Below are 44,614 nucleotides of genomic sequence, written 5' to 3' on the forward strand. Positions count from 1 at the left end.
CAGGTGAGCGATTATACCGGGGCAGCGGCGCTGCTGGGCAGCTTGCCGAAAGCTGACTGGTTGCTCGCGGATCGCGGTTATGATGCCGATTGGTACCGAGAAGCATTGAAAGACAAGGGGATAAAGGTCTGCATCCCGGGCCGAAAGTCCCGCAAGAAGACGGTCAAGTACGACAAGCGCCGATACAAACGCCGGAACCGGATCGAGGTCATGTTTGGACGCCTGAAAGACTGGAGACGCGTCGCGACCCGATACGACCGATGCCCGGAAACCTTCTTCTCAGCCATCGCTCTCGCCGCAACCGTTTTGTTCTGGCTATGAAAAAGAACGAGTCTGGAGCCTAGTGATCAGCGCAGCCTTGAGGACATGTGTCTGGCGCTTCTCGACGCCGAAGGTGAGGTGTCCGGTATCCATCTGGCGAAAGCCATTCTAGAGCGTTACGCGAAGCTGAGCGCCGGTGAGAAGCTCACCTTCTTTGACTTTCTGAACGAGGCGCTAGAGGTCGATCTCTTGGCGCTGGAGGCGGCGGTGCAAACTTATGCCCAGTCGCGATCTACGAATGATTACCGTGACCTTTCGGTTGCGGCTGAACCACGCAGGCAGGAATTGCTGCGGCGGCTGAACCAACCCACCGGAGCAACCCGCGCTCTCGTTCAGATGCGTACAGACTTGCTTTCGATGCTCCGCGACGCGCCTGCGCTTTCGCGGATTGATCTCGACTTCCAACACTTGCTGCGTAGCTGGTTCAACCGTGGTTTTTTGGTTCTGCGCCGGATAAACTGGGATACCCCCGCAAGCATCCTCGAAAAGATCGTCGAATACGAAGCCGTTCATGCAATCGAAAGCTGGAACGACCTGCGACGGAGGCTTTATCCCACTGATCGAAGGTGCTTTGCCTATTTCCATCCGGTCATGCCGGACGAACCGCTGATCTTCGTCGAGGTTGCCCTGACTTTGGACATTCCCGACTCGATCCAAAAGGTGTTGGCGGATGATCGTGCAGTTCTCGAAGCGCAAGATACAAACGTCGCGGTATTCTATTCAATATCCAACTGCCAGACGGGCCTGAAAGGCATCAGCTTTGGTAACCTTCTGATCAAACAAGTGGTAGACGAGTTGCGACAGGAATTGCCGCAACTCTCCACATTCGTGACCCTGTCCCCGATCCCCAGACTGATGCCCTGGCTTGAGCAGCAAGACGACGAAGCCTCAAGGCGACTTTTGCACGGAACCGCAACCCAGGAAGAGATCCAGGCGGTTGCCTCAGACTACTTGTTGAATGCCAAGACCGCGCGGGGAGACCCCTTCGATCCCGTCGCGCGCTTTCATCTCGGCAACGGCGCACAGATCCATGCGGTCCATCCCGCTGCCGATATCAGCGAAAACGGCCTTCGGCAGTCAGGTGGGGCGATGGTGAACTACCACTACGATCTCGCATTGATCGAACGAAACCACGAACGCTTCGTTCAGGACGGAGAGATATCAACGGCGCCCTCGTTCCGTGAGGCAAACCAGAAATCAAATGCGCGCAAGCAAAAGGGACGATCCTCATGACAAACCATCTCTACGACGCGTTGATCGCGCCCCATGCGGTGGTGCCGTCGGTCTTTTTGAAGCGACCCGAAGCGCCGGACCTGACATTCGAGGACTTCGTGGCACTGGCGGCACGCATCGCACATGTTCTCAAGAAGCGCGGGCTTGCTCCAGGCGACCGCGTTGTGGTTCAGGCTGAGAAGTCGGTTGAGATGGTTGCGCTCTACGCCGCAACAATACAGGCAGGCGGCGTCTTTCTGCCCCTGAACACCGGGTACACGACGGACGAGGTCAGTTATTTCGTCACCGATGCGGCTCCACGGATCATCATTTGCGACACGCGAAGCGAAGCCTCGCTCTCCAGCCTTGCCAAAGAGGTGGGGGCCACTTTGCTGACCTTGAATGCAGATGGCTCTGGCCGCTTGACCGAGGAGCTTCAGGCGCATCCTTCGACATTCGAGACGGTGGTCCGCGGCCCGGAAGACCTGGCCGCCCTGCTCTATACCTCAGGAACAACCGGCCGATCCAAGGGCGCAATGCTGACCCATGACAACCTGTTGTCCAACGCCAAGACACTGGTGGACCAGTGGCGGATCACCAAGGACGACACGCTTATCCACGCCTTGCCGATCTTTCATACCCATGGTCTTTTCGTGGCACTCAACACCTCGCTTCTCGCTGGCACTTCGGTTCACTTCATGCGGTCGTTCAATCTGGACGCCATCCTGTCGGCAATGCCCCAATCGACAGTGCTGATGGGCGTGCCCACGTTCTATACCCGGCTCCTCGGCGATCATCGCCTGACCCGCGAAGCCGTGCGCAATATGCGCCTTTTCATTTCTGGCAGCGCTCCTCTTCTGGCCGAAACCCACGTCGCATTCACTGATCGAACCGGCCACCATATCCTTGAGCGATATGGCATGACCGAAACCAACATGATCGCCTCCAACCCATATGACGGGGAACGCCGCGCGGGCACCGTTGGTCAGCCGCTTTCTGGCGTCGAGCTCCGCCTCACGAATCCCGACACAGGGGACCCTGTCCCCAGTGGAGACGTCGGCATGATAGAAGTGCGAGGCCCCAACGTCTTCAAAGGCTACTGGCAGATGCCGGAGAAGACAGCAGCCGAACTGCGCGAGAACGGTTTCTTCATTACCGGCGACCTTGGCCAGTTCAGCGAGGATGGCTATTTGTCCATAGTCGGTCGCGCCAAGGACCTGATCATTACGGGAGGATACAACGTCTACCCCAAGGAAATCGAAGACGTTCTAAACGATATCGACGGTGTGAGCGAATCCGCTGTCTTCGGCGTGCCAGACGCCGATTTTGGCGAGGCGATCATTGCGGCAATTGTCCCCAAAGATGGCACCCAAGTCGATCCATCAGTGATCGCAGATACGGTGAAGAACCGCCTTGCGCGCTTCAAGCATCCCCGCAGCTATGAGATCCTGGACGCTCTGCCACGCAACACGATGGGTAAGGTGCAAAAGAACGTCCTCCGCGATCTTTTCCGAGGTGATGGTTCCTGATTTTCTCCGGAAAGGCGACAGCATCGCTAACCCGCAAGTGGGACAACCGCTACTTGATCAGCTTTATGAGCATATCCCCAAGAAATCCGTACCAGGCCACGACGTCAGCCAAACTTCACGTTTTGCGCAGACAGTGAGACGGACAGTGAAAGTGATCCTTCATTGATCAACCAGCGGCGCAGAACGAAACTGCGCGCGCCCTTCACGTGCATCGGATCGGCCTCGGCCAGTTTTCGGGCCTCGTCGAAGGACGCAGCGCGATAGATAATCAGGCCGATACCCTGCATCAGCTCGCCCGTCTCGTCCGAGATTGGCCCAGCAAGGAACAGGGCTCCACGCGCTTCGAGGTCAGCCTGAAAGGCTAAATGCTCGGGAAGTGTGTCTTTGACTTTGGCCGGATCGCCCGCGGGCGTTGAGAGAACCATGTACAGTTCGTGGGCCAGTGCCCCACGCGCGCGGGCTTCGGCCTCGTATTCATTCCAGCTGGGCATGTGCTCCTCCGGTTGGATCATAAATATCGATATTATTTGACATTGTGATTCTTTATCGCTAAAATATAGTATGTCAACGTGGAGTCTGAAATGCATTTTCTCGACGATCCCGTCGGTAGCGTGCACAGTCTTGTCGCCTTAGAGGCTGATCGGGCCACTGATCTCTTGTTCGGCGATGCGCACGCCAAGAAACCTGAAGCGCGCTGGTTGCGCCCAGGCGAGCTCATTGAGGTCGAGACTGAAAGCATCGGCATTTGCGCAAACCGCGTGGTCGACGAAGACAATTTTGCGACAAGAACAGCGGCCGAACGATGCGGGGCGGGCCGGATGAAATGACCGACCTCCGTCAGCAGGCCCAAAAGGCGGTCCGCAGCCTGCGGGCGCGCAAGCCGCATCTGGATGACGCCTCTATCGACGTCATCCTGCGAGATGCCCGATCACATTATTCCTGGACCGACAAGCCTGTCGACGACGAGATGCTGCACACTCTGTTCGACATTGCTATTCAGGGTCCAACCAGCATGAACACCTGCCCGGCACGGATCGTGTTTGTCAAAAGCGGTGCCGCGAAGGATCGTCTGGCCAAATCGCTGAAGGCTAAAAATATCGACAAGATGCGCGCAGCCCCCGTGACGGCAATCATCGCGTGGGATCCGCTCTACTGGCAAAAGCTGGATTTCCTTTTCCCACACGAGGATCGCAAACCACTGTTCGAGGGCAAGCAAGAATACGCCCACGACACCGCGTTCCGCAATTCAACCCTGCAAGGCGCGTATTTCATGATCGCGGCAAGGGCGATGGGACTTGATGTTGGCGCGATGTCCGGATTCTCCAACAAGATCGTGGACGAGGAGTTCTTTTCTGAAAACGGATGGAAATCGAATTTTCTGTGCAACATCGGCCATGCGGACGAAACCGCACTTTTTCAAAAGCTCCCCCGGTTTGAATTTGATGATGTGTGCGAGGTGATTTGAAGCCTTCGGGGCAAAGGCAACCGGCATAGAGACGCCGCATATCTGCAAGGATGGGTGGCGACAGACTGACACCGATAATCCGGGCGCAAGTGCCCAAATTCATGGGAGGAAATTCATGGCACACACGACAAAAAGTGGCTTGATCGCCGCGGCTTTGGCAACCTGCATAGCGCTGCCTGTGATGGCGCAGGAAAAGATCTCGGCGGTCGTCATCGATGGCTACCCGGCGCGCGCGCTTTGGGTGCGGGAGTTCACTGATTTCTTCATTCCTGAAGTCGACAAACGCCTTGCCGAAACAGGCAATTATCAAATGGAGTGGCAGGAAAACTACGGGGGCTCGATCGTCAAGCCGCGTGGCGTTCTGGAAGGCATCCAGCTTGGCCTTGGTGACATCGGTATCGTGACGACGATCTTCCACTCGTCGAAACTGCCCAGCCAGGGTATCGCGGGTTCTACACCTTTCGTGTCGTCCGATGCGCGCGCCGTGGCGAAAGCCGTGGACGAGATCGCTCGCGAATTCCCGGCGATGAACAACGAATTCGAAGCGCAGAACCAGGTCTATCTGGCGACGGGAGTTGTGCTGGATACCTACCAGATCTTCTGTTCGTCCGAGGTGTCCTCGGTCGCCGACCTCGAAGGCAAGAAGATCGCCGGAGCGGGTCTGAACCTGCGGTATCTCGAAGGGATCAAGGACGCGGCCGGTGTGCGCGGCGGCCTGACTGATTTTTACAACATGGTCCAGACGGGCCTGGTGGATTGCGCGATGCTCTGGCCAGAAGCAGCGGCGACGTTCAAGATCGCCGAAGTGGCGCCCTACATGCTGCAGGCCGATCTGGGTGCGGTGAACACCAAGACCGTGACCGTGAACGCCGGCTATTGGAGCGGCCTGCCGGATGAGGTCAAGGACGTGCTGCGAGCCGTCGCCATCGACTACCGCAACCACGTGGCAAGCATTGCGATGGACATCGCGGCGGCATCCAAAGCAGCCTATATCGAGGCCGGTGGCACGATTGTCGAAGTCTCTGCCGAAGACCGCGCAGTCTGGGCAAACTCCATGCCCAACATCGCGCAGGAATGGGCGGAAACGCTGAACGCCAATGGCGAGCAGGGCACGGAAATGCTGTCTGCCTACCTCGCTAAGTTGGCGGATGCGGGCTTTTCAGGCGTACGTGACTGGACCGCAAACTAAATCTTTGGCGATCCGGGGGAACGCAACCATGTTCAAGTCCGCAGTCGCCGGTCTGTCCCGGATCACCAATACGCTTGCGATCGCGACCAACGCCTTGGGTACCCTTGTGGTGCTGGCGCTGGTCGTCATCCTGAATGTTGACGTGATCTCCCGCGGGGTGTTTTCGGCCCCGCTCAAGGGCACCTACGAGATGGTACAATTCTCGGTCGTACTCATCGTTTTTCTGCAATTGGCGGATGTGGTCAGGGTGGACCGGCTGACGCGTTCCGACGGCTTCCTGAATGTTGTCCACGCGCGCCGACCTCTGGTCGCGGCGAACCTGCGACGGATCATCAACGCGATTTCGGCCATCTTCATGGGTCTGATCGCCTACATCACCTTTCCCGAATTCCTGCACATGTGGAGCACACAGGACTACTTCGGCGTACCCGGCCTCTTCACCTTGCCGTGGTGGCCGGTAAAACTCGTTATCTCTATGGGAACGACACTGTCCTGCCTGATTTTCGTGCTCAAAGTGATCGCGGGCAAAGACCGCTCGGAGCTAGTGCGCACGCCCGAACACGATGAGTCCTGACAATGTCCCCCATTGAAATTGGCCTCATTTCGGTCGTCGCAATCGTCTTTCTGATCTACTCGGGCGTCTACATCCCCGTTGCGCTCGGCATGGTGTCCTTCGTGTCGATCTGGTTGATGCGGGACAACTTCACGCTTGCGTTGAACTTGCTCAAGATCGCGGTTGGCGACAGCGCGATGGAATACAGCTTCGCCACCATCCCGCTGTTCACTTTCATGGGGTTAATCGTGTCGAAAGCTGGGTTGGGAAGGGACATCTACGCAGTCATGACCATGCGGTTTCGCAAGGTCAAAGGCGGAATTGGTATGGCCACGGTGGGCGCGAACGCCGTGTTCGCCGCCGTGACCGGATCGTCTATCGCGTCGGCTTCGGTCTTCACCAAGGTGTCCGTGCCGCAGATGATGGCGCAGGATTACAACTCCCGCTTCGCGGTGGGGGTCGTGGCTGGGTCGTCCGTGCTGGGCATGATTATCCCGCCCTCAGCCATGCTGATCATATACTCCTTTGTAGCCGAACAATCGGTGGGCGACATGTTCCTCGCCGGCGTCATTCCAGGCATCCTGCTGGCCATCGCTTATGTTGCCGCGATCTGGTTCATGGGCCGCTTCACACCGAACTTTGTCGGCGGACGGGTGGTCGAAGACACCGAGTGGATGTCCGCCCGTGAAATCGCGTCGAAGACTCTGCCGACCCTATTCCTGATCACTGTCGTTCTGGGCGGCATTTACACAGGCTGGCTCACAGCCGTCGAAGCCGGGGCAGCCGGGGCGCTTGTGGCACTAATCATCGCGTTCTTCCGCAGGTCGATGACGCCCAAGGCCTTCTGGAACGCATTGCTGGAAACCGGCCACATCACAGCGGCGATCCTGTTCCTGATTACCGCCGCATCGATCTACAGCCGGATGTTGGGCCTCGCCGGTCTGCCAAATCAGCTCGAAGACCTGCTTGCAGGGAGTTCGGCATCCTTCTGGACGGTCATGTTGCTTTACGTCCTGCTTATGCTGTTCCTCGGCACGCTGCTGGACACCGCCTCGATCATCCTGATCGTCGTGCCGCTTTTCCTGCCTCTGGTAGAGGCGCTCGACATGTCGCTGATCTGGTTCGGTATCATCACCGTGGTCGGTGCGGAGATTGGGCTTCTGACGCCACCACTAGGCATTTCGTGTTTCGTCATCAAATCTACCATCGACGACGATCGCATCTCGCTCAAGGATGTGTTCATGGGCGCCCTGCCCTTCGCATTCGTGATGCTGATCGTACTCTTTATCCTGATCGAGTTCCCGATCCTCAGTCTTGCGCTCATCTAATAGGCCGCCGACAAAGACGGGGTCAGAAATGGTTTCCCGTTGAAGCGGCTGCCGATGTTGCGTCAGGAGCCCGGCGAGATCAGCATCACCGCTCGGTACATTCACGACCTGGAGAGTATTTCAGTCATGAAACTCAGTATGCGCGGCAGGCGATTTAACATTGTCGGCTGGTCGGCATTGCGCGTGATTTTCTGTAGCTTCCTCGAGACTTCATGCAGTTTCAGGCGTTTCTATATGCTCACCCAGCAGTGGCGCGTGACACCGATCCTGTCTGAGAGCGCCGTCGCTGCGAAAACCAGGCATAAGAGCCGTTGGTTCTTCGGGAACATTCAAGCCCGGGGTCTTGGGGTGCAACTCTGTCAAGAACTCGTGCAGATCGCGGACTCGTGCGGCTGCAACGCCCCCTGCGATGAGTGCATTTTCGAACTCGGCTGCTTCCAGTTTTCGAATTTCTGCTGACAATTCAGAGCCAAGTTCGGGGCTGGCAAGGTTGAACAAAAAATCGGTGTTGGACAATCCGCCCGGCAGGTATGGCGGAAGTGCCAGGTCCGGTCGGCCCACGATGCTGCACAATGTTCGAAACTGACCCATTGTATTGGCGGCAATCGACACATGGCCATCAGCGGTTTCGAAGGTGCTCGCGCCCGGACTGCCAACAAACCCTCGATTGCCCACGCGGGGAGGTGCGGCGTTTGTCGCGATTGTCTGCGCATAGACGGTTGCCATCAGGAGCATCGCGCTGTCGACCATGGACACATCAATTTCGATGTCCGATGTATCGCCGTTGGCGCGGCGCAACAAAGCCGCCAGGATCGCAGTGGCTGCCGACATGCCAGTTGCCGTATCGACGACCGGGAAACCGACTTTGACAGGTGGGCCCTCTGAGCCCTGCATCGCCATCATTCCTGTCGCGGCTTGTATGACATGGTCGTATGCCGGTAGGCGAGACAGCTCCCCGGTTTGCCCCCAGCCAGAGATTGAGCAATATATTACGTCAGGGCGAACGCGCCGGATATCACTCGCAGACAAGCCGAGGCGCTTGGCGGCACCGGGTCTGAAGTTTTCCACGAACACGTGGCAGGACTTGGCCAACGCGAGCAGATGATCCCGATCTTTTGCAGCTTTCAGGTCCAACACGACCGATTTCTTTCCGGCGTTCAGGGCACGGAATGCAGGTGGTACTCCGTTTTGGTCTGGTTGTGTGCGGATCGCACGCATGCCGTCGCCTTCCCCCGGACGTTCGACTTTGATCACCTCGGCCCCCATCATGCACAATTGATGCGTTGCCATCGGACCCGCGATCACGTGGGTCAGATCAAGAATTCTCACGCCGTCAAGTGGCAAGTGCGAAGCGGGGGGAGTCCTGTTGGTCATTCAATGAACCTCTGTAAATCCTCATCGATTTCATCCATGCGCTTGTCCAGTTTGGCCAATAGCGCGTTTAACGTGTTCCGCTCCTCTTCGCTGAGAGCATCATGAACGGCGACACGGCGGCGGTGCATACTTGGTCGCATCCGCTCATAGAGCACACTTCCCTCCTGGCTGAGTGTGAGCTTGCTGGCTCTGCGATCCTTGGGATCAGGCGTGCTTTGCAAAAGGCCTTTGCTCAGCATCGTTTTCACTGTTCGGCTGATCAAAGAGTCGTCGGATTGCAGATATCTTGCGATTTCGGCGGCTGTGCCGGGTCCATAGGTCGCCAAAAGCATCAAGACCCTCCACTCTGATAGCGGTGGGCCCGACAATTCCCGCAGAACTCTTGACGCCTGAGAGGCATGTCTTTGACTGAGCCGGGATATCTTGAATGTCACAGATTCCTGAAGGGGCTCATTCGTGTCAAACGGTTTTGGGCGTTTTTGCTCCATGGGTAATCCTTCGTTTAAGTGACTAATACGAACATTTACCGGACATGTCCAGTAAAAGGTTGACATGTCCGGCTTATTGCTGCTACCGCTCCAACATGGAGATTTTGGGAGGAACTACCATGAAAAAATTTCTCGCCTTTGGGGCAATTGCGCTTGGGTATTCCATAGCAGCAACGGCGAGCCTTGCTGAAGACTGGACTCCGCCGGGGCCAATCACGATGCACATTGCGTTCCCGCCTGGGGGCGGTTCCGACAGCCAGGCGCGGCTGATCGCGGAAGAGCTGGAAACCCGTTACGGGTGGACAATTACGCCGCAGAATACGCCCGGTAAAGCGGGCCTTATCATGGCAAAGGAAATGCAGGGGGCCCCAGCGGATGGCACCGTCTTTGGCATTGGTATTTCAGAAGCCCTTGACTACGGAATGGCGGACGGGACCGCCGACATGACGCCGGATGATGTCACGCCGATTGTGACCACAACGCTGGCTGAAGTTGCATTCGTCGTGCCCGCCTCGAAAGGTTGGAAAACCTTTGATGATTTTGTCGCTGCCGCCAAGGCCGGCGCGCCTTTGAGAGTTGGCGCCATTACGCCAAAAATCGCTGATGTGACCTATCTGATGGGCAAAGAAGCCGGCATCGACATGAACATCACGATGGTCAAAGGCGGGCGCGGGATGTTGAACGCGCTTTATGCTGGCGATCTTGACGCCGGATTTGTTGCCGGAGCGCATTCAAAGGGCGTCAAAGCTGGCGAACTGGTAGAGCTGGTCTCGGGCATGTCACGCAAGCTGAGCCTGACGCCGGATGCACCGTTGTTGGGTGATCTGGGCGTGCCGTACAATCTTGATATCTATTTCATGTACTTTGGACCAAAGGGTATGGACGGCGCGGCGCAGGCGACGCTGGCACAATCGATTTCGGAAATCGTGCTGGACGAGAGCACGAAGGCTGGCGCCCTGCTCAAAGCGAATTTCGGAGGAGGTGAGGCCATTTCGGGTGAGGAGCTCCAAGCCTTTATCGACAGCAGCTTTGCATCCGCCAAGGAACTGATGCAGGCGGCTTCCGAATAGTTTTTGCCTCTGGGTCGCGCCTGCTTGCGTTGGCGCGACCAACAGCCTTGTGAGGAAGATCGGATGTACCGATTGAACATTTATATCGGAAGTGGCGCGGTGCTTTTTGCGCTTGTCGGCTTGTTCCTTTGGGTTCCTCAGGACACAGGCACGGGCCTGGTCGTTCAGGTTCGTCGGCAAGTCACCATCGGGGACGCATTTGCGCCGACCATCGCCTTTTCCCTGATGGCAATCGGCGGTGCGCTTCTGCTGATCGAACAGCGACAGCACACGAGCATCAAGGTGCCCCTGGCGCCTTTCTTGCATACGGCTGCACTTGTCGCTGTCATCGCCTTTGGTCTTTTACTCATGCGGCATGCAGGCCCGGGCCTTCTGTTCGTTGCCGAAGGATTCGGCGGCACAGACACAGAGTACCGCCTGTTGCGAGAAACCTTCCCATGGAAATACATCGGTTATTTCCTTGGAGGTGTCACAATGATTGGTGGAATGGCGTCTTTGTCCGCTGGACGCCTGCAGGCCCGCACCGCCCTGATTGCGGTCGCAGTGACAATGGGCTTGATTGCGCTGGTCGATGTGCCATTCGATGATCTTTTGCTGCCGCCCAACGGTGATTATTGATGCAGCCGCTGGAGTACATCTTAGCCGGGATGCAGGCGGTCATTTTTGGCCCGGCCGCTTTCGAACTGCTCGGTGTTCCAATTCCACTGACGTTGGTAATGGTCTTTGCCGGCGTAGTCACAGGCATCTTGGTTGGCGCAACACCTGGTCTGGCCGGGCCGATGGCGATGGCGATCTCGCTTCCGATCCTTATTTCGTTCTTTGGATACAACGTCGAAGCCTTGCTGCCCGTTTTGGGGTTTCTGATCGGTATCATGAAAGGCGCGACGCTCGGAGGGGCGGTTCCAGCCATTCTGTTCAACACACCCGGGACACCGGATGCCTATATGACCACATTGGATGGCTACCCTCTGACGCAACGCGGCCAGTCTCGCAAGGCATTGAAGGTCGCACATCTGTCGTCTGTGTCTGGTGATACGTTTTCCGATATTGCGCTGTTCGTATGCGCGCCATTCGTTGCCTTGATGGTCGAGCGGCATCTGGATTTTCCCGAGAAAACCGCGCTTCTGATCCTGTCGCTCAGCTTTATTGCGGCAGTTATCGGCGGCTCTCCCGGCAAGGGGCTGATTTCGGTCGCATTGGGATTGATTGCTGTTTTCATCGGCGGTGGCGAAGACTTCTACCCTCGCCTGTCTTTGGGAACCGACGCTTTGGCGGGCGGGTTTTCAATAATGACGGCAATTCTGGGGGTATTGATCGTCGGCGCGGTCCTGAAAGAATATGAAGACCTTTGGCACAGAAGCAATCTGTCTGGAGCGCGTGAACGGATTGTCGATCACGGGGACCAGCGCTTAACGCGCGCGGAAGTTCTGCGCATTGCTCCCTACATTGGCCAGTCATCACTCGTGGGCACGATCATTGGTGCCCTTCCCGGCATTGGAACGACGCTGGCAGCGGCGCTTGGTTACCAGTTGGGACGGGCGCGCTATGTGCGCCGCCGCCCAGAAGGCGCGCCCGCCTTTGGGGAAGGGGCCATCGAGGGCGTGGCCGCGACCGAGGCGGCGAACAGTTCCGTCTCTGGATCGAACCTGATCCCGGTTCTTGGCTTGGGCATCCCCGGCAATGCGGCGGCGGTGTTCATCATTCTCGCCACGGATTCCATCGGCGGGTTCACCCCTGGCCCTTCGGTCTTTCGCTTCAGTGAAAGCGTTGTGAACACTGAACTCGTTTTGGTTTTCGGATTGTTCACGGCGATGTTGTTTGCCAATCTCGTCAACTGGACGTTTGGCGGGGCGTTCATGCGGGCCGCAACAGTCATGGTACGGGTGCCCAAAAGAACCTTGCTGCCGGTGGTTTTGCTTCTGACCTTTACGGCTGTCTATGCCCAGGAACCAAGCATGGAGTCGCTCTGGTTTACCCTCGGCTTCGGAATATTGGGCTATCTGATGCGCAAGGTCGATATGTCCCCTCTGCCTTTCGTCATTGCGTTCGTTTTGGGAGGAAGCCTTGAAAACAGCGCGCGGCAGGCATTCTCGGCCACGGGCGGAGATCCTTACTTCCTGTTTTCCAGCTGGATCTCGATCATTTTTCTGGCTGGGTCCGTGGTGACTGTTGTGCTCGCACTGCGGCAGAAACGGACCAACAGTACGCGGGCATAACCATCGATGCCCATCTTGGGCCCGATACGGCAGGCGCCTTCAAATCCTCCGACACTAACCATGCCACTACGGAACTGTCCGAATTCAGAAAACTGACCGCATCTGATCATGGAGGACCCGATGTCACGGCGCAAGAACCCCTTTAAGCGGCACCGGTTTCCGCGCGAGATCATCCTGATGGCTGTGCGCTGGTACTGCCGATACCCCCTTTCGTGTCGCGATGTCCGGGATATGCTTGCTGAGCGAGGGGGACGGTCGACGCTTCAACGATCCATCGTTGGGTTCGCAAGTTCGGCCCCGAAATACGCAAGCGCTCCTATGGGGCGCATCGTTCCTGGCGAGGGCTTCAGTGGCACGTCGATGAGACTTACGTCCGAGTTGGCGGACGGTGGTGTTATCTGTGGCGCGCTGTTGATCAGTTTGGCCAGCTTATTGATTTCAGGCTGACGGCGAAGCGAAACGCCAATGCAGCAAGGGCATTTCTACGGCAGGCGTCAGAAACTGTTGGGAGTGGGCGAAACCTGGGGGTTAGGCTTCGGTCCTGCGATATGCGCTGGTCAACTTTCCGTCGAGAACGGCGGCCCGCACGACAGCGACGCGATGGGCGCCTTTGGTGACCATCTCATGCGTCGGCGTTTTCCCATGCGTGTGTTGCCGATGTCGTCCACGCAGCCTTCTGCGCGGGACGAGGAGATCGGAAGACCATTGCGATATCGCCTCCCATAGTTGGTCAAGCTGTCCATATTGTTTGCCAGATGGGTGTAGAGTTCCCGGCAACGCGCTTGAACACGCGCAGCGGCGTCGCGCACTCCAGGATCATCTTTACAGAGCCGCCCGCTGTCGGTCATCAGCCATTGAACGTCTGTGGTGGCTGCTCGAACTTTTCCATGCCACAGATACCATCGCAGTCTCTCGGCGGGGCGTTCGAACAGCACAGGAATGCCCGGGAAATTCTTGGCTTCCAGCAGCCCCCTTACGGCGTTCTCAACATGCTTAACCCGCATCGAGATATGCCACCAATCAAGGATATGGCGAACCGAGCCGCCGACGGCGAGGCGCACAAGATTGGGCAAGGCAGGTTCTCCATCTGAAATCACGGTAACTGGGCTATTTCTGTCCCAGCCAATTTCTTGCAGGCCATGCCGTAGTTGCCTGAAAGGTGATCCAGCTGCCTGCGGCACAAGCCCGAAACATTGGCACATTTGCGAGCTCTCGATCTTGCCAACCACAACATCGAGATGTCGCTTCTGGTATTCCGGTCTACATCGAACATGCGCACCGTCCAAATAGACCGTCACCGGCACCGCACTCTTGTCTGTGGACGAGACGGCCGGTTCCACATACTCGCTGTCGCTGATGTCCCTGGCGATCTTGCCGAGGCGGTTACGCACCGAGGTGTTCGCCTGCTTGGCGCATGGCAGAAATATCTCCATGATACGCGCGGCTTCTCGAAACGAATGTCGCGCCCCAAGCTCGGCTTGGAGGCGCTGCAATTCAGGTTTTGATCGGTCCGGGAAGAAACGGGCCAGCGGCGACAATGGTCCACCCAGGGTGACCTCAGACTTGGCGTTGCAGGCGCAGCGGCGAATGCGTGGCACCTTGACTTGGAACCGGCCAAACAGAGTGTCCAGAACCCTGGGTCGATAGTCATGGATCGCTCTGACCTTGTTGCAGTCAGGACAGACCCTACTCGCCTCCGAGATCTCCTCGACTTGGTCAAGAAGGATCGCTTGCTGCAATTGCCAAAGCATGGATTTCGCATCTTCGAGCAGCAGTCCGAAGCCCTCCGGCTGTGTACTCCGAAAGGGGCGGGAAAAGCTTCCTACGCGCCGCGTCCTTGTGGTTCCGTTCTCAAATGTCGTCTGGACGATGATCCGCACATCCATGGCAATTCCTCTGAACCGCGCCGGGTTTGCCGGAGGCTCCAACTCCTGAGTAGGATGGAGCATCATGAGCAAGACGACGAACAAGTATTCCCCCGAAGTGCGCGAACGAGCCGTTCGCCTGGTTCTGGACAATCCCGGGCAGCATGAGAGCCGCTGGTCGGCGATCCTGTCGATTTCCTCGAAGATTGGTTGCGCGCCGCAGACCCTGAACGAATGGGTCAAGAAGGCCGAGGTCGATCGCGGCGATCGCGCCGGTGTCACGACCGAGATGCCCCACCAAGTCGGGCGGCAAGATAGGCGCCATTGAAGCTGTCGCCAGCCCCGGTCGTGTCTACTGCAATCGCGGGGGCCACAGGACGAATGCTGACCTCACCGTCACACTCAAAAACGGTTGATTGTTGACGTGATCCGCATTTGTAGAGAGCCAGAGAAAGGGAAGCCCGGGTGCCGGGCTTGAAAGGATAGAGAGAGGCTCATCCGGGTCCGGCGCGACAAGGACCCTGACCCATGGCCAAGACCTCGACCCGCTCGAAACCCACCACCTCAAAGAAGACCGAAGCCGCCGGATCGGCAACGCCTTACGGCGCTGCCGACATTCGCCTGATCCCGATCGACCAGCTGGAGCCGAGCCCGCTCAACGTCCGAAAGGTAGCCGCGAGCGCCAGTGACGACGCTGAACTTCTCGCCAGTATTCGCGAGACTGGCATCAAACAGAACCTGGTGGTTCATGCGCTGTCTGAGACACGTTTTGCTGTCGATGCTGGCGGCCGCCGCCTCAAGGCGCTGAAGCAGCTCGTCGAGGACGGTGTGATCCCCGCAGACCACCCGGTGCCATGCCTCGTTGAAGACGAGCGCAACGCCGTTCTTACCTCCGCCACGGAGAACCTCCAGCGCGCGGCGATGCATCCGGCCGACCAGTTCGAAGCCTTCGACAAGATGATCGCCGAAGGCCGCAGCGAGGATGAGATTGCGCTGAAGTTCGGCGTCTCTGTCGACCTGGTGCGCCGCCGCCTCAAACTCGCCCGTGTCGCGCCCGAGATCATCGAGCAGTTCCGCGCGGGCGATCTGACCCTCGAATGCGTCATGGCCTTCACCCTGACCGACGACCATGATCGCCAACTGGCGGTCTGGAACGCCGTGAAGGGCGGCTATCACATCCATCCGCAAAGCATCAAACGCCAGCTGACCGAAACCGCGCATTCGGCGAACTCGGCCCTCGGGCGCTTTGTCGGCATCGAAGCCTATGAGGCGGCGGGCGGTGTTCTGCTACGCGATCTCTTTGACGACCGGGCCAGCGCCCATATGGAAAACCCCGAACTCCTGGAGCGCCTTGCCATCGAGAAGTTGCAAGCCGCCGCCCAACCCTTCGAGGCGGCGTGGAAATGGGTCGAGGTGCATCTCTCGGTGGATTACGGCGCGTTTCGCAGTTTCGGGCGGGTCTATCCACAGGACATCGAACCCGACCCGGGCCTGCTTGCCGAGGAAGAGCGTCTCATCGCGCGCGAGGAAGAACTGGCGGTGAAGAATGACGGTGAGGATTGGATGGACGCGGAAACGGACGAATACTACGCCATCGAGCCGCGGCTGCGCGAGATCGAGGCTCTGCAGCGTGAGCGGAAGCCCTATGCCGACGCAGATCGGGCTATCGCCGGTGTGGTTTTGACCATCGGTCATGACGGGGCGCTGCGCGTCGAGAAGGGCCTGGTGCGGCCTGAGGAAATTCCAGCCGCACCAGAGCGCGACGAGGTCACCGCAGATGCGGATGGCGCCCCATCCCCTGCCCGTCCACAGGTGACGCCGCCTACCTCCTCCACGCCGGTGCCGAGCTCGGACCCGGCCGCGACGTTGCGCAAGGCGGACGGGATTTCGGCGAGTCTCGCCGACGATCTGCGCGCGACGCGTCAGCATATCCTGCGGGCGCATCTGGCGGCGGATTTCGAGGTGGCGTTCGATGCGATGCTCTACGCGCTCTGCGAGCAGACTTTGGCGCGGTCCTACAATAACGAGGCGCTTGATATCTCGATCCGGCCCTTCCAGGCGCAAAACCGCGAGGTGCTGCATGCGGACACTGTCGCCCAGAAGATGCTCGAGGCGCTGGAACAGGACCTTGCCACAGATTGGATGAAGCTGGAGAAACCCGATGACTTCCGGGCAATGTCAGCGCTGCCGATCGAAGACAAGCAGGCGCTTTTCGCCTGGGCGACGGGTCTGGCGGTCAAACCGCAGCTCTCCTCCGACAATCGCCCCTCCCCAATCATCGAGGAGATCGGTGCGCGGCTTGATGTCGATGTGGCGGCTTGCTGGCGCCCGACCGCGCAGAACTACTGGGGTCGGGTCAACAAGGGCCATGCCGTGGCCACAGCGAGAAAACTGATCGGCGACGACTACGCCGAGGATCGCAATCGCGAGCGCAAGGGCGATCTCGCCGCGGCCATGGAGCGGGCTTTCGCGGAAACGGCCGGTGAGACGGAAGGATTCGACGCGGCGACGGTTGTCAGGACGACGCGCTGGCTGCCCGACGGAATGGTGTTTGCCGGTGCGACGGACGCCGGTGCCGACATGGTGGGTGACGGGTCGAAGACCGAGGAAGGCGATGTGCCTGCAGCAGATCCGCTGACCGATGCCGAGAATGAGGGCCCGTCATCCTTGCCCGCTTTCTTCAACGGCGATGCGGCCTGACGGAACGGTTGCCACATCCGATCATGACATGAGCTTTGGGCCGCCCTCACATCGAGGGCGGCCCTATTCGGCTGACGGGTTGCCTACAGCCGATATCGGATCGGCTGGCCCGTCCCGGAGATATCTCATGTCCACCGCACTCGACCTTGATCCCGTTCGGGAAGCCGCGCTGATCGCTGCGCAGAACGATGCGTTTCGACGTTCCATCCTCGGCACTACCCCTGTCGCGGATGCCCCGCAGGGCCAGTTCGTGATGACACGCGGCGTCGCGGCGCTCGGAATTGATGCGCAACTGGAACTGAGCCGCCGCGTTGCCGTCTTCGATACCTTCAATGCCGACAGCGATCCCCATGGCTGGCATGAGATGGGTGTCATCGAGTTTGAGGACACGACGGTCTGGTTCAAACTGGACCTCTACGATGTCGATTATCAGTATGGCTCGCCGGATCCCTCCGACCCCGAGCAGACGCGACGCGTGCTGACCCTGCTGCTGCCGTCGGAATACTGACGACCTCTCTTTCCAACGCTTCCCTGGATCGCCCTTGCACAAAGGGCGGTCCTTTCGCGCTGCCGGGTTTTGAAGGGGCGCGATACCCGCGCCCCGCCCGCCACAGGAGACCAGAAATGGCCAAGACACTCGAGTATCAGATCACCCTCTATCCCGCGCATCGTGATGGCGCCTTCGTCGTCACCGAATTCCAGATGCTTGGGAGCTACCCTACGAGGCGTATTCAGGCCGCAGGCATGGATGACCTGATCGAAAAGGTGACGCAGTTCGCGATGGAGCACGGCGAGAGCTGCAGCGCCTCGGTGCGCTGCCTCGCCCCGCGCAAACCCCCAGGGTTCAAGCGCGCGACCGAGAACCTCTATTTCAACCTGGTTGACCGGACGGCTGAGAAACGCGGCGACGCTGCAGCCTGAAGCCCGCACAGGAAACCTTCGGGGCGGCCTCGCGCAAGGGTCGCCCTCCCTTTCCCTTTGTTCTGAAGGACCAAAGACATGACACAAGAGACTGATTTTTACGCGCAGATACTCGACTCCCTGAGACGTGCTGCCGAACAGCGGGTGGAGACCCGCGCGGCCCTTCTCTCAGAGCTGCGCGCCCTCGGTGCGGTGAGCATCGAGGTGCAATACGAAGGTTACGGCGATTCCGGCAATGTCGAGGACGTTGTCGTGACGCCTGACACGATCACCCTCACGGAAGAGCTACGGCGCCGTGTCGAAGACTTCGGCTGGGATTTCGCCTATGCGCTGAGCCCCGGCTTTGAGAACAACGAAGGCGGCTACGGCGAACTGACTTGGTCGCTTGAGGCGGACAAGATCGATGTCAGCCACTCGAACCGCTATATCGAAACCAACACCACCGAACATGAGGGGCTCTGACATGGCACATCCCCTCCACCACGCCGAAAGCTCCGCCCGAAAGTTTGGCGGTGTTCCAGAGGATTACCAGCAGGTGCATGATTGGTTCGATTCATCCAAAGAGCACCTGGCCCTCTTCGTTCACAGAGCCTATCGTCATCATACGGCGGGGGTCTATGATGCTCAACGCGTTTTCGGCCAAAGCCTGACCAACAGCGCGGGCCGAGTCGTCCCGATCCGCTGGATTGGCGAGCAGCATGTGCGCGAAGACTGTCAGGGGCGGATTCCGTCGCTGGCGGACTGGCTCGGACGCATTCAGCCCGAACCGTGGATGGCCAATGGCCGGATCGACAACGATCCGATGCAGATCTGCAGCGATCCGCGCGCGGCTTGGGTCGCGGCAGTGGCCAATCACCAAACCATTCTCGGCTTCGAGGACTGGCTTCTCAAGGTCTCTGTCGAGCACGTCCAGCACCGCCAGAACCGCGCCGCCGCCTGATCCGCCAGTCGGCAAACTCGCCAACCATCTGACCATTTCCCAATCGACCCGCCTGCGGCCTCAACCGGCTCGGCGGGTCGATTGCGTTTCAAGAAAGGACATCGACATGCAAGACCCTGTCTACGAGGAGGCCTATCAAGGCCATATCATCAAGATCCACCACGACCCCGATACTGAGAGCCCACGGGAGTGGTCCAACCTCGGTACGCTGATCTGTTGGCATCGGCGCTATCGGCTGGGCGACAGCCATCCCTTCGACAGCCCAGATGCGTTCCTGCGCGATCTCTCGGGCGTCACAGACCAGAGCGACCTCTCGATGGAGCAGCTGCGCGAGCGCGCCGAGCGCAAGGCGATCTTACTGCCCGTGTTTCTCTACGATCATTCCGGTCTCGCGATGAACACGATCGGGTTTCACTGCCCGTGGGATTCCGGCCAGGTCGGCTACGTTTACGTGACGCTGGAGGCGGTCCGGAAAGAATTCGGTGTGAAACGCGTCACCAAGGCGCTGCGCGAAAAGGCCAAAGACATTCTGCGCGCTGAGATCGTCACCTTCGATGCCTACCTCGGCGGCCGGGTTTATGGCTATGTCGCCGAGCGTGACGGCGAGGAGGTCGATGCCTGCTGGGGTTTCTTCGGGCACTATGAGTTGGACTGCCTGTCCGAGGCACGAGCATTTGTAGATCACCTGACTTTGCGAGAGCTGCACAGACCTGCCGGCGCCGAACAGGGCGCAAGCCCACCCCCGAGTTGAAATGCCCGAAATACTCATATATCTTATTCATGCGTATTCCGGAGGTGAGCATGGCAAGCACAAGCGTCACACTTGGCCCCCATTGGGACGAATTCATCGCCCTGATGCTGAAGGAGGGGCGTTATGGGTCAACCAGCGAGTTGATCCGCGCCTCTTTGCGCCTGATGGAAGAGCAGGAAGGCCAGCGGGCGCGGCTTCGGGTTGCGTTGATGGAGGGCAAACAGTCCGGTGATGCTGGCCCGCTCGATATGGATGAGATCAAGCGCGAGGCACGGAGCCGCTCCGGCGCTCCGGATGCGTGACATCCATCATTCCCAGGCGGCAAAATCCGATCTCGTCGATATCTGGACCGAAACATATCGACAGTGGGGCGAGGCGCAGGCGGACCGCTATCTCGACGACATCGATCGCGCCCTAAAAGGGCTCATCGTCAATCCGCAAATGGGGTCTGACTGTTCGGATCTCTTGCCGGGTGCGCGCAAACTGATCACGGGTCGGCACCTCGTGTTCTACGAGGTCGGCCCGGACAGGATATTCGTGATCCGGGTCCTTCATCAATCCATGGATGTGCCGCGCCATCTGCGGTCGTCCTGAAGTTGGCAAATTGGGATCGCTAACGGCCCAGAGCCGACCTTGTCGCCGCCGCCCTGCTTTACGGTGCAGCTTCCTGCAAGCTGCCGTTCATGCATCTCGCAGAAACTCGGTTGGAGCTCTTGATACGGGAGCGTAAGGTCAATGCGAACTCGTTTCTGGTCGAACCGTGTATGCACGTACACCTTCATGGCGTGATTGACCCCGGTGCGGGTTTCATAGTTTGAACTGCGGTCTGACCTTCAGTTCCTGATAATCCTCCAGTCCGAATACTCCGCCCTCGCGGCCATTTCCGGACTGCTTGTAGCCTCCGAAGGGTGACCCATAGCCCGCACCGCGCCCATTGATATGTATGCCGCCCGCACGCAACCGGTCCGCAACCCTTGCCGCACGCTTTGGATCACCGGTCTGCACGTAGGCCGCGAGGCCGTAGTCGGTGTCGTTGGCGAGCCTTACGGCCTCGTCTTCGCTGTCGAACGGCATGATCACCAGCACCGGGCCAAAGATCTCTTCCCGAGCGATGCGCATGTCGTTGGTGACATCGGCGAAAATCGTCGGCTTGACAAACCAGCCTTGCGACAATCCTTCAGGCTTGCCCAATCCTCCGACTAGGAGCCGCGCTCCATCTTCGATGCCCGCCTGAATCATGGCCTGCACCCGGTCATATTGAATCCTGTCGAAGAGTGGGCCGATGTGGTCGCCTTCCTGGCTTGGGTCGCCGACACTCTGGGTCCGGCCCGCCCGCGCCGCGATCTCTAGCGCCTCGTCGTAACAGGCGCGTTCCACGAGCATTCGGGTCGGCGCATCGCAGGACTGGCCGGTATTGTAGAAACACTGTGCGACTCCTTCGGCAACACGCTTTTCCAGATCGCAGTCGGCGAAGACGAGGTTGGGCGATTTGCCGCCCAGTTCCAGAGTGACACGTTTCACGGTTTCGGCAGCGTCCTTGCTTACCTGGATGCCTGCGCGGGTCGAACCGGTGAACGACATCATGGCAATGTCAGCGTGGCGAGATATAGCGGATCCAACGGTCGGCCCATCACCATGCACAAGATTGAAGACACCGGCCGGAAAACCAGCTTCATGAACGATTTCGGCATAGATATCTGCCGATAGCGGCGTGTGCTCCGAGGGTTTCAGAACGCAGGCACACCCGGTGGCAAGAGCCGGGATGACCTTTTGCGCGATCTGATTGATCGGCCAGTTCCACGGGGTGATCAGGCCGCAGACGCCTATGGGTTCGCGGGTCAGAGCGTCGCCGTTCGGCAGAGTTTCCCGCTCTTCCTGCGCTTTCAGCGCGGCAATGTAGCCTTCGAGATGTCCGATCCCGCAATCCGCCTGTGCGTCGCGCGACATGGTGATCGGTGCGCCCATTTCGGCAGTGATTGCCTGTGCCAGATCCTCCTTTCTTGCCCTTGTGGCAGCCAGCAGGCGCTCCAGAAGCATCAGACGCTCGGTCTTCGTGCTGCACGAGAAAGTCTCGAAAGCGCGCTGTGCAGCAGCGACCGCCCTGTCCACGTCCGCCTCGTTGCCCAATGACAATGTGCCGATCCGGCTGTTTGTAGCCGGGTTCATGATCGGCATTGTCGAGGTTGAAACCGGATCGACCCAAGCTCCATCTATGTAAAATTTGTTCAGCTTTTTCATGCCTTGCTTCCTGCGCTCCAAGAGTTCCGGCTTCACTGGACGACCGGCTCGCGTGCCATATCGAGATGCAGTTCCGTACCGGTATAGGGATTGGCGGCGATCACCTCGTCGTTAAGCTCGATACCCAAGCCCGGTGTGGTTGGCGGAATAACGTATCCTTCCTGCCAATCGATTTTTGTCGACACGACCGACATGTACGGGCCGTCAAAGGTGCCGATGCTTTCAAGGATCAGGAAATTCGGGCTGCAGGTGGAAATCTGAATATTGGCCGCCGCCGTCACCGGCCCGCAATAGAGATGCGGAGCGATCTGCGCCTGCCGGGTTTCCGCCATCGACGCGATCTTCTTGGCCTCCAGCAAGCCGCCCACGCGACCGAGGTCCATTTGCAGGATCGATGCCGCGCCGGTCTCGAGGAGGCGGGCAAATTCGTGCTTGGTGCAGAGCCGTTCGCCCGTGGCAACAGGGATCGAGGTGTAGCGCGCGATTTCGGCCATGTCGGCGGGGTTTTCCGGTGTCGTGGGCTCCTCAAACCAGAGCGGTTCGTATTTCTCCAATCTCCGCGCCAGTCGTTTGGCGCCTGACACGGTGAACTGGCCATGGGTGCCGAACAAGATGTCCGCACGAGTCCCAACGGCCTCGCGGATGCGCTTGCAAAACTGTTCGCTGCGCTCCAGGTCTTCTAGGCGCGGCTGGTGACCGTCATAAATCGTATAAGGGCCGGAGGGGTCGAACTTCACCGCCGTGAACCCGTTTTCGACCATTCTGACCGCGACTTCAGCGGCAATATCCGGATCGTTGTAGACATTGGGTGTGCCGGGATCGGGGTAAACGTCGCCCTCCGGCGGATAGAGATAGGTATAGCTGCGCAGACGCTCGTGCACCTTGCCGCCCAAAAGCTCGTAAACCGGTTTGTCGGCCGCCTTGCCGATGATATCCCAACAGGCCATTTCAAGGCCGCTGAGCACGCCCATCACAGTGACATCGGGGCGCAGCGTGTATCCTGCGCCATAGGTGCGCCGCCAGAGCCGTTCGATATGGTGCGGGTCGCTGCCTGCGAAGTGGCGCTCGAACACATCGACCGCCATGGCCGCGCAGAGGTCGGGACCGAAGGTCGCGTTGTAGATCTCGCCGACCCCGGTGATCCCGCAGGCTGTTGTCAGGCGCAGAAAGATGAAATAGCGGCCACCATGGCGTGGAGGCGGGTTGGCGACGACGAAGGTTTCGATTTTTTCCAGGCGCATGTGGTCCTCATGAATTCGGTTGTTCAGTTGCGCTGCCGGGCCAATGCCATGTCTTCAATGATCAGATCGGCAGCCCGCATGGCCAGCATCATGGTCGGAGCGTTGGTGTTTCCTGAGGTGACATTGGGAAACGCAGAAGCGTCCACAACGCGCAATCCTTGAACCCCATGAACTCTTAGCCGAGCATCCAGCACCGAATCCGAGGCGTCACGCCCCATGCGGCAGGTGCAGGTCGGGTGGAAATTGGTGGAGGCTCTGGCGCGGAAATTCTCCAGCATCTCGGCATCGTTCATGTTATTGATGTCAGGGGATTTGGGCGCCTTTGTCACCCGAACGATTGTTGTTGCATTGGCTAGCGTCCTCAGCAATTTGCACGCCTGCACAGCATCCTCGAGATCTTTTTTGGTCGAGAGCGAGTTGGGTTGGATGAGCGGCGCCTGTGCTGGATCTGCTGATGCTATCCGGATCTCGCCGCGGCTCGTCGGCCGGCAAGGTTGCACCGACAGGATGAAACCCGGTGCCCGATCCATGGTGGGCTTGCCGTTTGCTGGCGTCGTATAGGACGCCGGGTTGCAATATATTTGCATGTCCGGCACAGCTTGGGCGGCATCGGACCGGACAAAACCGCCCACCTGATTGACCGGGACGCTCAACGGGCCTTTCCGCGTCAGCACATATTCTATACCGGCCAAGAGTTGCCCGAACTTTCGCCCCAGCCTGTTGTTCAGTGTCGGCTCATTTGCTGCGAAATGATGGGTGATCGCCAAGTGGTCCTGCAGCCCTTTGCCGACCTGCCCGAGATCCTGAACCACCTCGATCTCGTGGGACTTCAAAAGCTCCGCAGGCCCTATGCCCGACAGTTGCAGGATCTGTGGCGAGTTGATGGCCCCGGCACTGACAATGACTTCACCCTTTGCCCGTGCCAGAATACGCTGGTTCCCGACGCGGTAATGCACACCGGTTGCGCGCCCGTTCCGGATTTCCAGTTTTTCCACCAGCGCATTTGTCACGACTTTCACATTGCGACGTTTCAAGGCCGGCCTGAGAAATGCGTCTGCCGCCGAGCATCGCAGGCCCTTACGCACAGTGCTGCGAAAATAGGACACCCCCTCGGAGGACACGCCATTCATGTCGTCCTTGGTCGGCCAGCCAAGATCGTGAGCAGCTTCGAGAAATCGCGCCGAAAAGGGATGCATATGTTCACGAAGATCCGAGATGCGTAACGGACCATCGCCCCGAATTCGCATCCTGTCATCGGTCCCGATTTCGCAGTGGCTTTCCAAGCGCTCGAAGGCCCATCGCGCCGTTTCCCAGTTCCACCCCGCCGCGCCGGCCTTTTCCCAGTCGTCGAAATCCTGGGCCAACCCGCGTACGTAAGCCATGGCATTGATTGAGCTCGATCCGCCGATCACGCGCCCACGAGGCCAATAGGCGATCCGCGAATTCAAACCTGCGTCAGGTTCGGCATTGTAACACCAGTTCACCTTTGGATTGGAGTAAGTGAAACCGTAACCCACGGGCACCTTGATCCAGAAGCGAGCATCGGAGCCGCCAGCTTCGATTACCAGAACCTTGGAGCTCGTTTTTTCGCTCAACCGGTCCGCCAATACGCATCCCGCCGAGCCTGCGCCTACGATTATGTAGTCGAATTCCATGCCCGTATTACCCTGTAATTCGATTGGTCACCCATCTTTCCCGGTAAATGGACCACGCGCCCTCCTTTAAGCAAACAATGCCTTTGACTGCTTAGGCCCAAAATTATTTAACTCTGTATACGGGATCAGCGCAGCGATTAGGGCCACATCCCATTCGCTTCGCAAAGCGGTCGGCGCAGAGATGCACCGCGCTTGGCAAAATAGGCGACTGATAAGAGCTAATAGGGAGAAGAGGATGACGAAACTTCCGCATGTGACATGGCTCAGAGCCTTTGAAGCGGCCGCACGAAACAGCAGTTTCACTTCGGCTGCCGATGAACTGAACCTCACGCCAGCTGCCGTCAGCCAGCAGATCAAACTGCTCGAGCAGCACTTCGGTGTGCAATTGTTTACACGTCAGCCGCGTGGCGTTGCCTTGACCGACATGGGCCATGCCTATGCGCAACCCATCCGCAAGGCGTTCGCCGAAATGCAGGAAGCCACCAACGGCCTTTTTGGATCGAAAAAGAAACGGATCGTGCGCGCGCGTGCTTCTATCAGTTACGCGGCGATTGTCCTGGCGCCACAGCTTGGCGGCTTTCATGAAGCTCACCCCGACATTGAAGTCCAACTGACGACTGCCGTTTGGACTGACCGTATTGATGATGAGGCGATCGACGTCGAGATCCGATATGGGCACGGAGATTGGGACGAGCGGGACATCAGGCACCTGTCGGGTCATCGGCTTGCAGAAGTCGTCTGCCACCCGGCCTTCGCCGCGTCTTTCGGAGAAGATCTCAGCATTCAGACGCTTGCCGCACACGCGGTTCAGGTTATTGGCTCAGAGTCGGACTGGAGCCTTATGTCCGAGCAATTCGGGCTCGAATTGCCGCCTGTCGCCGGCGCGATCAAGGCCGACTCCTCTTTGATTGCCCTGCAGATGATTTCCAGCGGAATCGGTGCCGCTATCATTTCCGAGGACTTTTCGAGCCGCTACATTGAGCAAGGTCTTCTGATCTCTCCCTTCGAATATCGGCTCCCTCTACAGCGGAGCTTCTTCCTAGTCGTTCAGGACAATCTTCAAGAGCGGAGCGAGGTAAATCAATTCTGCGAGTGGCTGTCAGAACAACACAGGAAGGTGTCACCTTGAAAAGCTTGTCACAGAAGCTCCGAAGTCGAACGGCGGTTTTGGGGTAACCGCCGGGGTGCTCTTGCACCTGTAGCGAACGACCACTGCCCGCCCTGACTCCCGAATGTATTGAACGGCCCACAGCCGACGTTCGAGCAACATGCAGCGCATGACCGGAACGAGCCGAGGCTGTGTGAAAACTCCCGCGGTCTGGCGCGTCGGGTCAAAATCCCGAGATATCTGCGCTTTCTCGTCAAGCTGAGCGGAAATTCCGAAGAGTTGCAGGAGCGAGCTCGACGAGAGAGATCGCGTCGCCCAGTTTTCACACACCCTCAGCCCAATGTGGACGTAACGCGTTCGAACCCAGATTGAATCATCTGAACGAATTGACCCAGATCATTGCCTTGGAACAAAGTGGCGCTTCAACTATGCGCGGGGAACTCAATTGGGGGAGATGCTATGAGGTGGCTTCGGATTGGGCTTGTGATCACCACTTTGCTGTCAGGATGCATCGAGTCCTACACACGAACCCTATCTGCCGAGCAGAGAGAGGATCTAGGTAGAGAGTTTACCTTCTCCATATATTTCCCCGAGCTGAAAGCCAATGGGGCTGATACTCGCCCTAAAGAAATCCGGGGGCTGGAGAAAGTCACTTATCGATTTCGGCGGCAAGAGGATCTGAGTTATTCTCTCGCGCTGTCGCCTGCGAAAATCTTAAATGGAGAAGGCAATGGAGAAATTGATTTATCCAATGACATTCCGGGATTGAACGCTTCGATTGCAAGTCTAGATAAAACCAAGGAATTCAATCTTTTGGTTGTTGATATATTCGCTCCGATTAATGGGGAGGAGCTAGGGGCTGGCGCAGGAATGATAACGATGTTCGTGTTAACAGCAGCCGAGGAAGAAGCGTTTCTTGGATTCCTAAGTTGTGAAGGTGAGAGCAGATTGCAGATTCTTGAGTGTGGTGAAGAGATTAGCGAATGGCTTCACCCGACCCCCCTCTTTGAACTTTCAATTTGGGGTGAATACCAAGACTTGTACTCAGTGTACCGAAAGTTTGCTCGTGAGAAGTCTTTCTATTTTGCGGTCGATTGCAGCCGTTTCCCACAATATTCAAGCTCACTGCATGGCTTTAGAACGAAGTGCTACGAGTGGTCTCAGATCGTCCAGTAGGTCTTTTACAGGCAGGAAAGCTAATTTACTTGGTTCGTTTTGAGCGTTGACGCGCACTCTGGGTGTATTCCTTGGAGATAGGGAATTTCCTGCCTCCGGTCAGCTTGGGCCGCACAGCAAACTCCGGTGCAATTCGCAGCGAAGTTCAGGAATCCGCCCAAACTGGCCTTTGGTGTGAAGCGCAGCCGACTGCCGATCGCAGTACCTCGCCTGAGGAATTGTTCGCAGCGGTCTCGAAGCGTTCAAACCTACCGTGAGTACATATGCGGCCAAAGCCCATATTATCCGCAGTGTTGGCCGACACCATAGATTGAGATGTTGGCGCTTGAGGTGGTTGGGGTTGGCAATTGTCTTATTCACGAGCCATGAAAGAGCGAGAGAAAGGGTGGGAGGGGTGACCCCTCCCGGGTGAGAGATTGCGCGCGGGGCTTGGGGCCAACCCTCAACCCCGGAGATTGCCGATGAACGCTCACACCTATTCCGTCCCTATTGCGCAAGAGGCCGAGCCCCCTGCCCGCCTCACGGCCTCGCGCTTCGCCCACAACATAATCCAGGCTGCGAGAACCCTCGCCCCCATGTTCGAGACGGGCAGGTCCATCGACGCCGCTGCCCTGCGCGCCGCGATGGAAGAAGCTTTCGGTGCCAGCGACGCCAGCGGTGCCTGGGTCTGGAAGGATGCCTACGAGGCCGCCGAGGTGGCTCAGATATTGATACTCGCGCGCTACGGCGCGCTGATGCAGCGCCGGGCAGCCTCTCCGCAGGCTTTCCTCACCATGATCAAACGCCTCGCCGGTCTGGCACCGTCCCACACACGGCGCTCCGAAGACAGTGTCCGTCTGCAACAGTTTTCGACCCCTCTGCCGCTCGCAGCCATCGTCGCGCAGGCGGTGGGGTTTCGAGATGACGACCTGGTGCTCGAGCCCTCGGCCGGCACCGGCATGCTGGCGATCTTCGCCCGGATTGCAGGCGCGCGGCTGGCGCTGAATGAACTCGCTGAAACCCGCCGCGCCTTGCTGGGACATCTGTTTCCGGAGGCGGTCCTGTCTGATCACGATGCCGCCTCGATCGACGACCGGCTGGATCGGTCGATCACGCCCTCTGTCATCGTTATGAACCCGCCCTTCTCTGCTGCGAACCATGTCGAGGGCCGGTTCCGGCAGGCAACCAGCCAACATGTGCTTTCCGCCCTGGCGCGACTCGCACCCGGTGGGCGTCTTGTCGTCATCACTGGCGAGAGCTTCGGCCCCTCCACGAAATCCTTCCAGTCGACGTTTCAACGGATTGGCCAAAGCGCCGACGTGGTGTTTTCCGCCGCGATCGACGGCAAGGTCTTCACGCGGCATGGCACTGCGATCGACACGCGGCTCACGGTGATCGACAAGCGCGTGGCTGGCGATGAAGCGACCGCGCCGGTCGACATAGAGGCCGCCTATCATCCTATCTGCGCTACCACCGCCGATCTCCTTGCGTCAGTTCTGGCCCACTGCCCGGAGCGCCGCAGCCTTCCGCCCTGCCCTACCAGTTCAGCCCTGTCGGTTCCGTCCCGCCCGACCCGAACGAACCTGCACGCCCTGCGCAATGCCGCCCGTAAGGAAACCCGCGCTCTCGCCGAGGAACGCGCGAAACATCCCTTTGACGACATCGAGACGGCCCCGCTCGACTATCTGCCGAAAACCTGGAGCGAACCCGACGGCACGCTGCAGGACACGGTCTACGAGGCCTATGATCTGCAGGCGATCCATATAGACGGCGGGGCGGAACATCCGACAGCGCTTGTCCAATCCGCGGCCATGGCCTCGGTCTCGCCGCCCGTGCCGACCTATCGTCCCATCCTTCCGAAGAGCCTCGTCGCGGATGGCCTTCTCTCCGCGCCGCAGCTCGAAAGCGTCATCTATGCAGGCAATGCCCATAAGACGCACCTGAAGGGCTGGTTCAAGCGCGGCGAGATCGAAGGCAAGCTGATGGCAGCGGCCGAGAGCGACGAAGATGCCTTTCGCCTGCGCAAGGGCTGGTTTCTGGGCGATGGCACCGGTTGCGGCAAGGGGCGGCAGGTCGCTGGCATCATTCTCGACAATTGGCTGAACGGGCGCCGCCGCGCGGTCTGGGTCTCAAAAAGCGACAAGCTCATCGAGGATGCCCGCCGCGACTGGATGGCGCTCGGTGGCCGTGAAAGCGATATCGTGCCGCTCTCAAAATTCCGCCAGGGCAGCGAAATCCGCCTGCCCGAGGGCATCCTCTTTGTCACCTATGCCACGCTGCGCTCCACTGAGCGCCAGGGGAAAGCCTCCCGCCTCGATCAGGTGACGGCCTGGCTCGGGGAAGGGTTCGACGGGGTTATTGCCTTCGACGAAAGCCACGCCATGGCGAACGCCACCGGCGAAAAGTCCGACCGCGGCGACAAAAAGGCGTCCCAGCAGGGCCTCGCCGGCCTCGCGCTGCAGAACGCCGTGCCCGATGCGCGCGTGCTCTACGTCTCGGCCACTGGCGCGACAGTCGTCGGCAATCTCGCCTATGCCTCGCGCCTCGGCCTTTGGGGCACCGGGGATTTCCCCTTCGTGACGCGGGCCGAGTTTGTCGCCGCGATGGAGGCCGGGGGTATTGCCGCCATGGAGATGATCTCGCGCGACCTGAAGGCGCTCGGGCTCTATCTCGCGCGCTCGCTTTCCTATGCCGGGGTCGAATACGAGATGCTGGTCCATGAGCTGACGCCTGCCCAGATCGCGATCTACGACAGCTATGCTGATGCGTATCAGATCATCCACAATAACCTCGAGGCCGCCCTTCAGGCCTCGGGCGTCACCTCCGAGACTGGCACGCTGAACCCCCAGGCGAAATCCGCCGCGCGGTCTGCCTTCGAGAGCAACAAGCAGCGCTTCTTCAACCATCTCATCACCGCCATGAAATGCCCCTCGCTGATCCGTTCGATCGAGGCGGACCTGGCAGCGGGGCACTCGGCCGTCATTCAAGTGGTCTCGACCAGCGAAGCGGTGATGGAGCGTCGCCTCGAAGAGATCCCGCCCTCGGATTGGGATGATTTGCAGGTCGATTTTACGCCGCGTGAGAACATCATGGACTACCTGATGCACAGCTTCCCGACGCAGCTCTTTGAGCCCTACACCGACGAAAATGGTGACCTCCGCTCTCGCCCTGCCCTTGATGGAGACGGCAATCCGATCATCTGCCGCGAGGCGGAGCGGCGGCGGGATGATCTGATCGAGCATCTTGGTGCCCTCGCCCCGGTGCAGGGCGCGCTCGACCAGATCCTTTGGCATTTCGGCGGAGATGCTGTTGCCGAGGTCACGGGGCGCAAGCGGCGCATCGTGAAGACGCGCGAGGGGCGGCTCAAGGTCGAGAACCGCCCCGCCTCCTCCAACCTCGGCGAAACCCAAGCCTTCATGGATGATACCAAGCGCATCCTGATATTCTCCGATGCCGGTGGCACCGGGCGCAGCTATCACGCCGATCTTGGGGCAAAGAATCAGCGTCTGCGGGTGCATTACCTGCTTGAGCCCGGCTGGAAGGCCGACAATGCGATCCAGGGGCTGGGGCGGACCAACCGAACCAATCAGGCGCAGCCGCCGCTCTTTCGACCCGTCGCCACAGACGTGAAGGGCGAGAAGCGGTTTCTCTCCACCATCGCGCGCCGCCTCGACACGCTCGGGGCCATCACCAAGGGCCAGCGGGAGACCGGCGGGCAGAACATGTTTCGTGCTGAGGACAACCTCGAGAGTACCTACGCGCGCGCAGCTCTGCGGCAGTTCTTCTACAAGCTGCGCGCGGGCAATATCGCGGCTTGCTCCTACGCGAAGTTTCAGGAGATGACCGGGCTGACGCTCGATGAGGCGGATGGCACCATGAAAGAAAACCTGCCGCCGATCCAGCAGTTCCTGAACCGCTGCCTCGCGCTCCGGATCGACATGCAGGACGTGATTTTCGAGGCCTTTGGCGGGTTCCTCTCGGCCATCATCGAAGATGCGCGCCAAGCGGGTACGCTCGATGTCGGCCTCGAAACCCTGCGCGCCGAGAAGTTCGAGATCGTCGATCGCAAGGTCATTTTTGAGCATGAGGCGACGGGGGCGACGGCCACCGCCCTGACCGTGGAGCGCACCGATCGCAACGATCCGCTCACCCTGCCCCGGGTTAGAGCGATCTGCGCAAACACGGAAGGCGCCACGCTCTGCTGGAACAAGACTTCCAAACGCGCGGCGCTGATGGTGAATGCGCCGGCCTTCATGGACGAGGATGGTGTGCCGATCCTGCGGGTGAAACTGTTGCGACCCATGACCACCGAGATCCTCGCGCTTTCCGAGTTCTCGAAATCACACTGGGAAGAGATCGATGATGCGATGTTCGAGCATCTCTGGCAGGCCGAGGTCGAGGCGGTGCCGGAGTTCACCACGTCGAGGATTACGCTGATCTGCGGTCTCCTTCTGCCGATCTGGGACCGGCTGCCCGCCGACAACATGCGCATCTATCGCCTGCAGACCGAGGACGGCGAGCGCGCCATCGGCCGCTTGGTCAGCCAGGAACAGCTTCTCAATGTCTATGCGCGGCTCGGCCTCGACTGCCAGATCGAGATGACGCCGCAGGAGGTCGTCGCAGCGGTCATGGATGCGAGGACGACCCTGAACCTGCTTGGCGGTTACCAACTGCGCCGGTCGCTGGTCATGGGACAGCCGAGGCTCGAGCTCATCGGTGCATGGGGCGCGGTCCTGCCCTCTCTGAAGGCTTTGGGATGCTTCACCGAGGTGATTCAGTGGAAGACGCGTGTGTTCATCCCGGTGGATGGCATCGACGTGCTGGCGCGGGTACTCACCGAACACCCGGTTGGCGCCAGCGCCGCGGATGCCGCCGCATGAGCGCGCGGCGCAGCATCGCAGACCTCTCGGTCGACCTCTCAGACCGCGCCGAGAGTTTCTGCCGCCGGTATTTCCCCGAGGGGCGCAAACAGGGCAACTATTGGCAGGTCGGCGATACCTCTGGCGCCAAGGGGCAGAGTCTCGCGATCCGACTGCAGGCGCAGGACGGGCGCAAGGCCGGGTCCTGGACCGACTACGCGACGGGTGAATATGGCGATCTGATCGACCTGCTGCATGAACGGCTTGGATCGGTCACACTCAAAGAGACGCTGAGGGAAGCCCGGTCCTTTCTCGGCGAAGCCTCCTGCCCCACCGTACCTCTTGAACCCCGAAAGGCGGAGCGCCCGGATGCTGCCTCCTGCAAACGCATCGCGCGGGCGCGCAAACTTTTCGCCGCCGGCAAGCCGGTTCTTGGCACCCTGGCCGCCACCTATCTGCAGGGGCGCGGGATCACACGACTTGGACCTGCCCTCCGTTATCACCCTCGGGTTTTTCTGCAGCAAGGCCAGGACGACGCCGATCCGCCGCAAAGGACCCCTGCCCTTTTGGCAAAGATCACCGACAATCGGGGCCAGATCACCGGCTGCGCGCGGCTCTATCTCGATCCGTCCACCGGCGGTTTGGCTGCGATCGAGAGCCCGAAGCGGATCCTCGGACAGCTGCACGGCCATGCCATCCGCTTCTGGTCCGGCTCACCTCGCAGCGATCTCATCGTCGGCGAAGGGCTCGAGAACACCCTCTCTGCCGGCACTGCTCTCCCCGAGTTCGATCTCGCCTCCTGTCTCACCGCTACCCATCTCAGCCTCTTCATCCCGCCACCGGGGATCAAGCGCATCTGGATCGCGCGGGACAATGACGAAGCCGGACGCAACGCATCAAAGATACTGCGTAACAAACTGGAATCGCTTGGAATTGCCTGTGGTGACTTCGTGCCGAGCATGGGCGATTTCAACGACGATCTGCGGGCACTTGGCAGAGATGCGCTGCGCCGGTCCCTGCTCAAGGCCATGAAAGCACAAGGTCTGGAGATCGAGGACGGGTGACCGCCAACTTCCTCAGCGAAGTCCGAACGGGCAAAGGTTCCGCGGGTTCGATCTGATCCCGTTTGGAAAAGGGGTGCGATGGACCCGCGGGTCGGGGCTGAGTGCCCCTCGCCCGGGCAGCAATGCCCCCCGCACCAGAAAATTCCCCTGCCCCTTTGGGCCATTCCTCGCGGGGCCAATTTTCCGGCCCGCGGCGCATTCTCCGCTGCGCTCCGATCCTGACGGATGCGGCCCGGTCGCCGCCGGTCCTTTTATCGCCCCATCCAAATCGGGTCAGATCAAACAGAGGAACCAGACAATGCCCCATCAGACAGACATCCAAGAAGAGACCGGCGTGACCTCCGCCATCCTCGACCACCTGGCACTTCACGGCGCAACGCCCGGGCCCGGCGAGACCGATCATCGCCCCCTGCCCCAGCCCGACGAGGTCGAGCTCGCCATGGCGACGCTCTTTGACACCACTATCGGCCTCCTCACCGGCAGCCAGTTGGAAGACAATCTCGAAGAGATGCTCTGGTCCCTCACCTCGATCTTCCATCGCAGGCTTACCCATATCCAGAAGCTCCTCGATGACAACGAATTCGAGGTCCGGGAAAGTCTGGCCATCCAGGACGGCTCCGAGGTCGCTTCGGTCGAGCTTGAGCGCCTCCGGATGATCGGGCTCAAACTCTGGGACCACCGCGACGCCTTCGAGCAGATGCGCGATCTGGCCGTGGGCCACTTCTCGGCTGCCACCGGGTCTCCCTGGCTGCCACGCACCGGATCCAAAGTCTCGCATCGCGGCTTGACCTCCGCCGTCGTGGACAGCCGGGCCTATCTCTCGGCCAAACGACGTAAGGAGACCGAGGTGCACTGCCCTGAAGGCACGCGGATCGCCTTTTCGGGCGGGGACTACCAGGCCTACGATCTGATCTGGTCCGTCCTCGATGCCACCCACACGAAATACCCCGACATGGTGCTCCTGCATGGCGGCACGCCCAAGGGTGCCGAGATGATCGCCGCTCGTTGGGCAGATACCCGTGGCGTCACCCAGGTGGTCTTCAAACCCGACTGGAAAAGCCACGGGAAGGCCGCCCCCTTCAAGCGCAACGACAAGATGCTTGAGACGATGCCGCAGGGTCTGATCGCCACTCCCGGTTCGGGTATCACCGAGAACATCGTCGACAAGGCCCGCAAGCTCGGGATCCGCATCAAGAGGATCGGGGCTTAGGCCCCGATTTTCTTTTGATCAGCACGTTGTCGCCAAAGGATTGAGTTTCGGAGATGGTTTGTCGTGTGGGACGAGGCGGCCTTTCGAGCATCAACGGTCAATAGCGGCAGGGCTGAAGCGCTGCTAAGTTCCTCCGTACCCGAGGCTTCAGCCTGGTCGCTGATGGTTGCGTCATATGCTCATAAGTGTATGACTTCGGTGTGAATTTGATCGGTCGGCTCTTGTTGCAAGAGGCTACGAAAAGCGCTCTAATTCCGAAAAACAAGGAATTTAGTATGAGCTGGACACTTTTCGTCGACGAATCCGGGCAGGATCAGCGGGAATCTCCCTACGAGGTGTTAGCCGGGGTCGCGATCGAGGACAGACAGATCTGGCCCCTGATCTGTCAGATATCGGACGCACAGCAGCACTTTTTTGGCATGCGGCTATTCGAAGCCTACGGTTATGAGGCGAAAGCCAAGGAGCTTCTGAAGAAGAAGACCTTCAAGCACGCCGGGCAGATGGACCTAATCGACAATGGCGAGCGGATGCGCCTCGCGAAGGAGATTTTGGAGGACGGGACTGCCGTGTCCCGGGCGCGGCTTACAGCATTGGCCCAAGCAAAAATCAGTTACTGCGAATTCGTCCTGGACCTGACCCGGCGACACGGTGGCAAGATTTTCGCCACAATGGTCCCGCAGTCAGCACCTCGGCCTCCGAATGGCGACGAGATGCGGAAGGACTATGCGTTCTTCCTCGAGCGCTACTACCACTTTCTTAATCAAACCCCGAGCGATCCGATGGGCTTCCTCGTGTTTGATGAGCTGGACAAGACCGCTAGCCATGTCCTTCTCGGACAGATATCGCGCTACTTTCTGAAGACTAAGAACGGTCGGACAAGATCACGGCTTATTGTGCCGGAGCCAATGTTCGTGCACTCAGATCTCACGTCCCTCGTTCAACTCGCTGACTTGGTGGCCTACATCATCAGTTGGGGTCTGCGACTGAACCGAATGCCGAGGAGTGCACGACCGGAACTCGCTTCGCTCTTCGAGATCGTTAAGCGCATGAGATACAAGCACGTAACCGAAGGCGGGGATATTGTCTGGGGGATCAAGGAGATCAAGGATCTTAGGCCGCGTGATCAGGCCTGACGAGGGCGCATAAAAAAAGGCAATGCAACGTTACCGTTCCAAAGCCTCCGGGAATCTATATGATGCCGGATAACAAGTGAGTCAAGACTTTTGTGGTTCCAATGTCGCTAGCACACGATATATGTACGGGTTAGCGCGCACCTTGTTTTGCATGCTGGCCGCCGATAGATCCTTCCTAATTTCTATGCAATGAGCGCTCAGAAGGCCAACTACAATCGCCGCGTACTGAGCTATCTAGGGATGATGGCCATGGGTCGGTCTCGATCGCTACGAGATCTCGGATGCCCAAATTCAAACGCGCGGTACGAACCTAGGTTGTCGCCCGGTATTTCCCTCGGCTGTTCCTTCAGTTTCCTTCGTGGCCACCGCTCTTCTCCTTTTGTCTGAGTTGCATGACATGCTGGTCGCAGCTGTCGTCCCGTCCACAAAGGATGTCGCCGATCTTTTTCCCCTGTCCCTGCGGGCCATTCCTCGCGCGCCAAAAAGACCGGCGCCTGCCCCTCTCCGCTGCGCTTCGCCTTCGGTGTGGCCGGGCCTTGGCCAGCTGCAAGGTGACCATCATTGCAACGCAAACAAGGAGAAGAGCAATGACCACGAACTGCATCAAATTCACCAGCGCCGACATCGAAACCGCCAAGGGCACAGGCTCCATCTCGACCCTGACCTTCGACCTCGACATCACGGTCGAACCTGTCGCGAGCGCGAACCCGATGGCCCCCACGCACCGCGTCCTCGGCCGCTCCCCGCGCGGCAAGCTGGTCGAGTGCGGCGGCATCTGGAAGAAGCAGAACAAGGAGACCGGTGCCGACTACTACACGCTGACCATCCGCGACCACGGCTTCAGCGCCAACCTCGGCAAGGCCGCGAACCAGGAAGATCTGTCCCTGCAGGCCGTCATCCCCTGGGGCCCGAAAGACGCCGCGTAACGTAAAGAATCGGCTGGGGCAACCCAGCCGATTTCCTCTGTTTCCCTTCGCGCTGACACGCATTCCCCGCATCTTGGAGCCAGGGGTTAGTGCGCTTGGTGGAAGCAACTGATCACTGAATTGGCGCAAGGTGATGATGACGCAATCCCTTTCGGAGGAGACGGGTTCGTGGCTCCCCTAGCGTTCTGAGGCTTCGAGTATCTTTCATTTTGACAGCCGTGCAGAGTGGAAAAATAAAAGAAAAACAAATAGTTAAGATGCGTCGGGCGCAGGACTAAAGTTGACTGCACATCCGAGCCAGAGACAGTTTGCCCTAGATATTGGGTAGCTACATTCTTCGATCGCTACACCTTGTCGAGACATCTAGGAACGCCGGTAGATTGGGTAAGATCTAGCCGCCGGGCGAAAATCGTTGTTAAGACTCAGTTTTCCGTGTAGATGACACTTTAGTGAGCGAAATCGCTGAAAAAGCGATATTTAGAGGGCAGGCGGATGCGAGAACGGTCTTTTGCGGCTGATACGAAGGATCAACCCTTCGACGAGATCATCCTACAGCAAGGAGAGTTGATTTCCGACCGTCTCAATATGTTGCGGCAGGAACAGTATCCTCCGGACGCCCAAAAAGGTCTACGTCAGTTTTCATTGGCCGAGGTTGCCTACTATCTCGGCGTCACGCAGTCGACCATCAAGAAGCTTCATCTCGAAGGCAAAGGTCCTGAACCTGAGACATCGTCGTCCGGGAGGCGCAGCTACTCGGCCGAGCAGATGCTGGAACTGAGAGCTTATCTCGACAAGCATGGCCGCCCCGGAAAACGCCGTTATGTCCCCTATCGGCAGCCTGGCGAAGAACTACACGTCGTGTCCGTCGTGAACTTCAAAGGGGGTTCCGGAAAGACCACTACCGCCGCCCACCTTGCGCAGCACTTGGCGTTGAAAGGGCATCGAGTTCTTGCGATCGACTTGGACCCTCAAGCCTCGCTTACAGCTTTGCACGGCATTCAGCCTGAACTCGACGACGTGCCTTCGCTCTACGAGACACTTCGGTACGATGACGAGCGTAAGCCGATCTCAGAGGTGATCCGGCCAACAAACTTTCCCAACCTAGATATCGTTCCGGCAAGTCTCGAGCTTCAAGAGTACGAATACGATACCCCGGTTGCTTTGACGAGCAGCGATCCCCACGAAGGCCGTACCTTCTTCACTCGCATATCGAAGGCGCTTAGCGAGGTTGATGACCGCTATGACGTTGTTGTGATCGATTGCCCTCCTCAACTGGGCTACCTCACGCTCACTGCTCTCACGGCTTCTTCCTCAGTCATTGTGACGGTCCATCCTCAGATGCTGGACGTCATGTCGATGAGCCAGTTTCTCCTGATGCTGGGCGGGATCATGAAGACGATCCGTGACGCTGGAGCGAACATGCGCTTGAAGTGGTTCCGTTACCTAGTAACGCGATTTGAACCAACGGACGGTCCCCAAAAGCAGATGGTTGGGTTCCTCCAGGCGATGTTCCCAAATCAGATGCTGTCAGCTCCTGTGCTGAAGTCTACGGCGATCTCCGACGCTGGGATTACCAAGCAGACGCTTTACGAAGTTGAACGGTCTCAGTTCGTGCGGACTACTTACGACCGTGCAGTGACATCTTTGAATGACGTGAACGACGAAATCGCCGAACTGATCCACAAGGCTTGGGGGCGTGAATGAGTAAGGTTTTGACAGCCGTGCAGAGAGCCAGTTTTGACAGCCGTGCAACTGTCGAAACGCGCGCAGCGCGTAGGTTGGATTCTGACGAAAAGGAGATGGCTTGATGGCTCGCAAAGACCTCCTGAAGAGCGTCATGGCCGGCTCGCCGGAGCAGCCCAAGGATTCCGGTCGCTCTGGATATGCAATGCGCGGTGCTTCGAAATCGATGAAGGTTTCGATTGATAGCCTTGCAGAGAACTCGAAACGTCTCCTTGAAGGCGAAACCATTGTCGAGATCGATCCGCAATTGATCGATGTGTCATTCGTTTCGGATCGGCTTAGTGATGACGATGTTGCTTTCGACGAACTGAAAGCATCGATCGCAGCGGGTCGTCAGGACACACCGGTATTGCTTCGACCGCATCCGGAAGCGGATGGCCGCTATATGATCGTCTTCGGGCATCGCCGTGTGCGAGTTGCATCGGCGCTAGGCCGTAAGGTTCGCGCGGTTGTAAAACCAATGGACGATGTGGCCCACATTCTTGCTCAAGGGCAGGAAAACACTGCGCGTGCAGATCTTTCTTTTATTGAGAAGGCCCTATTTGCGAAGAGCCTCTTGGATATGGGGCAAGCGAAGGACGTGATTCAGTCCGCACTTACCATCGATGGGACGTTGCTTTCACGGATGCTGTCAGTGGCGCAGAACGTCCCTCGACACGTCATCGAACAGATTGGGCCGGCCAAGCAGATTGGGCGTGATCGCTGGGAAGACTTTAAGAAGTTGGCTTCGGAACCATCGAATGACAAGATCCTCAAGGGAGCTTTGGAGTTTGACGGGTTTCAGAACCTCGATAGTGATGCTCGCTTTGAGCTCCTGCACAGCAAGCTGGCAGAAGCGGGTAGGGTGCCGAAGCGCCAAAAAACGCGTGCCGCGCCCAAGAAACGGACCTGGACCGCTGGCAAAGGCCGCATCAAGGGTGTCATCGGTCGGTCCGGAAAGGCATTCAGCATTTCGCTTACGGCACAAGATTCAACCGAGTTCGGGGACTTTCTCTCGGGTCGGCTTGATCAGCTGTACAGCGAATTCCTCGCGACGAAAGAGGAGCAGTCAGAACAATGATCTAGGCAAAAGAAAAGCCCCCAAGCAGCGTGGCCTGAGAGCTAATCTGAGAAGTTTGGTCGCTTAGAAGATATCTCTCCCGCGAATCACTGTCAACAAGAACGCCACTTCGGCGAACGGCTTTCTTTTGCCTCTGCGTAACTGGAGGTGAGAAACAGGCATGAAACATACAGGTTGGCGCAAGCCGACACCGGGTCTTGGCATTGCAGAGCAGCTTGCCCAAGCCGGTGAACAGGTGGCTGTACCCAAAACACGGGCCTTCGTGGCTGTGAAGCGGGTGGGGGCCTACATTGGCCTCAAGGCCGGAGACATGATGCTTCTCGACACGCTCGGGGCCTTTACGCAGGCCCAAGACTGGGAGGAGGGGCAGCGTCCGATCGTCTGGGCGTCGAACGCCTATCTGATGGAGCAGACGGGGTTCTCGCTCTCCGCGCTCAAGCGCCATGCCCGGCGCCTGGCCGAGATTGGCGTGATCTCCTTCCAGGACAGCCCGAACGGCAAGCGGTGGGGCCGCAGGGACGCCGAGGGGCGCATTGTCGAGGCCTATGGCTTTGATTTGTCGCCGCTGTCGGCGCGTGTCGAGGAGTTCGAGGAGCTTCATGCCGATTTGCAGGCCGAGCGCGAGCTCTGTCAGCGCCTGAAGCGCCAGATCACGGTTGCACGCCGTATGATCCGCGCTCGGATTGAGGCGGCCGTCAGCAGCGCGCTGCGCGGCCCTTGGACGCAATTCACAGGCCTTTACGAGGAGCTTCTGGACCGGCTTCCTCGCCATCACGAAGCCTCAGAACAGCTTGTGCGGCTGCTAACCTGGTTCAAGGAGCTTCAGGAGCGCGTCGAAGCTGCGTATCTCAAGGCAACTGAGGTTGTGCAACCTGTGGAAAACACGCGGGAAGCCAAGGAACAAGTTACTAAGAAGACTCAAGAAATGAACCCCAGGGAGGTCATTTCTGACCCTCATATACTAATTACAAACCAACTTGATCCTGTAACTAGTAATTCCTCAGAAAATGAGGAAGTCGCGGCGGCGGTGCCCAATGCTCAGCCCGAAGATCAAGTTGATAGGGAGCTGGAAGAATGGGTCGCCGAAGTGCGCAAGAAGCGCGCAGCGCTGGATCTGCCTACGATCATGCAGGCTTGCCCTGAATTTGCGTCTTGGGCGCGCAATATGGGCGGGTTCCTGAAGGATTGGGGCGATCTGCACCGGGTCGCTGGTCAACTCAGGCCGATGATCGGCATTTCTGAACATGCCTGGAACGTGGCACAGGACCGGCTGGGCAAACAGGTGGCGACAGCGGCGCTCGCGCTCGTCTTCGAGAAGCATTGCGCGGGCGAAGTGTCCTCGCCGGGCGGCTATCTGCGCGGCATGGTCGAAAAGGCCGGGGCAGGGGAGCTGCACCTTGAGCGCAGCTTCTATGGCAGGCTCGGCGGGCAGGCAGCATGATGGGGCAGGGGGTCAGAGTCCGGCGGCTTTGGTCAGGTTCACGCGGAACCGGTCGCGTCGGCGCTGGTAGCGACGGGTCATCTCGGCTGAGGCGTGTCCCAGTTGCTTTTGCACGTAGCGTTCGTCGACTTCCGCCGAACTGGCGAGGCCGGCACGCAGCGAGTGACCTGAGAACAGTGCCAGGCGCTCTTTCTCGGGCAATTCGGATCGGATACCGCCATCCAGAACCGTGCGCTTGATCAGCCGCGCGACATGCTTGTCGTTGAGCCTCGTTTCGGATGCCTTCTTACCATCGCGCGAGGTGCCGACGAAGACCGGACCGAAGTCGATCTTCGCGAAGTGCAGCCATTGCTCCAGCGCATGCACGGGGCAGGTCTGATCCTTGGAGCCGCGGCCGATCTCGACTTCACGCCAACCGGTCTTGGCGTTGAGGGTCAGGAGGGCGCCTTTCTCCATGATCTCAATCCATCCGCCGGAATCTGGCGTGTCATCTTTATGTACATCGAGGCTTACGATTTCCGAGCGGCGCAAGCCTCCGGCGTATCCAAGCAGCAGGATCGCCCGATCCCTCAACCCGCGCAGGTCGAAAGGAAGGGTGGCGACCATCGCGACGATATCCTCGGCCAGGATCGCTTCCTTCTGAACCGACGGTCGCGCGTGTTTTCGCTTGATCCCCGCCAGCACCGTGGCGATGTGCCGGTTCTTGCGGTCGAGGGTGAATCCCCGCTGCGCGTAGTTCCAGGCGAGACCCGACAGGCGCCGGTCTATGGTGCTGACCGAAAGGGTAGGGGAGGGGCCTGACCCGGACGCAAGATCCGCGAGGTAGAGACCGATCATCTCCGGCGACGGAGGTAGCGCCTCCGCGCCCTTCATCCGGCACCAGCGCGCAAAATGCGCCCAATCCTTGGCATACGCTTTCAGCGTGTTCTCTGAGGCCGCGGCACGTGCGTAGTCTCGGGCGGTGTCCACCAGTCGATCAAGCGTGCCGGAGCCAGCGACATGGGAGGGCAAAGCAATGCCCTCGCTTTCCTCTTGATCTCTCTCGTCGACGCGAGCATCATCCAACCCACCAGAGGGCGCTGACGTCGATTTCTCAGTCTCTGAGGGCATCTTTCCACTGAATCCGGCTATGAAATTGGACTGCTTCCCAGCATATCTTGTTGTGTCCGATAAGGCAAACTTATTGGACATAATCGAGAACAGCAAGGCTAGGCGGTTTATACGCTATTTGCTGGCAGAAAGCGCCGCGACGATGTAGGCTTCCGGCATGACATTTGCCCGGCCCGATCACATGAGCGACCTCGACACGATACCCCGAATGCCCGCGTGGGTCACCTCCGGGCGTGTGGAAACCCTTGAAACTGTGGCCTTTCTGTCGGGCGCCGCGCTGAGCCATCTGCATGTAGTGCTGAGCCGCGAGGACGTTCCCCAAACCTTGTTGCGAGACAGGCTTGCGCTGCGCGCGGCCGAGGCTTGTATCGCGTTCTCTGGGCGCCCAGAGAGGGCAGGGGAGTTGCGCGACGCCGTACATCTTCTGCGCCCCGACGATCTGCCCGGCCCGGCGGGGGAAACCTACCTGGCCTGGCAGCGCGCTGTGGAAAAGCCGGTGTCGGTCAAGGCTCTGGGCCGAGCCCTGCCGAACGTTGAGCCGGGCCAGATTGCTACATGGTTCGATACGGGGCAGGGTGGGCCGGTCGGCCGTGCCGCGATGGTGCTGGAGGCCGTGCTGCGCGAGGCGCCGCGTGCGGAAGTAACAGCGCTGATCCTGGCGGATGCGGCCATCGCCCAAGCACTTGGTTGGGATCATCTGATGCCGCTACTCGCCGCGGGCCTGAAACGCGCCGACCTGCGCAAGCGCGGCGATGACCTTCGCTTGGCCTGTCATCGCGCGATTGTTTCTTCGGTGGCTGAGGCCGTGCATCTTTCAGCAGATCTCGCTCGGCGGGCCGCGCACCTGAAAGCGGTCGCTCCGAAACTCCGAGCCAAGGGCGCGTGCGACGCTGTCGAGATGTTCCTGACCCGCGATGCTGTTGCTCCCTCGGCGCTACCCCTGCCGGATCGCGCCGCGCGGCGGCTCTGCGACCGGCTGGTCGACCTCGGCGCAGTGCGCGAGCTGACCGGGCGCGACATCTTCCGGCTTTACGGGGTGTAGCGATGGCGAAGGATCGCTCTGACCCTGAATTGGATCGCGAGCTAGCCGACCTGCCGCCCGAGTTGCGGTGGCGGGAATGGATGCGCCGGATCGAAGCGGTGCTGTTTGCTTCGGCCTCGCCGGTCCCGCGCGAGGACCTGGCGCGCGTGGTGGGGCAGGGGGTGTCGGTCGATCTGCTGGTCGAGGACCTTGCCGCCGATCTGGAGGGGCGGGCCTTCGAGATCGCACAAGTCGCCGGCGGCTGGATGTTCCGCACGCGCGCCGCTTACGCGCCCGCGATCCGCGCAGCGGCAGATATCGGGGACCAATTGCTGGACCTGAGCGAATTCGACGTCGCGGTCCTGGCCGCCATCGCTTACCACCAGCCGATCACGCGCGACGGGCTCAAGGACATCTTCGGCAAGGAAATCAGCCGCGACCTGATAGGCCGACTGCATGCGCGCGACCTGATCGGGACCGGGCCAAGGTCGCCGCGGCGCGGCGCTCCCTATACCTTCGTCACCACGGAGCAGTTCCTTGTCGCGTTCGGGTTGGAGAGTCTGCATGACCTGCCCGACAGGGAGCAGTTGGAAGATGCCGGGGTTGTCGACGAAGCACCATAGGTCGATTTCGGGTAACGAGTTGGCGATGCGGAGCGTGAATCCACCATTCAGCTAATCGTTTCAATTGCCGTGCAACGATTCGTTCTCGGGTCAATAAAGCTTCATGACTTCAATATGATAATCGTTTCACGATTTCTGAACGAAGCCTCGTGCGTTTATTAGCGACTAGGCATTCCCGCCTCATCGGTGTCGATGTGAGTCCAACCTTTTCCGCAATTGCGAAGTTGTTATCGACTGAAGGCTAGAGCGGACATTGAGCGACTGACTCGGTCTCCGGGCACCGACTGCTGCCCTTAGGGCAGGGAGCGGCTTGGCACTAGCAATAACTTAGTCAGGGCAGCCGGTCAGGCAGAGTGCAGCAAGGTCACAGTCGGATCAGCTTTGAAGGGCGGATTGCGGAGCGTCGAGGTCATCGGAGTTAGGGCGCAGAAGTCGACGCTGGCGACCGTCTGCGGGAACCAAAGTCACCGGGTCGACGCGCGGTGAGTCTCCGCAGGTCAGCTCCGAGCCACTTTCGCCATCAGGGTTTCCTAGCAGTTTCAGGCATATGGGCGTGCTGAAATGCATTTCTTTGGTCCTCGATCGCGTTCGAGGTCTCGGAAGACGAATGCTAGAGCGATAAGGGGGAGAATCACACAGGAGACTCCATGCCTATTCTTGCCCTTTTATGGCTGTGCTTGACGGCTTGCGCACTCGCACCTTGTCCGAGATTGACGCCGTCGCCTGGCACTCATGCTATGCTCGAATCGCGTCGTTGAACATATCGTAAGCTGAGCAAAGCCGTTTGGCTCTGCCGCGGCGGGCCGGGCGATATCGTCAAATAGTCGCGTAAAGTCTTGCGTGGGCGTTTGTTAACTGGGACGATAATCTTGGTGCATTCGCTTAGCACAATCCAGCGCTTCGAAGTACCGGATTGTCCCTAAAGCCCATACATTATCGCAGGAGAGCCAAATCAGTTTCGTTCCGAAAAAAATTAGCGCCGCACAGTTCGCGACCGCCTTTACACTAAGATGTCCGTCGTCAGGGTTTTTCGGACTTCGCAGGCCGTTTCGTAACGGAGGCTCTGGTTCGGTTTCTGTTTAAGTTTAAGCGGCAGCTGCTTGGT

General features: G+C 59.1%; 39 protein-coding genes and 3 pseudogenes. 33 read left to right on the forward strand and 9 right to left on the reverse strand.

Annotated elements, in window-relative coordinates:
- The 3 genes from BLT75_RS22400 to BLT75_RS22410 all read left to right on the forward strand — a co-directional run.
- Positions 1 to 321: IS5 family transposase (locus BLT75_RS22400; protein ID WP_143028641.1), on the forward strand; the 321-nt coding region annotated here is incomplete at its 5' end.
- Positions 322 to 366: 45 nt separating this feature from the next.
- Positions 367 to 1,554 (forward strand): malonyl-CoA decarboxylase, encoded by a 1,188-nt coding sequence (locus tag BLT75_RS22405; RefSeq protein ID WP_093037558.1) that lies wholly within the window; start codon positions 367 to 369, stop codon positions 1,552 to 1,554.
- Positions 1,551 to 3,062, forward strand: coding sequence for a malonate--CoA ligase (locus BLT75_RS22410; protein WP_093037560.1), 1,512 nt, complete (start codon positions 1,551 to 1,553; stop codon positions 3,060 to 3,062). The genes BLT75_RS22405 and BLT75_RS22410 overlap by 4 nt, the downstream gene beginning before the upstream one ends.
- Before the next feature lie 104 nt (positions 3,063 to 3,166).
- On the opposite strand, the gene BLT75_RS22415 is transcribed toward BLT75_RS22410, so the two are convergent.
- Positions 3,167 to 3,553: a YciI family protein gene (locus BLT75_RS22415; protein WP_093037656.1), complete on the reverse strand. Its 387-nt coding sequence runs from the start codon at positions 3,551 to 3,553 to the stop codon at positions 3,167 to 3,169.
- Positions 3,554 to 3,643: 90 nt separating this feature from the next.
- Between BLT75_RS22415 and BLT75_RS22420 the strand changes: the two genes are divergently transcribed.
- The 5 genes from BLT75_RS22420 to BLT75_RS22440 all read left to right on the forward strand — a co-directional run bounded on the left by BLT75_RS22420 (position 3,644) and on the right by BLT75_RS22440 (position 7,597).
- Positions 3,644 to 3,889, forward strand: coding sequence for an FAA hydrolase family protein (locus BLT75_RS22420; RefSeq protein ID WP_093037563.1), 246 nt, complete (start codon positions 3,644 to 3,646; stop codon positions 3,887 to 3,889).
- Positions 3,886 to 4,527, forward strand: coding sequence for a malonic semialdehyde reductase (locus BLT75_RS22425; RefSeq protein ID WP_093037566.1), 642 nt, complete (start codon positions 3,886 to 3,888; stop codon positions 4,525 to 4,527). The genes BLT75_RS22420 and BLT75_RS22425 overlap by 4 nt, the downstream gene beginning before the upstream one ends.
- Before the next feature lie 115 nt (positions 4,528 to 4,642).
- Positions 4,643 to 5,716: a C4-dicarboxylate TRAP transporter substrate-binding protein gene (locus tag BLT75_RS22430; protein WP_093037569.1), complete on the forward strand. Its 1,074-nt coding sequence runs from the start codon at positions 4,643 to 4,645 to the stop codon at positions 5,714 to 5,716.
- A gap of 28 nt (positions 5,717 to 5,744) precedes the next feature.
- Positions 5,745 to 6,290, forward strand: a complete 546-nt coding sequence (locus BLT75_RS22435) for a TRAP transporter small permease subunit (RefSeq protein ID WP_093037659.1) — start codon at positions 5,745 to 5,747, stop codon at positions 6,288 to 6,290.
- A gap of 2 nt (positions 6,291 to 6,292) precedes the next feature.
- On the forward strand, positions 6,293 to 7,597 hold the full coding sequence (locus BLT75_RS22440; protein ID WP_093037572.1) for a TRAP transporter large permease: 1,305 nt from the start codon (positions 6,293 to 6,295) through the stop codon (positions 7,595 to 7,597).
- A 210-nt stretch (positions 7,598 to 7,807) separates the two neighbouring features.
- On the opposite strand, the gene BLT75_RS22445 is transcribed toward BLT75_RS22440, so the two are convergent.
- Both BLT75_RS22445 and BLT75_RS24535 read right to left on the reverse strand, forming a co-directional pair.
- Positions 7,808 to 8,971, reverse strand: a complete 1,164-nt coding sequence (locus tag BLT75_RS22445; protein WP_093037575.1) for a CaiB/BaiF CoA transferase family protein — start codon at positions 8,969 to 8,971, stop codon at positions 7,808 to 7,810.
- Positions 8,968 to 9,525, reverse strand: coding sequence for a MarR family transcriptional regulator (locus tag BLT75_RS24535; RefSeq protein ID WP_093037578.1), 558 nt, complete (start codon positions 9,523 to 9,525; stop codon positions 8,968 to 8,970). The genes BLT75_RS22445 and BLT75_RS24535 overlap by 4 nt, the downstream gene beginning before the upstream one ends.
- Positions 9,526 to 9,578: 53 nt before the next feature.
- On the opposite strand from BLT75_RS24535, the gene BLT75_RS22455 reads away from it, so the two are divergent.
- The 4 genes and pseudogenes from BLT75_RS22455 to BLT75_RS25330 all read left to right on the forward strand — a co-directional run.
- Entirely contained in the window at positions 9,579 to 10,529 is a 951-nt protein-coding gene (locus BLT75_RS22455) for a Bug family tripartite tricarboxylate transporter substrate binding protein (RefSeq protein WP_176828208.1), read from the forward strand.
- Positions 10,530 to 10,592: 63 nt separating this feature from the next.
- Positions 10,593 to 11,147 (forward strand): hypothetical protein, encoded by a 555-nt coding sequence (locus BLT75_RS22460; protein WP_093037583.1) that lies wholly within the window; start codon positions 10,593 to 10,595, stop codon positions 11,145 to 11,147.
- Positions 11,147 to 12,745 carry a tripartite tricarboxylate transporter permease gene (locus BLT75_RS22465; RefSeq protein ID WP_093037586.1) on the forward strand — a complete coding sequence of 533 codons (1,599 nt, stop codon included), beginning with the start codon at positions 11,147 to 11,149 and terminating at the stop codon, positions 12,743 to 12,745. The genes BLT75_RS22460 and BLT75_RS22465 overlap by 1 nt, the downstream gene beginning before the upstream one ends.
- Positions 12,746 to 12,865: 120 nt before the next feature.
- Positions 12,866 to 13,245 (forward strand): annotated as a pseudogene (locus BLT75_RS25330) (IS6 family transposase); the annotation flags it as partial.
- Positions 13,246 to 13,273: 28 nt separating this feature from the next.
- On the opposite strand, the pseudogene BLT75_RS22475 reads toward BLT75_RS25330, so the two are convergent.
- Positions 13,274 to 14,631 (reverse strand): annotated as a pseudogene (locus BLT75_RS22475) (ISKra4 family transposase).
- A gap of 64 nt (positions 14,632 to 14,695) precedes the next feature.
- Here BLT75_RS22475 and BLT75_RS24960 point away from each other — a divergent pair.
- A pseudogene (locus BLT75_RS24960) lies at positions 14,696 to 14,929 on the forward strand (transposase); the annotation flags it as partial.
- Here BLT75_RS24960 and BLT75_RS22485 read toward each other — a convergent pair.
- Positions 14,889 to 14,984: a PfkB family carbohydrate kinase gene (locus tag BLT75_RS22485; RefSeq protein WP_245706628.1), complete on the reverse strand. Its 96-nt coding sequence runs from the start codon at positions 14,982 to 14,984 to the stop codon at positions 14,889 to 14,891. The pseudogene BLT75_RS24960 and the gene BLT75_RS22485 overlap by 41 nt on opposite strands.
- 154 nt (positions 14,985 to 15,138) lie before the next feature.
- Here BLT75_RS22485 and BLT75_RS22490 point away from each other — a divergent pair, with 154 nt between their 5' ends.
- The 8 genes from BLT75_RS22490 (at position 15,139) to BLT75_RS22525 (ending at position 20,516) form a co-directional block, all read left to right on the forward strand.
- Positions 15,139 to 17,310, forward strand: coding sequence for a ParB/RepB/Spo0J family partition protein (locus BLT75_RS22490; RefSeq protein WP_093037595.1), 2,172 nt, complete (start codon positions 15,139 to 15,141; stop codon positions 17,308 to 17,310).
- Positions 17,311 to 17,437: 127 nt separating this feature from the next.
- Positions 17,438 to 17,818: a DUF3768 domain-containing protein gene (locus tag BLT75_RS22495; protein WP_093037598.1), complete on the forward strand. Its 381-nt coding sequence runs from the start codon at positions 17,438 to 17,440 to the stop codon at positions 17,816 to 17,818.
- Positions 17,819 to 17,934: 116 nt separating this feature from the next.
- Positions 17,935 to 18,231, forward strand: coding sequence for a hypothetical protein (locus tag BLT75_RS22500; RefSeq protein ID WP_093037601.1), 297 nt, complete (start codon positions 17,935 to 17,937; stop codon positions 18,229 to 18,231).
- A gap of 78 nt (positions 18,232 to 18,309) precedes the next feature.
- Positions 18,310 to 18,693, forward strand: a complete 384-nt coding sequence (locus BLT75_RS22505) for a DUF6878 family protein (protein WP_093037604.1) — start codon at positions 18,310 to 18,312, stop codon at positions 18,691 to 18,693.
- 1 nt (position 18,694) lies between these two features.
- Positions 18,695 to 19,171 carry a DUF6915 family protein gene (locus BLT75_RS22510; RefSeq protein WP_093037607.1) on the forward strand — a complete coding sequence of 159 codons (477 nt, stop codon included), beginning with the start codon at positions 18,695 to 18,697 and terminating at the stop codon, positions 19,169 to 19,171.
- A gap of 106 nt (positions 19,172 to 19,277) precedes the next feature.
- Positions 19,278 to 19,922 (forward strand): hypothetical protein, encoded by a 645-nt coding sequence (locus BLT75_RS22515; protein ID WP_093037610.1) that lies wholly within the window; start codon positions 19,278 to 19,280, stop codon positions 19,920 to 19,922.
- Positions 19,923 to 19,972: 50 nt separating this feature from the next.
- Positions 19,973 to 20,224 carry a type II toxin-antitoxin system ParD family antitoxin gene (locus tag BLT75_RS22520; protein ID WP_093037612.1) on the forward strand — a complete coding sequence of 84 codons (252 nt, stop codon included), beginning with the start codon at positions 19,973 to 19,975 and terminating at the stop codon, positions 20,222 to 20,224.
- Positions 20,217 to 20,516, forward strand: coding sequence for a type II toxin-antitoxin system RelE/ParE family toxin (locus BLT75_RS22525; protein ID WP_093037614.1), 300 nt, complete (start codon positions 20,217 to 20,219; stop codon positions 20,514 to 20,516). Before BLT75_RS22520 ends, BLT75_RS22525 begins: the two co-directional genes overlap by 8 nt.
- 213 nt (positions 20,517 to 20,729) lie before the next feature.
- Here BLT75_RS22525 and BLT75_RS22530 read toward each other — a convergent pair whose 3' ends face one another.
- The 3 genes from BLT75_RS22530 to BLT75_RS22540 are packed head-to-tail and all read right to left on the reverse strand — an operon-like array spanning position 20,730 to position 25,056.
- Complete coding sequence (locus tag BLT75_RS22530; protein ID WP_093037617.1) at positions 20,730 to 22,160, reverse strand: aldehyde dehydrogenase family protein; 1,431 nt, start codon at positions 22,158 to 22,160, stop codon at positions 20,730 to 20,732.
- Between the two features lie 32 nt (positions 22,161 to 22,192).
- Entirely contained in the window at positions 22,193 to 23,401 is a 1,209-nt protein-coding gene (locus BLT75_RS22535) for a mandelate racemase/muconate lactonizing enzyme family protein (RefSeq protein ID WP_093037619.1), read from the reverse strand.
- Between the two features lie 23 nt (positions 23,402 to 23,424).
- Complete coding sequence (locus BLT75_RS22540) at positions 23,425 to 25,056, reverse strand: GMC family oxidoreductase (protein WP_093037621.1); 1,632 nt, start codon at positions 25,054 to 25,056, stop codon at positions 23,425 to 23,427.
- 235 nt (positions 25,057 to 25,291) lie between these two features.
- On the opposite strand from BLT75_RS22540, the gene BLT75_RS22545 reads away from it, so the two are divergent.
- The 10 genes from BLT75_RS22545 to repC all read left to right on the forward strand — a co-directional run bounded on the left by BLT75_RS22545 (position 25,292) and on the right by repC (position 40,755).
- Positions 25,292 to 26,185 (forward strand): LysR family transcriptional regulator, encoded by an 894-nt coding sequence (locus tag BLT75_RS22545; RefSeq protein WP_093037662.1) that lies wholly within the window; start codon positions 25,292 to 25,294, stop codon positions 26,183 to 26,185.
- Between the two features lie 462 nt (positions 26,186 to 26,647).
- Positions 26,648 to 27,340 carry a hypothetical protein gene (locus BLT75_RS22550; protein ID WP_143028642.1) on the forward strand — a complete coding sequence of 231 codons (693 nt, stop codon included), beginning with the start codon at positions 26,648 to 26,650 and terminating at the stop codon, positions 27,338 to 27,340.
- Positions 27,341 to 27,801: 461 nt separating this feature from the next.
- Positions 27,802 to 32,199 (forward strand): strawberry notch-like NTP hydrolase domain-containing protein, encoded by a 4,398-nt coding sequence (locus tag BLT75_RS22555; RefSeq protein ID WP_093037625.1) that lies wholly within the window; start codon positions 27,802 to 27,804, stop codon positions 32,197 to 32,199.
- On the forward strand, positions 32,196 to 33,242 hold the full coding sequence (locus BLT75_RS22560) for a DUF7146 domain-containing protein (RefSeq protein ID WP_093037627.1): 1,047 nt from the start codon (positions 32,196 to 32,198) through the stop codon (positions 33,240 to 33,242). Before BLT75_RS22555 ends, BLT75_RS22560 begins: the two co-directional genes overlap by 4 nt.
- 298 nt (positions 33,243 to 33,540) lie before the next feature.
- Complete coding sequence (locus BLT75_RS22565) at positions 33,541 to 34,452, forward strand: DUF2493 domain-containing protein (RefSeq protein ID WP_093037630.1); 912 nt, start codon at positions 33,541 to 33,543, stop codon at positions 34,450 to 34,452.
- Between the two features lie 275 nt (positions 34,453 to 34,727).
- On the forward strand, positions 34,728 to 35,585 hold the full coding sequence (locus BLT75_RS22570; RefSeq protein ID WP_093037633.1) for a DUF3800 domain-containing protein: 858 nt from the start codon (positions 34,728 to 34,730) through the stop codon (positions 35,583 to 35,585).
- Between the two features lie 587 nt (positions 35,586 to 36,172).
- Positions 36,173 to 36,511: a DUF736 domain-containing protein gene (locus tag BLT75_RS22580; RefSeq protein ID WP_093037639.1), complete on the forward strand. Its 339-nt coding sequence runs from the start codon at positions 36,173 to 36,175 to the stop codon at positions 36,509 to 36,511.
- A gap of 492 nt (positions 36,512 to 37,003) precedes the next feature.
- Positions 37,004 to 38,215: a plasmid partitioning protein RepA gene (repA, locus tag BLT75_RS22585; protein ID WP_009574268.1), complete on the forward strand. Its 1,212-nt coding sequence runs from the start codon at positions 37,004 to 37,006 to the stop codon at positions 38,213 to 38,215.
- Between the two features lie 103 nt (positions 38,216 to 38,318).
- The gene (repB, locus tag BLT75_RS22590) at positions 38,319 to 39,314 is read left to right on the forward strand and encodes a plasmid partitioning protein RepB (protein WP_093037642.1); all 996 of its coding nucleotides are present in this window, start codon (positions 38,319 to 38,321) and stop codon (positions 39,312 to 39,314) included.
- 160 nt (positions 39,315 to 39,474) lie between these two features.
- Positions 39,475 to 40,755, forward strand: coding sequence for a plasmid replication protein RepC (gene repC, locus BLT75_RS22595; protein ID WP_093037645.1), 1,281 nt, complete (start codon positions 39,475 to 39,477; stop codon positions 40,753 to 40,755).
- Positions 40,756 to 40,767: 12 nt separating this feature from the next.
- Here repC and BLT75_RS22600 read toward each other — a convergent pair whose 3' ends face one another.
- A complete protein-coding gene (locus tag BLT75_RS22600) occupies positions 40,768 to 41,865 on the reverse strand; it encodes a tyrosine-type recombinase/integrase (RefSeq protein WP_093037648.1) in 1,098 nt (365 codons plus the stop codon).
- Between the two features lie 157 nt (positions 41,866 to 42,022).
- On the opposite strand from BLT75_RS22600, the gene BLT75_RS22605 reads away from it, so the two are divergent.
- Positions 42,023 to 42,907 (forward strand): DUF1403 family protein, encoded by an 885-nt coding sequence (locus BLT75_RS22605; protein ID WP_093037650.1) that lies wholly within the window; start codon positions 42,023 to 42,025, stop codon positions 42,905 to 42,907.
- 2 nt (positions 42,908 to 42,909) lie between these two features.
- A complete protein-coding gene (scpB, locus tag BLT75_RS22610) occupies positions 42,910 to 43,509 on the forward strand; it encodes an SMC-Scp complex subunit ScpB (protein WP_093037653.1) in 600 nt (199 codons plus the stop codon).
- Positions 43,510 to 44,614: the final 1,105 nt, after the last annotated feature.

It is taken from the genome of Ruegeria marina (genome assembly GCF_900101475.1).
Taxonomy (GTDB): Bacteria; Pseudomonadota; Alphaproteobacteria; order Rhodobacterales; family Rhodobacteraceae; genus Ruegeria_B; species Ruegeria_B marina.

What these genes read in the sequence shown, in the direction of transcription:
- BLT75_RS22445 (WP_093037575.1), bottom strand. Translation starts at nt 8,971, where the DNA reads ATGACCAACAGGACTCCCCCCGCTTCGCACTTGCCACTTGACGGCGTG.
- BLT75_RS22500 (WP_093037601.1), top strand. Translation starts at nt 17,935, where the DNA reads ATGGCCAAGACACTCGAGTATCAGATCACCCTCTATCCCGCGCATCGT.
- BLT75_RS22545 (WP_093037662.1), top strand. Translation starts at nt 25,292, where the DNA reads ATGACGAAACTTCCGCATGTGACATGGCTCAGAGCCTTTGAAGCGGCC.
- BLT75_RS22580 (WP_093037639.1), top strand. Translation starts at nt 36,173, where the DNA reads ATGACCACGAACTGCATCAAATTCACCAGCGCCGACATCGAAACCGCC.
- BLT75_RS22535 (WP_093037619.1), bottom strand. Translation starts at nt 23,401, where the DNA reads ATGCGCCTGGAAAAAATCGAAACCTTCGTCGTCGCCAACCCGCCTCCA.
- BLT75_RS22435 (WP_093037659.1), top strand. Translation starts at nt 5,745, where the DNA reads ATGTTCAAGTCCGCAGTCGCCGGTCTGTCCCGGATCACCAATACGCTT.
- BLT75_RS22600 (WP_093037648.1), bottom strand. Translation starts at nt 41,865, where the DNA reads ATGCCCTCAGAGACTGAGAAATCGACGTCAGCGCCCTCTGGTGGGTTG.
- BLT75_RS22605 (WP_093037650.1), top strand. Translation starts at nt 42,023, where the DNA reads ATGACATTTGCCCGGCCCGATCACATGAGCGACCTCGACACGATACCC.
- BLT75_RS22525 (WP_093037614.1), top strand. Translation starts at nt 20,217, where the DNA reads ATGCGTGACATCCATCATTCCCAGGCGGCAAAATCCGATCTCGTCGAT.
- BLT75_RS24535 (WP_093037578.1), bottom strand. Translation starts at nt 9,525, where the DNA reads ATGTCAACCTTTTACTGGACATGTCCGGTAAATGTTCGTATTAGTCAC.
- BLT75_RS22430 (WP_093037569.1), top strand. Translation starts at nt 4,643, where the DNA reads ATGGCACACACGACAAAAAGTGGCTTGATCGCCGCGGCTTTGGCAACC.
- BLT75_RS22560 (WP_093037627.1), top strand. Translation starts at nt 32,196, where the DNA reads ATGAGCGCGCGGCGCAGCATCGCAGACCTCTCGGTCGACCTCTCAGAC.
- BLT75_RS22555 (WP_093037625.1), top strand. Translation starts at nt 27,802, where the DNA reads ATGAACGCTCACACCTATTCCGTCCCTATTGCGCAAGAGGCCGAGCCC.
- BLT75_RS22490 (WP_093037595.1), top strand. Translation starts at nt 15,139, where the DNA reads ATGGCCAAGACCTCGACCCGCTCGAAACCCACCACCTCAAAGAAGACC.
- BLT75_RS22465 (WP_093037586.1), top strand. Translation starts at nt 11,147, where the DNA reads ATGCAGCCGCTGGAGTACATCTTAGCCGGGATGCAGGCGGTCATTTTT.
- BLT75_RS22505 (WP_093037604.1), top strand. Translation starts at nt 18,310, where the DNA reads ATGACACAAGAGACTGATTTTTACGCGCAGATACTCGACTCCCTGAGA.
- BLT75_RS22410 (WP_093037560.1), top strand. Translation starts at nt 1,551, where the DNA reads ATGACAAACCATCTCTACGACGCGTTGATCGCGCCCCATGCGGTGGTG.
- BLT75_RS22565 (WP_093037630.1), top strand. Translation starts at nt 33,541, where the DNA reads ATGCCCCATCAGACAGACATCCAAGAAGAGACCGGCGTGACCTCCGCC.
- BLT75_RS22420 (WP_093037563.1), top strand. Translation starts at nt 3,644, where the DNA reads ATGCATTTTCTCGACGATCCCGTCGGTAGCGTGCACAGTCTTGTCGCC.
- BLT75_RS22440 (WP_093037572.1), top strand. Translation starts at nt 6,293, where the DNA reads ATGTCCCCCATTGAAATTGGCCTCATTTCGGTCGTCGCAATCGTCTTT.
- BLT75_RS22515 (WP_093037610.1), top strand. Translation starts at nt 19,278, where the DNA reads ATGCAAGACCCTGTCTACGAGGAGGCCTATCAAGGCCATATCATCAAG.
- BLT75_RS22495 (WP_093037598.1), top strand. Translation starts at nt 17,438, where the DNA reads ATGTCCACCGCACTCGACCTTGATCCCGTTCGGGAAGCCGCGCTGATC.
- scpB (WP_093037653.1), top strand. Translation starts at nt 42,910, where the DNA reads ATGGCGAAGGATCGCTCTGACCCTGAATTGGATCGCGAGCTAGCCGAC.
- BLT75_RS22570 (WP_093037633.1), top strand. Translation starts at nt 34,728, where the DNA reads ATGAGCTGGACACTTTTCGTCGACGAATCCGGGCAGGATCAGCGGGAA.
- BLT75_RS22510 (WP_093037607.1), top strand. Translation starts at nt 18,695, where the DNA reads ATGGCACATCCCCTCCACCACGCCGAAAGCTCCGCCCGAAAGTTTGGC.
- BLT75_RS22540 (WP_093037621.1), bottom strand. Translation starts at nt 25,056, where the DNA reads ATGGAATTCGACTACATAATCGTAGGCGCAGGCTCGGCGGGATGCGTA.
- BLT75_RS22425 (WP_093037566.1), top strand. Translation starts at nt 3,886, where the DNA reads ATGACCGACCTCCGTCAGCAGGCCCAAAAGGCGGTCCGCAGCCTGCGG.
- BLT75_RS22415 (WP_093037656.1), bottom strand. Translation starts at nt 3,553, where the DNA reads ATGCCCAGCTGGAATGAATACGAGGCCGAAGCCCGCGCGCGTGGGGCA.
- repA (WP_009574268.1), top strand. Translation starts at nt 37,004, where the DNA reads ATGCGAGAACGGTCTTTTGCGGCTGATACGAAGGATCAACCCTTCGAC.
- BLT75_RS22520 (WP_093037612.1), top strand. Translation starts at nt 19,973, where the DNA reads ATGGCAAGCACAAGCGTCACACTTGGCCCCCATTGGGACGAATTCATC.
- BLT75_RS22460 (WP_093037583.1), top strand. Translation starts at nt 10,593, where the DNA reads ATGTACCGATTGAACATTTATATCGGAAGTGGCGCGGTGCTTTTTGCG.
- BLT75_RS22530 (WP_093037617.1), bottom strand. Translation starts at nt 22,160, where the DNA reads ATGAAAAAGCTGAACAAATTTTACATAGATGGAGCTTGGGTCGATCCG.
- BLT75_RS22455 (WP_176828208.1), top strand. Translation starts at nt 9,579, where the DNA reads ATGAAAAAATTTCTCGCCTTTGGGGCAATTGCGCTTGGGTATTCCATA.
- BLT75_RS22405 (WP_093037558.1), top strand. Translation starts at nt 367, where the DNA reads ATGTGTCTGGCGCTTCTCGACGCCGAAGGTGAGGTGTCCGGTATCCAT.
- repB (WP_093037642.1), top strand. Translation starts at nt 38,319, where the DNA reads ATGGCTCGCAAAGACCTCCTGAAGAGCGTCATGGCCGGCTCGCCGGAG.
- repC (WP_093037645.1), top strand. Translation starts at nt 39,475, where the DNA reads ATGAAACATACAGGTTGGCGCAAGCCGACACCGGGTCTTGGCATTGCA.